General features: G+C 71.9%; 56 protein-coding genes and 1 pseudogene (2 of these 57 cut by a window edge). 26 read left to right on the forward strand and 31 right to left on the reverse strand.

What is annotated here, in order from left to right; genetic code table 11:
* A protein-coding gene (locus tag CHC05_RS22670; RefSeq protein WP_089252065.1) for a sugar ABC transporter substrate-binding protein crosses the window boundary here: on the reverse strand, window positions 1-451 show its 5' portion. It extends 881 nt beyond the left edge of the window; 451 of the gene's 1,332 nt are visible here — the first part of the coding sequence; it begins with the start codon at window positions 449-451; its stop codon lies beyond the left edge, outside the window.
* 111 nt (window positions 452-562) lie between these two features.
* On the opposite strand from CHC05_RS22670, the gene CHC05_RS22675 reads away from it, so the two are divergent.
* The 3 genes from CHC05_RS22675 to CHC05_RS22685 are packed head-to-tail and all read left to right on the forward strand — an operon-like array spanning window position 563 to window position 3,005.
* Window positions 563-1,570, forward strand: a complete 1,008-nt coding sequence (locus CHC05_RS22675) for a LacI family DNA-binding transcriptional regulator (RefSeq protein ID WP_218824636.1) — start codon at window positions 563-565, stop codon at window positions 1,568-1,570.
* Between the two features lie 23 nt (window positions 1,571-1,593).
* Window positions 1,594-1,899, forward strand: a complete 306-nt coding sequence (locus CHC05_RS22680) for a PadR family transcriptional regulator (RefSeq protein ID WP_089252067.1) — start codon at window positions 1,594-1,596, stop codon at window positions 1,897-1,899.
* Window positions 1,896-3,005, forward strand: coding sequence for a hypothetical protein (locus tag CHC05_RS22685; protein WP_089252069.1), 1,110 nt, complete (start codon window positions 1,896-1,898; stop codon window positions 3,003-3,005). Before CHC05_RS22680 ends, CHC05_RS22685 begins: the two co-directional genes overlap by 4 nt.
* Here CHC05_RS22685 and CHC05_RS22690 read toward each other — a convergent pair.
* The 6 genes from CHC05_RS22690 to rhaI form a co-directional block, all read right to left on the reverse strand.
* The gene (locus CHC05_RS22690; RefSeq protein ID WP_089252071.1) at window positions 2,969-3,382 is read right to left on the reverse strand and encodes a hypothetical protein; all 414 of its coding nucleotides are present in this window, start codon (window positions 3,380-3,382) and stop codon (window positions 2,969-2,971) included. The two genes, CHC05_RS22685 and CHC05_RS22690, sit on opposite strands and share 37 nt — an antisense overlap.
* A gap of 173 nt (window positions 3,383-3,555) precedes the next feature.
* Window positions 3,556-4,191 (reverse strand): ThuA domain-containing protein, encoded by a 636-nt coding sequence (locus CHC05_RS22695; RefSeq protein WP_089252073.1) that lies wholly within the window; start codon window positions 4,189-4,191, stop codon window positions 3,556-3,558.
* 83 nt (window positions 4,192-4,274) lie between these two features.
* Window positions 4,275-5,513 (reverse strand): MFS transporter, encoded by a 1,239-nt coding sequence (locus CHC05_RS22700; protein WP_218824637.1) that lies wholly within the window; start codon window positions 5,511-5,513, stop codon window positions 4,275-4,277.
* Window positions 5,510-6,928, reverse strand: coding sequence for a rhamnulokinase (locus CHC05_RS22705; RefSeq protein WP_089252077.1), 1,419 nt, complete (start codon window positions 6,926-6,928; stop codon window positions 5,510-5,512). Before CHC05_RS22705 ends, CHC05_RS22700 begins: the two co-directional genes overlap by 4 nt.
* Window positions 6,925-8,949 (reverse strand): bifunctional aldolase/short-chain dehydrogenase, encoded by a 2,025-nt coding sequence (locus tag CHC05_RS22710; protein WP_245871157.1) that lies wholly within the window; start codon window positions 8,947-8,949, stop codon window positions 6,925-6,927. The genes CHC05_RS22705 and CHC05_RS22710 overlap by 4 nt, the downstream gene beginning before the upstream one ends.
* A 2-nt stretch (window positions 8,950-8,951) precedes the next feature.
* The gene (rhaI, locus tag CHC05_RS22715) at window positions 8,952-10,133 is read right to left on the reverse strand and encodes an L-rhamnose isomerase (protein WP_089252081.1); all 1,182 of its coding nucleotides are present in this window, start codon (window positions 10,131-10,133) and stop codon (window positions 8,952-8,954) included.
* A 123-nt stretch (window positions 10,134-10,256) separates the two neighbouring features.
* Here rhaI and CHC05_RS22720 point away from each other — a divergent pair, with 123 nt between their 5' ends.
* Both CHC05_RS22720 and CHC05_RS42590 read left to right on the forward strand, forming a co-directional pair.
* A complete protein-coding gene (locus CHC05_RS22720; protein ID WP_089252083.1) occupies window positions 10,257-11,282 on the forward strand; it encodes a LacI family DNA-binding transcriptional regulator in 1,026 nt (341 codons plus the stop codon).
* 425 nt (window positions 11,283-11,707) lie between these two features.
* Window positions 11,708-11,962, forward strand: a complete 255-nt coding sequence (locus CHC05_RS42590) for a GNAT family N-acetyltransferase (protein ID WP_281257711.1) — start codon at window positions 11,708-11,710, stop codon at window positions 11,960-11,962.
* Here the strand turns inward: CHC05_RS42590 and CHC05_RS22730 are convergent.
* The 5 genes from CHC05_RS22730 to CHC05_RS22750 form a co-directional block, all read right to left on the reverse strand.
* On the reverse strand, window positions 11,918-12,454 hold the full coding sequence (locus tag CHC05_RS22730) for a GNAT family N-acetyltransferase (RefSeq protein WP_089252085.1): 537 nt from the start codon (window positions 12,452-12,454) through the stop codon (window positions 11,918-11,920). The genes CHC05_RS42590 and CHC05_RS22730 overlap by 45 nt on opposite strands.
* A 131-nt stretch (window positions 12,455-12,585) precedes the next feature.
* Window positions 12,586-13,422: a carbohydrate ABC transporter permease gene (locus CHC05_RS22735; RefSeq protein ID WP_089252087.1), complete on the reverse strand. Its 837-nt coding sequence runs from the start codon at window positions 13,420-13,422 to the stop codon at window positions 12,586-12,588.
* Window positions 13,419-14,342: a carbohydrate ABC transporter permease gene (locus tag CHC05_RS22740; RefSeq protein ID WP_089252089.1), complete on the reverse strand. Its 924-nt coding sequence runs from the start codon at window positions 14,340-14,342 to the stop codon at window positions 13,419-13,421. Before CHC05_RS22740 ends, CHC05_RS22735 begins: the two co-directional genes overlap by 4 nt.
* Before the next feature lie 60 nt (window positions 14,343-14,402).
* Window positions 14,403-15,728, reverse strand: a complete 1,326-nt coding sequence (locus tag CHC05_RS22745; protein WP_089252091.1) for an ABC transporter substrate-binding protein — start codon at window positions 15,726-15,728, stop codon at window positions 14,403-14,405.
* Window positions 15,729-15,818: 90 nt separating this feature from the next.
* Window positions 15,819-18,626, reverse strand: coding sequence for a family 78 glycoside hydrolase catalytic domain (locus CHC05_RS22750; protein WP_089252093.1), 2,808 nt, complete (start codon window positions 18,624-18,626; stop codon window positions 15,819-15,821).
* Between the two features lie 177 nt (window positions 18,627-18,803).
* Between CHC05_RS22750 and CHC05_RS22755 the strand changes: the two genes are divergently transcribed.
* Together CHC05_RS22755 and CHC05_RS22760 are read left to right on the forward strand one after the other, a co-directional pair.
* Complete coding sequence (locus CHC05_RS22755) at window positions 18,804-21,065, forward strand: beta-glucosidase (protein ID WP_089252095.1); 2,262 nt, start codon at window positions 18,804-18,806, stop codon at window positions 21,063-21,065.
* Between the two features lie 4 nt (window positions 21,066-21,069).
* Window positions 21,070-23,442 (forward strand): glycoside hydrolase family 3 protein, encoded by a 2,373-nt coding sequence (locus CHC05_RS22760; protein WP_089252097.1) that lies wholly within the window; start codon window positions 21,070-21,072, stop codon window positions 23,440-23,442.
* Here CHC05_RS22760 and CHC05_RS22765 read toward each other — a convergent pair.
* A complete protein-coding gene (locus CHC05_RS22765; RefSeq protein WP_089252099.1) occupies window positions 23,439-24,074 on the reverse strand; it encodes a class I SAM-dependent DNA methyltransferase in 636 nt (211 codons plus the stop codon). The genes CHC05_RS22760 and CHC05_RS22765 overlap by 4 nt on opposite strands.
* Window positions 24,075-24,113: 39 nt before the next feature.
* Here CHC05_RS22765 and CHC05_RS22770 point away from each other — a divergent pair, with 39 nt between their 5' ends.
* Window positions 24,114-25,697 carry a phytoene desaturase family protein gene (locus CHC05_RS22770; RefSeq protein ID WP_218824657.1) on the forward strand — a complete coding sequence of 528 codons (1,584 nt, stop codon included), beginning with the start codon at window positions 24,114-24,116 and terminating at the stop codon, window positions 25,695-25,697.
* On the opposite strand, the gene CHC05_RS22775 is transcribed toward CHC05_RS22770, so the two are convergent.
* Both CHC05_RS22775 and CHC05_RS22780 read right to left on the reverse strand, forming a co-directional pair.
* Window positions 25,663-26,511: a TIGR04222 domain-containing membrane protein gene (locus tag CHC05_RS22775; RefSeq protein ID WP_089252103.1), complete on the reverse strand. Its 849-nt coding sequence runs from the start codon at window positions 26,509-26,511 to the stop codon at window positions 25,663-25,665. The genes CHC05_RS22770 and CHC05_RS22775 overlap by 35 nt on opposite strands.
* A gap of 25 nt (window positions 26,512-26,536) precedes the next feature.
* Window positions 26,537-26,887: a DoxX family protein gene (locus CHC05_RS22780; protein ID WP_089252105.1), complete on the reverse strand. Its 351-nt coding sequence runs from the start codon at window positions 26,885-26,887 to the stop codon at window positions 26,537-26,539.
* Between the two features lie 103 nt (window positions 26,888-26,990).
* Between CHC05_RS22780 and CHC05_RS22785 the strand changes: the two genes are divergently transcribed.
* Window positions 26,991-27,512, forward strand: a complete 522-nt coding sequence (locus tag CHC05_RS22785; RefSeq protein ID WP_089252107.1) for a SigE family RNA polymerase sigma factor — start codon at window positions 26,991-26,993, stop codon at window positions 27,510-27,512.
* Window positions 27,496-28,905: a Kelch repeat-containing protein gene (locus CHC05_RS22790; protein WP_089252109.1), complete on the forward strand. Its 1,410-nt coding sequence runs from the start codon at window positions 27,496-27,498 to the stop codon at window positions 28,903-28,905. The genes CHC05_RS22785 and CHC05_RS22790 overlap by 17 nt, the downstream gene beginning before the upstream one ends.
* Here CHC05_RS22790 and CHC05_RS22795 read toward each other — a convergent pair.
* The 3 genes from CHC05_RS22795 to CHC05_RS22805 are packed head-to-tail and all read right to left on the reverse strand — an operon-like array spanning window position 28,826 to window position 31,157.
* Complete coding sequence (locus CHC05_RS22795; RefSeq protein ID WP_089252111.1) at window positions 28,826-29,290, reverse strand: SRPBCC family protein; 465 nt, start codon at window positions 29,288-29,290, stop codon at window positions 28,826-28,828. The two genes, CHC05_RS22790 and CHC05_RS22795, sit on opposite strands and share 80 nt — an antisense overlap.
* A gap of 47 nt (window positions 29,291-29,337) precedes the next feature.
* Window positions 29,338-29,985: a LuxR C-terminal-related transcriptional regulator gene (locus tag CHC05_RS22800; RefSeq protein WP_089252113.1), complete on the reverse strand. Its 648-nt coding sequence runs from the start codon at window positions 29,983-29,985 to the stop codon at window positions 29,338-29,340.
* Entirely contained in the window at window positions 29,973-31,157 is a 1,185-nt protein-coding gene (locus CHC05_RS22805; protein WP_089252115.1) for a sensor histidine kinase, read from the reverse strand. The genes CHC05_RS22800 and CHC05_RS22805 overlap by 13 nt, the downstream gene beginning before the upstream one ends.
* A 173-nt stretch (window positions 31,158-31,330) precedes the next feature.
* Between CHC05_RS22805 and CHC05_RS22810 the strand changes: the two genes are divergently transcribed.
* Genes CHC05_RS22810 through CHC05_RS22830 form a run of 5 tightly spaced genes read left to right on the forward strand, consistent with a single transcriptional unit; the run spans window position 31,331 to window position 35,913 of the window.
* Window positions 31,331-32,089, forward strand: coding sequence for an ABC transporter ATP-binding protein (locus CHC05_RS22810; RefSeq protein WP_089252117.1), 759 nt, complete (start codon window positions 31,331-31,333; stop codon window positions 32,087-32,089).
* Window positions 32,076-32,768 carry an ABC transporter ATP-binding protein gene (locus CHC05_RS22815; RefSeq protein WP_089252119.1) on the forward strand — a complete coding sequence of 231 codons (693 nt, stop codon included), beginning with the start codon at window positions 32,076-32,078 and terminating at the stop codon, window positions 32,766-32,768. Before CHC05_RS22810 ends, CHC05_RS22815 begins: the two co-directional genes overlap by 14 nt.
* A 24-nt stretch (window positions 32,769-32,792) precedes the next feature.
* Window positions 32,793-34,031, forward strand: coding sequence for an ABC transporter substrate-binding protein (locus CHC05_RS22820; protein ID WP_089252121.1), 1,239 nt, complete (start codon window positions 32,793-32,795; stop codon window positions 34,029-34,031).
* Window positions 34,028-34,909 carry a branched-chain amino acid ABC transporter permease gene (locus tag CHC05_RS22825; RefSeq protein ID WP_089252123.1) on the forward strand — a complete coding sequence of 294 codons (882 nt, stop codon included), beginning with the start codon at window positions 34,028-34,030 and terminating at the stop codon, window positions 34,907-34,909. Before CHC05_RS22820 ends, CHC05_RS22825 begins: the two co-directional genes overlap by 4 nt.
* Entirely contained in the window at window positions 34,906-35,913 is a 1,008-nt protein-coding gene (locus tag CHC05_RS22830; RefSeq protein WP_089252125.1) for a branched-chain amino acid ABC transporter permease, read from the forward strand. Before CHC05_RS22825 ends, CHC05_RS22830 begins: the two co-directional genes overlap by 4 nt.
* Here CHC05_RS22830 and CHC05_RS22835 read toward each other — a convergent pair.
* Together CHC05_RS22835 and CHC05_RS22840 are read right to left on the reverse strand one after the other, a co-directional pair.
* Entirely contained in the window at window positions 35,875-36,624 is a 750-nt protein-coding gene (locus CHC05_RS22835; RefSeq protein ID WP_089252127.1) for a DUF2470 domain-containing protein, read from the reverse strand. The two genes, CHC05_RS22830 and CHC05_RS22835, sit on opposite strands and share 39 nt — an antisense overlap.
* Window positions 36,625-36,702: 78 nt before the next feature.
* Complete coding sequence (locus tag CHC05_RS22840) at window positions 36,703-36,999, reverse strand: DUF1540 domain-containing protein (RefSeq protein WP_089252129.1); 297 nt, start codon at window positions 36,997-36,999, stop codon at window positions 36,703-36,705.
* Window positions 37,000-37,328: 329 nt separating this feature from the next.
* Between CHC05_RS22840 and CHC05_RS22845 the strand changes: the two genes are divergently transcribed.
* The gene (locus CHC05_RS22845; RefSeq protein WP_218824638.1) at window positions 37,329-37,778 is read left to right on the forward strand and encodes a methylglyoxal synthase; all 450 of its coding nucleotides are present in this window, start codon (window positions 37,329-37,331) and stop codon (window positions 37,776-37,778) included.
* Window positions 37,779-37,820: 42 nt separating this feature from the next.
* On the forward strand, window positions 37,821-38,315 hold the full coding sequence (locus CHC05_RS22850) for a hypothetical protein (RefSeq protein ID WP_144022717.1): 495 nt from the start codon (window positions 37,821-37,823) through the stop codon (window positions 38,313-38,315).
* Between the two features lie 38 nt (window positions 38,316-38,353).
* On the opposite strand, the gene CHC05_RS22855 is transcribed toward CHC05_RS22850, so the two are convergent.
* The 3 genes from CHC05_RS22855 to CHC05_RS22865 form a co-directional block, all read right to left on the reverse strand.
* Window positions 38,354-39,595, reverse strand: coding sequence for a trypsin-like serine protease (locus CHC05_RS22855; RefSeq protein WP_144022718.1), 1,242 nt, complete (start codon window positions 39,593-39,595; stop codon window positions 38,354-38,356).
* A gap of 119 nt (window positions 39,596-39,714) precedes the next feature.
* On the reverse strand, window positions 39,715-40,533 hold the full coding sequence (locus CHC05_RS22860) for an enoyl-CoA hydratase/isomerase family protein (RefSeq protein WP_089252294.1): 819 nt from the start codon (window positions 40,531-40,533) through the stop codon (window positions 39,715-39,717).
* Window positions 40,534-40,538: 5 nt separating this feature from the next.
* Window positions 40,539-41,069 carry a carbonic anhydrase gene (locus CHC05_RS22865; RefSeq protein WP_218824639.1) on the reverse strand — a complete coding sequence of 177 codons (531 nt, stop codon included), beginning with the start codon at window positions 41,067-41,069 and terminating at the stop codon, window positions 40,539-40,541.
* A 130-nt stretch (window positions 41,070-41,199) separates the two neighbouring features.
* Here CHC05_RS22865 and CHC05_RS22870 point away from each other — a divergent pair, with 130 nt between their 5' ends.
* Entirely contained in the window at window positions 41,200-41,883 is a 684-nt protein-coding gene (locus tag CHC05_RS22870) for an adenylate kinase (RefSeq protein WP_089252137.1), read from the forward strand.
* On the opposite strand, the gene CHC05_RS22875 is transcribed toward CHC05_RS22870, so the two are convergent.
* From CHC05_RS22875 to CHC05_RS22885, 3 genes are read right to left on the reverse strand one after another with little or no spacing between them, the layout of a single operon-like run.
* A complete protein-coding gene (locus CHC05_RS22875) occupies window positions 41,863-42,498 on the reverse strand; it encodes a maleylpyruvate isomerase family mycothiol-dependent enzyme (RefSeq protein ID WP_245871159.1) in 636 nt (211 codons plus the stop codon). The genes CHC05_RS22870 and CHC05_RS22875 overlap by 21 nt on opposite strands.
* Window positions 42,499-42,555: 57 nt before the next feature.
* The gene (locus CHC05_RS22880; protein ID WP_089252141.1) at window positions 42,556-43,635 is read right to left on the reverse strand and encodes a hypothetical protein; all 1,080 of its coding nucleotides are present in this window, start codon (window positions 43,633-43,635) and stop codon (window positions 42,556-42,558) included.
* A gap of 36 nt (window positions 43,636-43,671) precedes the next feature.
* Window positions 43,672-44,262, reverse strand: a complete 591-nt coding sequence (locus tag CHC05_RS22885; protein ID WP_089252143.1) for a TetR/AcrR family transcriptional regulator — start codon at window positions 44,260-44,262, stop codon at window positions 43,672-43,674.
* A 51-nt stretch (window positions 44,263-44,313) separates the two neighbouring features.
* On the opposite strand from CHC05_RS22885, the gene CHC05_RS22890 reads away from it, so the two are divergent.
* The 4 genes and pseudogenes from CHC05_RS22890 (at window position 44,314) to CHC05_RS22900 (ending at window position 45,660) form a co-directional block, all read left to right on the forward strand.
* A complete protein-coding gene (locus CHC05_RS22890; RefSeq protein WP_089252145.1) occupies window positions 44,314-44,880 on the forward strand; it encodes a TetR/AcrR family transcriptional regulator in 567 nt (188 codons plus the stop codon).
* Window positions 44,870-45,127: pseudogene (locus CHC05_RS43290) on the forward strand (maleylpyruvate isomerase family mycothiol-dependent enzyme); the annotation flags it as partial. The gene CHC05_RS22890 and the pseudogene CHC05_RS43290, both read left to right, overlap by 11 nt.
* Window positions 45,118-45,285, forward strand: coding sequence for a hypothetical protein (locus tag CHC05_RS42600; protein ID WP_245871160.1), 168 nt, complete (start codon window positions 45,118-45,120; stop codon window positions 45,283-45,285). The pseudogene CHC05_RS43290 and the gene CHC05_RS42600, both read left to right, overlap by 10 nt.
* A gap of 21 nt (window positions 45,286-45,306) precedes the next feature.
* On the forward strand, window positions 45,307-45,660 hold the full coding sequence (locus tag CHC05_RS22900; protein ID WP_245871161.1) for a cupin domain-containing protein: 354 nt from the start codon (window positions 45,307-45,309) through the stop codon (window positions 45,658-45,660).
* Here the strand turns inward: CHC05_RS22900 and CHC05_RS22905 are convergent.
* Complete coding sequence (locus tag CHC05_RS22905) at window positions 45,657-46,403, reverse strand: SDR family oxidoreductase (RefSeq protein WP_089252149.1); 747 nt, start codon at window positions 46,401-46,403, stop codon at window positions 45,657-45,659. The two genes, CHC05_RS22900 and CHC05_RS22905, sit on opposite strands and share 4 nt — an antisense overlap.
* Before the next feature lie 96 nt (window positions 46,404-46,499).
* Here CHC05_RS22905 and CHC05_RS22910 point away from each other — a divergent pair, with 96 nt between their 5' ends.
* The 3 genes from CHC05_RS22910 to katG all read left to right on the forward strand — a co-directional run bounded on the left by CHC05_RS22910 (window position 46,500) and on the right by katG (window position 50,151).
* Window positions 46,500-46,799: a DUF1905 domain-containing protein gene (locus tag CHC05_RS22910; RefSeq protein ID WP_245871162.1), complete on the forward strand. Its 300-nt coding sequence runs from the start codon at window positions 46,500-46,502 to the stop codon at window positions 46,797-46,799.
* Window positions 46,800-46,864: 65 nt separating this feature from the next.
* Entirely contained in the window at window positions 46,865-47,890 is a 1,026-nt protein-coding gene (locus CHC05_RS22915; protein WP_144022719.1) for a hypothetical protein, read from the forward strand.
* A 104-nt stretch (window positions 47,891-47,994) separates the two neighbouring features.
* Window positions 47,995-50,151, forward strand: coding sequence for a catalase/peroxidase HPI (gene katG, locus CHC05_RS22920; RefSeq protein ID WP_245871163.1), 2,157 nt, complete (start codon window positions 47,995-47,997; stop codon window positions 50,149-50,151).
* Between the two features lie 56 nt (window positions 50,152-50,207).
* On the opposite strand, the gene CHC05_RS22925 is transcribed toward katG, so the two are convergent.
* From CHC05_RS22925 to pgi, 4 genes are all read right to left on the reverse strand, one after another.
* Window positions 50,208-51,230 (reverse strand): hypothetical protein, encoded by a 1,023-nt coding sequence (locus CHC05_RS22925; protein WP_089252153.1) that lies wholly within the window; start codon window positions 51,228-51,230, stop codon window positions 50,208-50,210.
* Window positions 51,227-51,562 (reverse strand): PadR family transcriptional regulator, encoded by a 336-nt coding sequence (locus tag CHC05_RS22930; RefSeq protein WP_342745664.1) that lies wholly within the window; start codon window positions 51,560-51,562, stop codon window positions 51,227-51,229. The genes CHC05_RS22925 and CHC05_RS22930 overlap by 4 nt, the downstream gene beginning before the upstream one ends.
* Before the next feature lie 42 nt (window positions 51,563-51,604).
* A complete protein-coding gene (gene zwf, locus CHC05_RS22935; RefSeq protein ID WP_089252155.1) occupies window positions 51,605-52,975 on the reverse strand; it encodes a glucose-6-phosphate dehydrogenase in 1,371 nt (456 codons plus the stop codon).
* An 82-nt stretch (window positions 52,976-53,057) separates the two neighbouring features.
* A complete protein-coding gene (pgi, locus tag CHC05_RS22940; protein ID WP_089252157.1) occupies window positions 53,058-54,677 on the reverse strand; it encodes a glucose-6-phosphate isomerase in 1,620 nt (539 codons plus the stop codon).
* Window positions 54,678-54,744: 67 nt separating this feature from the next.
* Between pgi and CHC05_RS22945 the strand changes: the two genes are divergently transcribed.
* Window positions 54,745-55,118: the 5' portion of a M23 family metallopeptidase gene (locus CHC05_RS22945; protein WP_179266322.1), read on the forward strand. 283 nt of this gene lie beyond the right edge of the window; the window shows 374 of its 657 coding nt (coding positions 1-374); the start codon lies at window positions 54,745-54,747; its stop codon lies beyond the right edge, outside the window.

The raw sequence follows: 55,118 nt of genomic DNA on the forward strand, positions 1-55,118 counted from the left end.
GGATGCCGACCTCGTGCTCCTGGTCGGGCCCGGAGATGCCCAGCGTGGCCGGCAGGAACCGCTCGCGGCCACCGACCTTGTCCCAGTCTTCCTTGGTCAGTTCGACGAACGCGCCCGTGGCGTACGCGGTCGGGGTGAAGGTCGTGCCCAGCGCGTAGACGTCGGGGCCCTGTCCGGAGACCACCGACGTCTGGATCTTCGTCAGCTCGTCGTTGGCGGAGGCGAACGTCTCGAACCGTACGCTGGCGCCGGTCTCGGCCTTGAACTTGTCGGAGACCTCGGTGAACCACGCGCGCTGCTGCTCGGGGTAGATGTTGTTGACGCCCATGAGCATGGTGAGCGTGACGCCGGAGTTGTCGCCGGAGGCTGGGTCGTCGTCGGAGCCGCAGGCCGTCAGGGTTGTGCTCAACAGGAGTGCGCCGGCGAGTGCGGCGAGTTGTCGTCTGTTCATCGGAACTCCTCGGGGCGGCGAGGTCGATGTGTGATCCCCGGACGCTAGCCACGGCCGTTCCGCGGTGACAACCGTTTGCCATGTGTTGCCATCGATGGTTGGCTGTGGCTCGTGGAGAGCGGACGCCGCCGGCCGGTCACCATCGCCGACATCGCCGCGGCCACCGGTGTGGCCGTGTCGACGGTCTCGCGCGCCCTGTCGCGGCCGTCCCGGGTGAGCGCCGCGACCCGCGAGCGGATCCAGGCGGTGGCGCGCGCGATGGACTACGTGCCGCACCCGCCGGCCCGGGCGTTGGCCTCCGGGCGCACCAGGACCGTCGCGCTGGTGGTCTCCGACGTGACCAACCCGTTCTACTTCGGCATGATCCGCGGCACCCAGCAGCAGCTCAAGGCGGCGGGCTACGCGCACCTGTTGATCGACACCGAGGACTCCGCCGACCACGAGGTGGAGATGCTGCACGCGATGCGGCGCTCGCTCGACGGCGCGATCCTCGGCGCGTCCCGGCTGCCCGCCCGGGCACTGGTCGCGTTGGCCGGCGAGATCCCGCTGGTCACCGTCAACCGCAACGTCCGCGGCGTGCCGAGCGTCGTGATCGACACTCCCGCGGGCATCGCCCAGGCGGTCGAGCACCTCGTCTCCCTGGGCCACCGCGACATCGTGTACGTGTCGGGCCCGACCCAGTCGTGGTCCAACCAGGCCCGCTGGCAGGCGATGCGGGTGGCGCTGGAGCGGCACGGGCTGGGCGCGCAGCGGGTCGGCCCGTTCCCGTCCGGCCGGGGCTCGGGCACCGCGGCCGCCGACGCGGTGCTCAACAGCGGCGCGACCGCCTGTGTCGCGTTCAACGACCTGTTCGCGCTCGGCATGCTCACCCGGCTGCGGGAGCGCGGCGTGCGGGTGCCGGCCGACCTGAGCGTGGTGGGCTGCGATGACATCTTCGGCGCCGACTTCAGCAACCCGCCGCTGACCACGTTGGCCGCCCCGATCGAGCAGGCCGGCCGGATGGCGGTGTCGCTGCTGGTCGCCGGCCTCGACCCGCGCGCGCCACAGCCACAGCGCCGCGCGGTGGTGCTGCCGACGTATCTGACCGTCCGGGAGTCGACGGGACCGTTGACGAGTTAACTCTAGCTATATAGAGTTAGCGCATGGTCCGCAGCCGACGTCCTTCCGCACAGACCACGGCCGTCGTCCTGGCGCTGGCGTCATCGCCGGCCGCCTGGCGCTACGGCTACGAGCTGTGCCAGCAGCTCGACCTCAAGCCGGGCTCGCTCTACCCGATCCTCATGCGCCTGACCGACCGGGGCCTGCTCGAGGCGACCTGGGAGACCGACGGCCCCACCGGCCGCCCACCGCGCCACCTCTACCGGTTGACCGGCTCGGGTCGTTCGCTGGCCACGGAGCTGGCAGCGGCCCCGTCGCCGCCGTTGCGCACGGGGTGGCAGGGCGCATGATGCTGCTGGTGGCGTGGACGGTGGCCTACGGGGTCGTGCTCGCGCTGGTCGACTCGCGTCCCGGAGTTGTCTCCGTGGTCGTGGGCTGGGCCGTCGTGCCACTGCTGTGGATCGCGCTGAAGCAGTTCCGCTGGGTTTTCGGAAGGGTGCCGCGGCTGACCGATCCCGCGGCCCAGCTGCTCTCCGCCGCGGTGGCGGCGCTGCCCGCCGGCCGGCAGGGGTGGGGCCGGGCGATGCTCGCGGAGCTCGCCTCCGTGGAGGGGCGGGCGGCCCGCTGGCGGTTCGCGCTCAGCTGCGTCCGGGCCACGTTGTCCCTGCCGCCGGCTGGTGGCTGGCCGGTGCTCGCCGCGGTGGTCGCCCTGACGGTGGCCGCGGTCGCGACCGTCGGCCGCGCGGCGACGCCGACGTTGACGGTGTTCGCGATGACGTTCGCGGGGCTGGTCGGCGCGCTGGTCGTGCTGGCCGTCGCCCGTTCGCACCGCCCCCGGCTCCCGCTCCCCGCGGTCGTGGTGACCCTCGGCGTGGCCTCGGCGATCGCGGCGACCGGCTGGTTCCTCCAACGCGAGCCCACCGCCAACCTGCCCGCACCGGCAGCGGTGTCCCTCGCGGCCGCGCTGGCGGGCTGCCTCCTGGTCGCCTTCGATGGCGGCCGCCCGGTCCGCCTCGCCCCGGTCGCGGGCGTCGTGTTCGCGTTGTGGTTCCTGCTGTCGAACCGGGTCGGAGAGCCACCGGCCGTGCTCGTGCCGGTGCTGGGCGCGACGCTGGTGCTGTTGCCGATGGCCGCGTTCTTCCTACCCGCCTTCCTGGCGGGCCGCGCGGCCCACTCGTGGTGGGCGGGCCTTCGAGCCGCACTGTGGACGCTGGCGGTCGCGACGCCGCTCACCTACGCGGTGTGGCTACCCGAGGCGCTACGACGCCACGCGATCGACGGCCGAACCCTCGACGGCGAGCTGATCGCACCGGCCGCCACGAACCTGTCCGACGCCCTCGTCTTCTGCCTGGCCATCTTCCCGATCCTCGGCCTCGTCGTCGGCCTGGCCGGCGCGGGCCTTGGGGCCCGGGACGGTCGTCAGGGCGGGCCGCGGACGAACAGCGTGGTCCAATAGACGGCGGCTATGCGGCTGTCCGTGAGGCGGCCCATCGAGGTCGGCACACCGTCGCAGCCCAGTTCCTCGCGGGTCCACCGGGCGTCGTTGGTGACCAGCCACGCGGCGGCGCACTCGCGGGTGCCGCCGGACTGGTCGCTCTCGCTTTCCTCGCCCGTGCTGCTGACGGCGAGCAGTCGCCCGTCCAGCAGGACGGTCGCGGCCGTGAGCATCCGGGCGTCTGCCTCGGCCGCCGCGTCGTCCCGCTGCCACACCTCGCCGTCGGCCGAGGTGAGCACCAGGGCCGAGCCGCGGACGTCGCCGTCGGTGCCGCCGAGGGCGACGAACCGTCGGCCGTCGTGTACGACGGCCCGCCACGGGGTCGTCGGCGTCGGCACGGTCGGGGCGCCGCCCCGCCGCCCCGCCGCCCCGCCGCCCCGTCCTGCACCACCAACGCCCCACCCACCGCGACCGCCAGCACTGCCGCTGCCGCACCGATGGCGACCCCCGTCGACCTGCGCACCGCGTCAGCTTGCCAGCGCGGGCGGGCGGGGCCCATGAGCCCGGGTACTCAGTGCGCGCCGCGTAGCCAGTCGGCCGCGCTGCGCAGCACCGCCGCGTGTCCGGGCGAGGCGTAGGAGCGCAGGTCGTGCCCGAACGCGTCGTAGACGACCCGGCCGCCGCCGACCTCGCGCGCCCAGATCGCGGGTCCGCCCGCGTGCGCGTACACCGGCTGGAGGTCGTCGACCAGGTCCAGGTCGGTGTATCGCTCGTCGACCACCTCGAAGTCGCCTAGGTCGTCGGCGATCGGGTGGGCTACCTCGGTGCGCCGGACCAGGCTCGGCTCGATGTCCGGGTGGAACGTGCGGCCGTGCTCCCAGACCGCCCCGATCGTCGCGCGCCACGACGGCTCGCCGGGGAACGCGACCGCCGCGCTGTGCATGGCGAGCAGCCCGCCTCCGCCGGCCAGGAAGGTGGCCACGGCGGCGGCGAAGACGGCGTCCTCCGGAACCGGTTCGAGCCGGTACGCGGTCGCGTTGACGACGAACAGGCAGGCGCCGTCCAACGCCGTCTTGAGCTCGTCGACCTCGGTCACGATGTGCGCCGGACCGACCAGGTCGGCCAGGGCGGCGCTGGTGGCCGGCAGGTCGTGCCAGGGGTCGGCGTGGTCGCCCTGCCCCGAGAAGATGACCGTGTCGCGCTGCATGGGCGACCTTTCGATGATCGGCGAAGTTCGAAACCGAGGCTAGCTCCGCGCCGGCGCCCTCGCTCGCCTGGTGCATCCGGGCGTCAGGCCCGGTCGACCGCCCGCGGCGCGGACGTCTCCGCGCCGTGGCCGTCGGCATCGGTCGACCCGTCCGGCGGGACGTCGGTGGCAGTGGCTCGGCCGCCGAGCGACACGCCGGTCAGCAGTGCCGCGAAGCCGAACAGCACTGCCACGGCCATCAGGGCCCGCAGCACCGTGATCTGGTCGCCGAGCAGGCCGAGCAGCGGGGGACCGGCGAGGAACGCGCAGTAGCCGATCGTCGCGACCACGCTGACCCGCCCGGCCGCCCGGTCCGGGTCCTCCGCGGCGGCACTCATCCCGACCGGGAAGCCGAGCGCGGCGCCCAGGCCCCACAGCAGCGCGCCGGCCAGGGCCAGCGGCAGCACCGGCGCGAACACGAATAGGGCGGTGCCGGCGAGGCCCGTGACCGCGAGGGCGCGCAGCACCGGGACCTTTCCGTACCGGTGCAGCAGCCACGGGCCGCACCAGCGCCCGATGGTCATCGCGGTCAGGAAGGCCGCGAAGGCCAGCGTGCCGATGGCCGGCGCCGCTTGGTGGCCGTCGACCGAGGCGATCACGATCCAGTCGTTGCCGGCTCCCTCGGCGAGCGTGAACGCGAGCACGAACAGTCCGATGAGGATGGTGCGCGGCTCGCGCCACGCGCCGAACCCGGTCCGGGCCGCGGGTGCGCCCGGCTCGGCGCGGTCCGGCAGGAAGCGGCGCGCGTAGCCGGGCACGACGGTGGCGACCAGCACGGCGATGGCGGTGAGGTGCACGGCCACGGGCACCTTCAGGGCGACCATCGCGGCACCGACCAGCGCGCCGACCACGGTGCCGACCGAGAAGCCGGCGTGCAGGCGGGACATGATGGTCCGGTCGAGGTGCCGCTCCACCGTCGTGCCCTGGAGGTTCATCGCGACGTCCCAGGCACCGGTGCCGACACCGAGCACGAACAGACCGGCCACCACAGGGGGTACGCCGACCAGGGCGCCGAACGCGGCGGTCGCGAGACCGACGGCGAACAGCACCGCGCTGACCTGGACGACCCGGCGGGAGCCGAAGCGGGCGACCACGGGGCCCGACAGGATCAGCGCGAGCACCGAACCGGCCGAGCCGGACAGCAGCGTCAGGCCCAGCCCGGCGGGGTCGAGGTGGAGCTGGTCGCGGATCTGGGGTATCCGGGCGAACAGGCTCGCGAAGGCGAGGCCCGACGCGCCGAACGCGATGAACGTGGCGGACGTGGCGCGGCGGACGGCTGTCACCTGAGCCGGCCGTCCGCCGCGTCCCACGCGGTCGCGTCGGCGCGCGGCTCGAAGCGGCGCAGCTCGTGCGTCTCGCGGACCAGCTCGCGCAGCGCGGCCAGGTCGCCCCGGACGGCACCGGCCGCGCGGGCCTGCACCAGCACGTTGCCGACCGCGGTGGCCTCCACCGGGCCGGCCAGCACGGGCAGGCCGCAGGCGTCGGCGGTGAGCTGGCAGAGCAGGGCGTTGCGGGCGCCGCCACCGACGAGGTGCACGACGGCGATGTCCTTTCCGGACAGTGCTGCCGCCGCCCGCACCGCACGGCGGTGCGCGATGGCCAGACTGTCCATGATGCACCGGACCAGTGCCGGCCGCGTCGCCGGCGGGGACTGCTCGGTGCGCCGGCAGTACGCGGCGATCCGGTCCGGCATCGCGCCCGGCGGCAGGAAGACGGGGTCGTCGGCGTCGACGACGGCGCCGAACCCCGGTTCGTCGGCCGCCGCCCGCAGCAACGCGTCGAGGTCGGGGTCGCCCCATTCCCGCAGGCATTCCTGGAGCAGCCAGAGGCCCATCACGTTGCGCAGGTAGCGGATCGTGCCGTCGACGCCGCCCTCGTTGGTGAAGTTGGCCAGCCGGCTCGCCTCGGTGAGCACCGGCGCGTCGAGCTCGACGCCGACCAGGGACCAGGTGCCGCACGAGATGTACGCGAAGTCGGTGCCGTCGGCCGGCACGCCGACCACGGCCGACGCGGTGTCGTGCGAGCCGACCGCGACGACCTCGGTGGGGTAGGGGAGTCCGGCGTCGGCGCGCACCGGGCCGATCCGCTCGCCCGGCCGGCGCAGCGGCGGCAACAGCCCGGCGGGCAGCCCCGCGTCGGCGACCAGCTCCGCCGCCCAGGCCCGGGCGCGGACGTCGTACAGCTGGGTGGTCGAGGCGTTGGTCTCCTCGGCGCCGAGCTCACCGGTCAGCCAGTACGCGATCAGGTCGGGGATCAGCAGCAGGTGCCGCGCGGCGGCGAGCTGCGGTGTGCCCGTTGACGCCGCGAGCTGGTAGAGCGTGTTGAACGGCAGCTGCTGGAGCCCGGTGGTGGCGTAGAGGCGCTGCTCGCCCAGGCGCTCCGCGGTCGCCCGCCAGCCGTCGGTGCGGGCGTCGCGGTAGTGCACGGGGTTGCCGAGCAACGCCCCGGTCGCGTCGAGCAGGCCGTAGTCGACCGCCCACGAGTCGATCCCGACGCTGTCGACGGGGCCGGCGGCGCGCAGGCCGGCCAGCACGCCGGCGTGCAGCGCCAGCACGTCCCAGTGCAGCGTGCCGGCGGCGCGCACCGGCTGGTTCGGGAACCGGTGCGCGGTCGCCAGGTCGAGGCGGCCGGCGCCCACGCGGCCGACCACGACGCGACCGCTGGACGCGCCGAGGTCGACCGCGGCGAACGCGCTCACCGCAGGAACGCCGCGGCGACGCCGGCGTCGACGGGGACGTGCAGGCCGGTGGTGTGGGACAGGTCGCCGGCGGTCAACGCGAAGACGGCGTTGGCGACGTGTTCCGGGAGGACCTCGCGCTTGAGCAGGGTGCGTTGGGCGTAGTAGGCGCCGAGCTCCTCTTCGGGGACGCCGTAGACGGCGGCGCGCTTGGCTCCCCAGCCGCCGGCGAAGATGCCGGAGCCGCGTACGACGCCGTCAGGGTTGATCCCGTTGACCCGGATGCCGTGGGCGCCGAGCTCGGCGGCCAGGAGGCGGACCTGGTGGGCCTGGTCGGCCTTGGCGGCGCCGTAGGCGACGTTGTTGGGGCCGGCGAAGACGGAGTTCTTGGAGGAGATGTAGACGACGTCGCCGCCCATGTTCTGGTCGACGAGGATGCGGGCGGCCTCGCGGGCCACGAGGAAGGAGCCGCGGGCCATGACGTCGTGTTGCAGGTCCCAGTCGGCGTCGGTGGTCTCCAGCAGCGGTTTGGAGATGGACAGGCCGGCGTTGTTGACGACCAGGTCGACGCCCCCGAACGCGCGGGCGGCGGTGTGGAGGGCGGCGACGACGGCGGCCGTGTCGGTCACGTCCGCCGTGACGGGGAACGCGACGTCGGTCGTGCCGAGCTCGGTGGCCACCCGGGCCGCCGCGTCGCCGTCGCGGTCCGCCACCACCACGCAGGCGCCCTCGGCGGCCAACCGGTGCGCGATGGCGCGGCCGATGCCGGAGCCGCCGCCGGTGACGAACGCGACCCGGGTCGCCAGAGGCTTCGGTTTCGGCATGCGCTGGAGCTTGGCTTCTTCCAGGGCCCAGTACTCGATGCGGAACTTCTCCGCCTCGTCGATCGGGGCGTAGCGGGAGACGGCCTCCGCGCCGCGCATCACGTTGATCGCGTTGACGTAGAACTCGCCGGCGACGCGGGCGGTCTGCTTGTTGGCGCCGAACGAGAACATGCCGACGCCGGGCACCAGGACGATGGCCGGGTCGGCGCCACGCATCGCCGGCGAGTCGGGGCCCGCGTGCCGTTCGTAGTAGGCGCGGTAGTCGTCCCGGTAGGCCGCGTGCAGCGTGCGTAGGCGGTCGACCACGTCGGACAGTGCCGCCGTCGGCGGCAGGTCGAGGACCAGCGGGCGGACCTTGGTGCGCAGGAAGTGGTCCGGGCACGAGGTGCCGAGCGCGGCCAGCCGGGGATGCTCGGCGCGAGCGAGGAAGTCCAACACTTCCGGGCTGTCGGTGAAATGGCCGACCATCCGGCGGTCGGTGGACGCCAGCCCCCGGATCACAGGGGCCAGCGCGGCGGCCCGTTCCCGGCGGGCGTCCTCGGGAAGCGGCTCGTGCACGACCGGGCCGAACGGCTCGGGCCGGCCGTGCTCAGCGAGGTAGGCGGCCGCCGCCTCGATGATCTCCAGCGAGTTGGCCTCGCATTCGGCGCTGGTCGCGCCCCAGGCGGTGATGCCGTGCCCGCCGAGGATCACCCCGATCGCGGCCGGGTTCGCCTTCCGGACGGCGGCGATGTCCAGGCCGAGCTGGAAACCGGGCCGGCGCCAGGGCACCCAGACGACCCGGTCGCCGAAGATCTCCTTGGTCAGGGCCGGCCCGTCCGCCGCCGTGGCGAGCGCGATCCCCGAGTCCGGGTGCAGATGGTCGACATGCGCGGCGTCGACCAGACCGTGCATCGCCGTGTCGATCGACGGCGCCGCCCCACCCCGCCCGTGCAGGCAGTAGTCGAACGCCGCGACCATCTCGTCCTCCCGCTCGACGCCCGGATAGACGTCGACCAGGGCCCGGAGCCGGTCCAGCCGCAGCACGGCCAACCCGGCAGGTGTCAGCGTGCCCAGGTCACCGCCGGAACCCTTGACCCACAGCAGCTCCACGTCGCCGCCGGTCACCGGATCGGTGTCGACGCCCTTCGCGGACGTGTTGCCACCCGCGTAGTTCGTGTTGCGCGGGTCGGCGCCGAGCCGGTTCGACCGGGCGATCAACTCTTCGACAGCGGGCACGCTCAGGCTCCCCATCCGGCGGCCTGGCCACCGACACGCTCGGCTTTGACGGTCTCGAAGTAGCCGGACCGCTTGTAGGCGGCGACCGGGTCGGGATCCAGGCCCATCTCCGCGCGCAGGTCGCGCAGCAGCGGGCGGACGTCGGTGTGGTACGCGTCCATCAGCACGTCGTTGGCCTCGAGCACGTCACCATTCTGCTGTGCGACGGCGAGCGCGTCAGCGTCCACGAGCAGCGCCTTGGCGGTGGCTTCCTGGACGTTCGTCACCGAGCGGATGACGGCCTGGATCTTCGGCTCGAGGTTGTGGCACTGGTCGAGCATGAACGCGATGCCGGCTTCCGGCCGGAGCACGTCGGCGCTCACGATCTCGCACATGATCCGGAAGAGCTGGAACGGGTCGGCCGCGCCGACCATCAGGTCGTCGTCGGCGTAGAAGCGGGAGTTGAAGTCGAACCCGCCGAGCTTGCCGGCCCGCAGCAGGACCGCGACGATGAACTCGATGTTCGTACCCGGTGCGTGGTGTCCGGTGTCGATGACCACCTGGGCCTTCTCGCCGAGGGTGAGGCAGTGCGCGTACGCGGTGCCCCAGTCCGGCACGTCGGTCATGTAGAAGGCCGGCTCGAAGAACTTGTATTCGAGCAGCATCCGCTGGTCGTCGCCGAGCCGTTCGTAGACGGCGGCGAGCGCCTCGGCGAGCCGGTCCTGCCGGTTGCGGATGCTGTCCTGGCCGGGGTAGTTGGTGCCGTCGGAGAACCAGAGCTTGAGGTCGCGGGAGCCGGTCGCGTCCATGATGTCGACGCACTCGAGCAGGTGCGCGAGGGCCTTCGCCCGGACGCGGGGGTCGGGGTTGGTGACTGAGCCGAGCTTGTAGTCGTCGTCCTGGAACACGTTGGAGTTGATCGCGCCCAGCCCGACACCGCGCTCCTTGGCGAACGCGGCCAGGGCGGCGTAGTCGTCGGTCTTGTCCCACGGGATGTGCAGGGCGACGGTCGGCGCGACCCCGGTGAACCGGTGCACGGTGGCGGCGTCGGCGATCTTCTCGTACGGGTCGCGCGGCACGCCCTCCTGGGCGAACACCTTGAACCGGGTGCCGGAGTTCCCGAACGCCCACGAGGCCGTCTCGACTCGCTGATCGCGCAAGGCCGCGAGCACGCGGCTCCGGGTGGACGGGGCAAGCTCGGTCATGTCGGGTCCTCCGTGCGCGGCCTCGTTTGTGAAACGTTTCATGCAACGGATCGAAGATATCCGTCACGGCGCGGGGGAGTCAAGGTATGAGACGTTTCAGACGGTCGCGTACGCTGATCGACCATGGCGGCGAGCATCAAGGAGGTCGCGCAGCGGGCGGGCGTGTCGCTCGGCACGGTGAGCAACGTGCTCAACCGCCCCGACATCGTGTCGCCGGAGACCCGCAAGCGCGTCCAGGAAGCGATCGAAGAGCTCGGTTTCGTCCGCAACGACTCGGCCCGGCAACTGCGCGCCGGCCGCAGCCGCACGGTCGCGATCGTGGTCCTCGACGTCTCGAACCCGTTCTTCACCGACGTCGTCCGCGGGGCCGAGTCGATCGTCGAAGGCGCCGGCGGCATGGTGGTCGTCTGCAACAGCGGCGGTGACGCGGCCCGCGAGCACCGCCACCTCGACGTCCTCGAAGAGCAACGGGTCCAGGGCATCCTGGTCACCCCGGTCAGCGACGGCAAGCAACCCCGCCTCGACCGGATCGTCACCCGGGGCATCCCGGTCGTCCTGGTCGACCGCGGGGCCGGCCTGGCCAACCAGTGCTCCGTGGCGGTCGACGACGTCCTGGGCGGCCGGATCGCGGCCGAGCACCTCGCCGAGCGCGGTCACCGCCGGATCGCCTTTGTCGGCGGGCCGCTAGCCTTGCGCCAGGTCACCGACCGCCGCACGGGCGCCGAGACCGCCCTGGCCGAACTAGGGCTCCCGGCCCCGCTGGTCGTCGAGACCCCGATGCTCTCGGTCTCCGCGGGGCGCCAGGCCGCCGACGAGATTGTCGCGCTACCGTCGACCCGCCGCCCGACGGCCATCTTCTGCGCCAACGACCTGGTCGCCCTGGGGGTGCTCCAGGCGTTGACCGCCCACGGCCTGAAGGTCCCGGACGACATCGCCCTAGTGGGCTACGACGACATCGAGTTCGCGGCGGGTGCTGCGGTGCCTCTGTCGTCCGTGCGCCAGCCGCGCGAGCAGCTCGGTCGCACGGCGGCGCAGTTGCTCCTAGAGGAGTCGACGGATCCGGAGCACCACGAGCACCGTCACGTCGTTTTCCAGCCGGAGCTGGCCGTTCGTCAATCCAGCGAGCGTAAACGGCGTCGGGTCCGATAGGCGGCCGTCCCACGATCGGTCCCGGTTCGTGTCTTCGGGTGTCTTCTCGTCGTTGGTTGCGGTCTTGGTCGGGGGAGAATGTTGTGGGTGCCGACAGGCCGCAAAGAGCGCGACCTCTATTGTCGGCACCCACAACATCCTCCCCCGCCCTGACCTACTTCACCGTCGGTCGACTCCGATGGCGGGTCGCGGGACACAGTCCATTGGCCGGCCTCCGCGGTTCGACTGCCGCATTGGTCGAGGTTGCGGGGTAGCTAATTCGCTCGCGGTGGAAGCGGGTGCTTGTGATCACCGTTCGGAGGTTCAGGGGTTCTGACTCGCCTACGTTGTGGGCGTTGAACGCGTTGCCCAATATCGGGGAGACCGCTGGCCCGAGTGTGCCGTTGCCCCTGCCGTCGGCGACTAACCCGCCGGGGGTTGTGCGGGTGCATCCTGCGACTCGTCGCCGTGGTGTGGGCCGCGTGTTGATGGGTGCGCTGGAAGAGCGTGCTCGGACGGCCAGAGTGCGCGTGCTTCACCTTGATACGGCGACCAATCAGCCGGAGGCGATGGCCTTCTACCGCGGCCTTGGCTGCCGGGAGATCGGGCGCGAGCGGCGGGCTGGGTGGGCGTGGACGTTGGCCTACTTCGAGAAGTCAGTGGCGCAGGCCGACCAGGTCGAGGTCCCAGAAGGTGTTTGAGTAGACGAAGGTTCCCGTCATCCAGGGCTCGTAGGACGACAGCTTTACCACCTGGAAGCCTGCTTCCGGGATTCGGAGCGAGGGTCTGCGGAAGCCGTGTTCGGCGGCCGGGGTGAAGCCCGTGCGGGAGTAGTAGGCCGGGTCGCCTTCTAGGAACACCAGCGGGACGCCTTGCTCGTCGAGTTGCCGCAAGCCCTCGCGGATCAGGGCTGTGCCCACGCCGCGGCGTTGCCAGTGTGGCGCCACCGGGAGGGGGCTCAGGGAGCGGACTGGGACGAGTTCGCGGGGCGCGTCCAGTAGTGCTCGGCTGAACATGATGTGGCCTACCAGTTCGTCTGGCTGCTCGGACACCAGCGAGAGCACGTCTGGATCGTCACGGCGCAGTGCTTCGACCAGCTCGGCCACGTTGTCGCCGTGCCGGCCGCCGAAAGCGGTGCGGACGACCGTAGCCACGGCATCGTGGTCACGCGCTTGCTCTGCACGAATTGGCATGGCGCGCAACGTAACCACGAGCCGAGCGGCTGCCAACCGAATAACCCGCGGAGCCCGGCCAAGACCGCAACCAACGACGAGGCGACATCCGATGAGACGGACGGGGACCGGTCGTGGGACGGACGCCGTGGTCAGCCCTTGATCGCTCCGCTCGTCATGCCGGCGACAATCCGGCGGTTGAAGAACATGAACATGATCAACGGCGGAATCGTAATCAGGAGGATGTTCATGAAGAGGAGGTTGTACTGCGACGTGAACTGGCTCGAGAAGTTGTAGAGGGTCAGCTGGACCGTGGCGTTCTGGTCGCCCGGTAGGAAGTACAGCGGGTTCACGAAGTCGTTGAAGACCGTTACCGACTGGACCACGATCACCGTGATCGCCACCGAGCGCAGCAGCGGGAAGATGACTCGGAAGAACAGGCGGAACGGGGACGCGCCGTCGATGATGGCGGCCTCGTCGAGCTCGCGGGGGATCGTCGCGATGAAGGCGCGGAACAGCAGGATCGCGAACGAGATGCCGAACGCTACCTCGACCAGGATCAGGCCCGGCATGGTGCGGAACAGCCCCAGCTTCTGCAGGACCCAGATCGTCGGGACCACGGCCGGCGGGATGATCAGGCCGGACAGCACCAGGAAGTTGATCAGGAGGTTCCAGCGCGACTTCCGGCGCTGCCAGACGTACGCGACCATGGCGGCCAGGACCACCATGATGGCCACGCTGGCCACCGTCAGGATCGTGCTGTTGATGAACGCGATGATGAGCATGTAGTCGCGGGCCTTGACCACGTCCACGAAGTTTTGCACCACCTGGAAGTTCTCGGGCCACGAGAAGTCCAGCAGCGCCGCCTGTTGGCGGTCCTTGACCGCGGTCAGCACGATGAACGCGAACGGCACCAGGAAGACCACAATGGACGCCAGGATGGCGACGGCGCTCAGCCAGTAGTTGCGCCGGGGGCGGCGGGCGGTCACAGCTCGACCTCCTTGCGCGACAGGAACCAGTAGAGCGGCAGGATGATGGCCGTCACGACCAGGAACAGGATCACGTTGCCGGCGGTGGACAGGCCGTAGAAGCCCGCCTGGTACTGCTTGTAGATGACCGACGCGATCACGTCCGAGGTGAAGCCCGGGCCGCCCCGGGTCATCGCCCAGATCAGGTCGAACGACCGGAGGCCGCCGATCAGCGACAGGATGACCACCGTGACCGTGGCCGGGCGGGCCAGCGGGAGCACGATCTTGAAGAAGCTGGCCGTCGGGCTGGCGCCGTCGACCCGGGCGGCCTCGAAGTACTCCTGCGGGATCGAGACGATGCCCGCGATGAAGATGAGCGTCGCCAGGCCCACGCCCTTCCACACGTCGACCAGGGCGACCGACAGCAGCGCGTACGACGGGTCGGTCAGCCAGCCGGGGCCCTGGATCCCGACGACGGCGAGCGACTCGTTGATCAGGCCGCGCTCCGGGTTCATCAGCACCGTGAAGGTCAGGCCCACGCCGATGGTGCTGACGAGCACGGGGAAGAAGACGACCGAGCGCAGGTAGCCGCGGCCGACGATCTGCGAGGTCAGCAACACCGCCAGGAGCAGGCCGAGCACGACCTTGAGGCCCGACGTGACCACCGCGTACACCAGGGTGTGGGTCAGGCCCGAGACCAGCGCCGGCTCGCGGAAGAAGTTGACGAAGTTGTCGAAGCCGATGAAGTGCGAGTCGAAGATCGTCCAGCGGGTCAGGCTGAAGTAGAACGACGCGAACGTCGGCACCAGGAAGAGCACGCCGTAGATGAGCGCGGCGGGCAGATAGAACCAGGAGGGGTACGGGCTGCGTTTGCGCGTGCGTCGCGCGGGCAGCTCAGTCCCTTCTCCGCGGTGCGCGCGTTGAGCCTCGATCGTCGTCATCGCACGGCCTCTCGTCGCGGACGCCGCGCGGCCCGAGGAGACCGCGCGGCGTCACATCCCTTACCAGCCCGGCAGACCGAGCTGTTGGGCCTGCTTCTCGACGTCCCGGTCGTACAGCGCGGCACCGTCCGGCGCCTTGCGGATGCCGGAACCCACCTCGACGCAGATCTGCTCGAGCGACGGGCCCTTCACCGGGGAGAGGAACTCCAGCGCCAGGCTGGACCCACCCGGCTTGTCGATGTAGGGCTGCATGTCCTTGATCGACTGTGGCACGTCGGCCGGGAGGTCACAACCCTTGACCGCGAACGGGCCGGTCGGCGGGGTGGCCTTGGCCTGCGAGGCGCAGCCGTCCGGGCTCGCGATGAAGGCGAGCAGCTTCTTGGCCGCGTCGAGCTTGGCGCCGCTCGTCGAGGTCGGGATGTAGGCGCCGCCGGGCGCCCACACGGTCAGGCCGTTGGTCGCGGCGTCGTCGCCGGGCAGCGCGAACAGGCCGACGTCATTGACCTTGTCGGGGTTGTTGATGGCGATGTTGGCGACCGCCGCCGTCAGCATCGGGTAGTGGACGCCCTCACCGAGCGCGACCATCCGCTGGCCGTCCTCGTACTTGGCCGAGGCGAAGTCCTTGTTGAGGTAGCCGGCGTCGTGCACCTCCTGCAGGTGCTGGAAGCCCTCCAGCGCCGCCGGGGTGGTCGCGTACTTGGCCTGGTTCTTCGTGTACTTGTCGGCCCAGCCCGGGTCGGCCGCCGAGATGTTGTGGAAGTCGCCGAGGATGAACAGCTGCGAGGTCCAGGTCTCCTGGTACGTCTGGATGACCGGCGCCGCCTTGCCGTCCGCCTTGATCTTCGCGTTGTTGGCCATGAACTCGGCCCAGGTCTTCGGCACCTGCAGGCCCAGGCGCTCGTACACCTTGCGGTTGTAGAGGACCGCGCCGCCCATGAACGTGCCGAACGGGGCGCCGAAGAGCTTGCCGCCCGCGCTCACCGTGGTCTTGAAGTTGTCGTCGAGCTGGCCGGCGTAGGACTGGTCGTCGAGGGCGACCAGGTTCTGCTCGGGCTTGAGGGCCTGGAACAGCGATCCGGAGTTGTAGAAGAAGACGTCACTCATGTCGCCGGTGGACAGCCGGGTCTTGACGATGTTGTCACCCTCGGTGCCCTGCGGCCGGGTCTCGACCTTGACGGTGATGTCCGGGTTCTTCGCGCTGAAGTCCTTGACGACCTGCTCGGCCGTCTTGACGGTCGCTTCCGCGTTGTCGACCAGGAGCGAGATGGCGGTCTTGCCGCCTTCCTCGCTGGAGCCGAGGCTCCCGGCACTGCACGCGGTGAGCGCGAGGGCGCTGACCGCGGCGGCCGCGCACGCCAGCAGGCGCCGCGGCTGGACGTCGAACATGGGGTACCTCCAAGAGGTGTGTATGAATCGTTTCAGTTGAAGTAACCAGACATTAACGGGAGCATCCATCGCGGTCAACCCCCGCGTGTGCTAGGCCAGCAGTGCGGCCAGTCGGGCACGGAACGCCTCGGCGCGGGGTGCGAGCCCGGCCGGTGCGAGCGCCTCGGCGATCTCGATCGCGGGCGCGTCCAGATAGGCAAGCGTGCGGCCGGCGGCGTCCCGGTCGTCGCCCGTGACCTCGAACTCCTTGGCCAGCGCGAGAACCGCGGCCCAGGTGGGCTCGTGGTCGAGCACGTCGCGCACCGTCGGGTCACCGGCCAGGATCTGGTCGCGGGGGTACGGGTCGGCGCACGCGAACTCGTGACTGCCGTGCCCGACCTTGACCGGGTCGCTGCCGTCCGGAAGGTGCACGGTCGCGGTGCTGCCCACCGGGACGCGCACGTCGAGCACGAACCGGCCGTCCGCCCTCCGCCATTCCACGGCCGCCTCCCCATAGGGCGTGAGGTGCCGCGCCGCGGCGTGGGTGATGACGGGTCCGGGCTGCGGCCGCACGGTGATCGCCCGGTAGCCCGGCGCGGCCGGTGCCAGTCCGGCGACCGTGCGATGGAGCCAGTCCGCCACCGCACCCAGGGCGTAGTGGTTGAACGAGGTCATCTCGCCCGGGTTGATCCGGCCGTCCGGCAGCATGCTGTCCCACCGCTCCCAGACCGTCGTCGCGTCCATCGTGACCGCGTAGAGCCACGACGGCACGCCGGTCTGCATGAGCAGCCGGTGCGCGACGTCGACCGCGCCGACCGAGGTCAGCGCGTCGGTGATCAGCGGGGTGCCGACAAAACCGGTGCTGATCCGGAAGCCGGAGGTACGCACCAGGTCGACCAGCCGCCGGCCGGCACCCGCCCGCTCCCGCTCGCCGGGCAGCAACGCCCATTCGAGGGCTAGCGCGTAGACGGTCGGGGCATCGCTGATCACCCGGCCGCCGTTGGTGACGTACTCGCGGGCGAACGCCTCCCGGGTCCGCGCCGCCAGGTCGGCGTAGTGCCGTTCGGTGTCCCGGTCGCCCAGCACGGCGGCGGCCCACGCGACGAGCTCGGCGGAGCGGGCCAGGTGCGCGGTCGCGATGACGTCCGGGTCGGCCTTCGCGGCGGCCGGCGCCTCCGGGGGAGCGGTCGGGTCGAGCCAGTCGCCGAACTGGAACCCGCCCGTCCACAGGCAGTCCTTGCCGGCCAGCCCGGCGAGCCGGTCGACCCAGGCGCGCATGCTGGGCAGCTGCTTCGCCAGCACACCCGCGTCGCCGGTGCGCTGGTAGAGCACCCAGGGCACGATCGTCGCGGCGTCACCCCAGGCGGCCGCGGCGGGGCGCTCGGTGCGCAGCACGTCCGGGATCACGAACGGCACCGAGCCGTCCGGGTACTGCTCGGCGGCGAGGTCGGCGAGCCAGTTCGTGAGGAAGCCGGCCGCGTCGAACAGGAACGTCGCCGTCGGCGCGAACACCTGGATGTCGCCGGTCCAGCCGAGCCGCTCGTCGCGCTGCGGGCAGTCGGTCGGCACGTCCAGGAAGTTGCCCCGGGCGCTCCACACCACGTTGTCGTGGAACCGGTTGAGCAACGGGTGCGACGACTCGAACCAGCCGGTCCGGCGCAGGTCGCTGCCGACGACGACCGCCTCGATGTCGTTCTTGTCCAGCCCGTCGACGCCGCTGACCTCCGCGTACCGGAAGCCGTGGAAGGTGAACACCGGCTCCAGGCTGACCTCGTCGGGACCCGCGAGGACGTACGTGTCGGTCGCCTTGGCGGTCTTGAGCGGGCGCACGCCGAGCTCGCCGTCTTCCAGCACCTCGGCATGGCGGATGGTCACCTCTTCGCCGGCGGCCAGGCCCCGGACCCGCAGGCGGACCCAGCCGACCAGGTTCTGGCCGAAGTCGACGAGGGTACGGCCGGACGGCGAGGTGGAGACCGTCACCGCGGACAGGATCTCGGTGACCCGCACCGGCGGGCCCTCGGGCGCGACCAGCCGGCCGAGGTCGGCGTCGAGCACGTCGACCGGGTCGGTGGTGTCGGCCGGGCGCGCGGGGCGGCGCAGGTCGGTGCGCTGGCCGTCGTAGTTGTCGTTGGCCAGCACGTCCGTCTCGCCGGCCGTCCAGCTCTCGTCGGTGGCGAGCGTGTGTGTCCGGCCGTCGGAGGTGGTCACCTCGAGCTGGGCGAGCAGCGCCAGCCGTTCGCCGTAGAGCGCGCGCCCGCCGCGCCAGCCGAGCCGGCCGCGGAACCACCCGTTGCCGAGCGCCACGTCGAGGGTGTTGGCGCCGCTGTGCAGCAGACCCGTGACGTCGTACGCCCGGTAGCGCAGCCGGTTGGGGTAGCTCGTCCAGCCGGGCGCCAGCTCGTCGTCGCCGACCCGCTGCCCGTTGAGCTCGGCGCGGTGCAGGCCGTGGCTGGTCACGTAGAGGCGCGCGCTGGTGATCTCGCCGGGCACGTCGAGGCGCCCCCGCAGCAGCGGCGCGGGCTGGTCGGGGCCGCCGAGGGTGCGCGGGCTGACGAACCGGGCGGTCCAGTCGGCCGGGTCGAACAGCCCGCCCTCGGCGTGGGCGGGCGGGCTCCAGTCGGTCCACCCGCCCGCCGTGTCGCGGACCCGGACCCGCACCGTGACCCGCTGCCGGGACGCGATCGGCTCCGCCGGCCAGGGCACGAGGACCTGCTCGGCGGACTCGACGAGATGGGTTCGCGGCTCGCCACCGTCGACGGTGGTCTCGAGCTCGTAGGCGGCGGCCGCGAACTCGGCCGGCGCGTCGGGGATCTGCCAGGACAGGGCGGGGGTGCGGCTCGGCACGGCGAGGACGGCGCCGTCGTCGGTCCGGTGTGCGAAGCGGACGGGGGTGGGGGTGTGGGCGGCGGAGCGGACCATGGGGGCTCCCGGTGGGTCTGTGAATCGATTCAAGCATTTCATCTTTCAACTCCCGGGCGGGGCCGTCAACCCTCAACTTTTCCCAGCGGCGCGAGGGTTGACCCATCGACCACCGTGCTCCTAGCCTGGCGGGCGGTTGAATCGTTCAAAGCCCCATCCGTCCTCCGGAGGCTGACGATGCACATCCGCTTACCCGTCGCGCGGCGCCGCCTGGCGCTGACGCTGGCCGCCCTGCTCACCCTGCCGGCCGCACAGTTCGTGGGCGTGCCCGCCGGTGCGGCCGCCGAGACCGACTGCGCCCGCGTGCCCTGGATGAACCACCACAAGTCACCGGCGCAGCGGGCCCGCGCCCTGCTGGCGGCGTCGACGCTCGACCAGAAGCTGCGCTGGCTCGACGAGCAGTCCGCCAACAACCCCGCCCAGACCACGTTCACCACGGCGCGTCCCCGCGAGGTGCCCGCCGACCAGTTCACCCCGATCACCTTCACCCTGCCGGCGCAGGTGGCCTGCACGCCGACCATCCAGTACAGCGACGCGCCCTCAGCGATAGCCGGTGCCGGCGCGGGCGTCACAGTGTTCCCGGCCAACGTCTCGCTCTCGGCATCGTGGGACACCGCGCTGGCCCGGGAGAAGGGCGTCGCGATGGGCCACGAGGCGTGGCGCAAGCAGCGCAACGTGCTGCTCGGCCCCGGCATCGCCAGCGGCCGCGACCCGCGCAGCGGGCGCACCTCCGAGTACCTCGGCGAGGACCCCGTGCTCTCCGGTCTGATGGCGGCCGCGTACAGCCGGGGCGTCGGTGCCAACCCCGCCGAGCCGGTCGAGTCGGTGCTCAAGCACTATGTCGCCAACGAGCAGGAGATCGACCGCAACAACAGCTCGTCCAACGTGGACCCGCGCACGCTGCGGGAGATCTACACGCTGCCGTACGAGATCGCCATCGACCGTGGCGACGTCGGCGGCGTGATGTGCGCGTTCAACCAGGTCAACCACGAGTGGTCGTGCGGCAGCAAGCTCCTGCTCGACCAGATCCTCAAGTGGGAGATCGGCTTCGACGGCTGGACGGTCACCGACTTCGGCGGCCGGCACGGGCTGACCGACGACCCGCCGTCCCTGCGCGCCGGCCTCGACCAGGAGCTCAACGCCTGGCGCTACTGGACCCCGATGGCGATCAAGGACCTGATCTCCGCGGGTACGTTGCGCGTGGCGGATGTCGACGAGGCCGCGTACCGGATCGTCCGGGCGCACATCGCGGCCGGGCTGTTCGACGTGCCGCGGATCGCCGCGCCCGACGCCGACATCTCGACCCCGGCCAGCGTGGCCCTGGCGAAGACGCTGGCCGAGCGTGGCTCGGTGCTGCTGAAGAACGCGGGCGGCGTCCTGCCGCTGACCTCGCGCGCTGACAAGATCGCGGTGATCGGACCGACCGCGGCCAACACGGCCGCGACGGGCGACATCGACGCCTCCAGCGTCTGCCTGCACACCGCGCCGAACATCCCGTGCAGCGCGGCGGCCCCGCTGGACGCGATCACCGCCCGGGCGGCTCCTGGCACCGTCTCGTACGCGGACGGCAGCGACCTGACCGCCGCCGCGGCGACCGCGGCCGCCGCCGACGTCGCGGTCGTGTTCGGCTACTACCAGGAGGGCGAGTTCGCCGACCGGCCGAACATCGCCCTCGACGGCAACGGCGACGCCCTCGTCGCGGCCGTCGCGCAGGCCAACCCGAACACGGTCGTCGTGCTCCAGACCGGCGGACCGGTGCTGATGCCGTGGATCGACGACGTCAAGAGCGTGCTGGAGGTCTGGTACGCCGGCGAGCAGGTCGGCCCCGCGACCGCCGCGCTGCTGTTCGGCGACGCCACGCCGAGCGGGAAGCTGACCCACTCGTTCCCGCGCGCCGAGGCCGACCTGCCCACCGCCGGCCACCCGGACCGCTATCCCGGCGTCTTCGCCGACGGCTCCGTCGTGCGCCCGCCGGGCAACACCGACCCGCGCCAGGTGACCTACGGCGAGGGCCTCCAGGTCGGCTACCGGTGGTACGCCGCGCAGGACGTGGAGCCGCTGTTCCCGTTCGGCCACGGCCTGTCGTACACCTCGTTCGCGTACCGCGACCTGCACGTCGACCACGGCCGGGACGGGGTGCGGGTCCGGTTCAAACTGACCAACACCGGCCACCGCACCGGCACCGAGACCGCACAGGCCTATGTGGAGCTGCCGGCGTCGGCGCACGAGCCGGCGAAGCGGCTGCTCGGCTGGCAACGGGTCACCCTGGCACCGGGCCGCTCGACCACCGTCGACCTGAGGCTGAGCGCGGCCGACCTGGCCGACCTGCACCTGCTGCAGCACTGGGACGGCCGCTGGACCACGGCGAAGGGCCGCTACACCGTTACCGTCGGCGGCTCGTTCGACACCGCACTCACGGACCGCTTCGTCCTACGCTGACGTCATGGACTATCGATCCCTGGCCGCATCGCTCGACCTCGCGGACAAGGTTCGGCTGCTGACCGGCGCGAGCGTGTTCACGCTCGCGCCGGCTCCGGCGATCGGCCTTGCCGAGCTGCGCATGTCCGACGGGCCTACCGGCGTACGCGGGCTGCGGTTCTCCGGCGGCCCGGTGGTGACGCTGTTTCCCAACGCCACCCTGCTCGCCTCCGCCTGGAGCACCGAGGCCATGTACGAGGTCGGTCGGCTGCTGGCCGAGGAGGCGATGGCGCAGCGGATCCACGTGGTCCTCGGCCCGACCATCAACCTGCACCGCTCACCCCTCGGCGGCCGGCTGTTCGAGGCGTACTCCGAGGATCCGCTGCTGACCGGCAAGCTGGCGGCGGCGTACGTCCGGGGGATGCAGGATCGCGGGGTCGGCGCCTGCCTCAAGCACCTGGTCGCCAACGAGTCGGAGACCGACCGCACCACCGTCGACAGCGTCGTCGACGAGGCGACGCTGCGCGAGCTCTACCTGCTGCCGTTCGAGATCGCGGTGGCCGAGGCCGACGCCTGGTCGGTGATGGCCGCCTACAACGACGTCAACGGCGTGCCGGCGACCGAGCACCACCACGTGGTCAACGAGATCCTCAAGGGCGAGTGGGCGTACACCGGGCTGGTCGTCTCGGACTGGTTCGCCACCAAGAGCGCCGCGCCCGCCGCGAACGGCGGTCTCGACCTGGTGATGCCCGGCCCGGCCGGGCCCTGGGGTGACGCGCTCGTGGCGGCCGTCGAGGCGGGCGAGGTGCCCGAGGCAGTGGTCGACGAGCACCTCGAGCGGCTGCTCGTGCTGGCCGACCGGGTGGGCGCGCTCGGCACCCCGCGCACCTGGCCGGCCGCCCTGCCCGCGCCCGACAGCCCGGCCCGACGCACCCAGCTGACCCGCCTCGCGGTGGCCGGGATGACCGTGCTCACCAACCACGACGACGTGCTGCCGTTGGCGCGCACCGGTGGCATCGCGCTGGTCGGCCGGCACGCCGTCGAGACCATCTGCATGGGCGGGGGATCGGCTCAGGTCAACCCGCCGTATCAGGTCAGCATCGCCGACGGGCTGGCCGCGGCGCTGGGCGAAGCGGCGACGCTGACGGTGGCCGACGGGGTCGAGGTCCGGTCGCGACCGGTCAACGCCCGGCCCGGCTTCCTCGCCGACGTGCGGTGGACGCTGTTCGCGGCCGACGGGACGGTGCTCGACACCAGGGACGACGCGACGTCGACGGTGGTCGGTTTCGACGACGGCCTCGCCGGGCAGGTCGCCCGGATCTCGTTCACGGGCCGGTTCGTGGCCGGCGGCCCGGTCGAGGTGGGCGCGATCGGTGCCGGCTCGTGGCGGTTGGCGGTCGGTGACCAGGCGCTGGCGTACGAGCTCACGGTGCCGCCCGGCGGCATCGGCGCGGAGATCCTGGCGCCGCCGGCGGCGACCGGCGTCGTCACCGCCGCGCCCGACGACCTGCTGACCGGCGAGCTCACCGTGACCTCCGGTGCCGGGCCGCTCGGCGGAGTGGGCCGTTACGGCGTGGTCGCCCGGCCGGCGCCGGCCGACCCCGACGAGGTGATCGCGACTGCGGTGGCCGCCGCGGCCACGGCCGACGTCGCCGTGGTCGTCGTCGGCCTCACCGAGGAGGAGGAGACCGAGGCGGTCGACAAGCACACGCTGCGGCTGCCCGGGCGGCAGGACGACCTGGTCAGCGCCGTCGCACGGGTAGCCCGGCGGACCGTGGCGGTGGTCAACGCCGCGACGCCCGTGCTGATGCCGTGGCTGGACGAGGTCTCCGCCGTGCTCTGGGTCGGGCTGCCCGGGCAGGAGGGCGGCCATGCGGTCGCGGCCGCGCTGCTCGGCGACCTCGAGCCGACCGGGCGGCTGGTCACCACCTTCCCGGCGACCGACGACGCGAGCCCGGCCTGGTCGGTGACCCCTGTCGACGGAAAGCTGCCGTACACGGAAGGCACGTTCGTCGGCTATCGCGGCCACCACGCCGGCCGGGCGCCGTCGCCGGCGTTCTGGTTGGGGCACGGGCTGGGCTACGGACGCTGGGCGTACGCCGACGCCTCCTGGTCCGGGACGACGGTGCACGTCACCGTGACGAACACCGGCGCGCGACCCAGCCGCGAGGTCGTCCAGGTCTACTTCGAACCGTCCGAGGTAGACCAGCCCGTGCGGCTGGTGGGCTGGTGGACCGTCCACGTGGAGCCGGGTGCCTCGGTGCCGGTCACGGTGCCCTGCGACAGCCGGCTCTGGCGGCGCTGGGACCTTTCCGCTGGCGAATGGTCCACGTTGGACGACGGACGGCTACTGATTGCCCGGGGACTGGGCGACGTCCGCGCCGCTATCAATCTCTAGGCGGTCGCGAACAGGATGCCGCCCGGGCGCGGGTCGTCCGGTTCGAGCAGCAGCTCGGCGTCGACGGTGAAGCCCGCGTCGCGCAGCAAGTCCCGGACGCGGGCCAGGGGGCGGCGGTACACGTACACGTTCATCGGATGTCCGCCGTAGCCCTCGGTCTTGTGAATCGAGCTGTCACCGACGTGGAAGCCGAGGAGCACCTGGCCGCCGGGCCGCACCACCCGGTGGAACTCGCGCAGGATCGCGGGCAGGTCGGCCTCGGGCACGTGCACCAGGGACCAGAAGGCGAGCAGTCCGGCGAGCGCGTCGTCCGCGAGGTCCAGGGCGGTCATCGTGCCCACCTCGAACCGCAGGCCCGGATGGTCCCGCCGGGCGACCTCGACCATCGCCGGCGACAGGTCGATGCCGTACGCGTCGACACCTCGCTTGGCCAGCTGGGCGGTGACGTGCCCTGGCCCACAGCCCACGTCCGCGACCGGGCCCCCGCCGGCCCGGTCCACGAGGTCGGCGAAGAGCGTGAGAGCCCCGAGCAGGTGGGGCGCGGTGTCGAGGGAGCCGCTCACGAACTCGGCGTAACTCACGGCGACCGTGTCGTAGGAGGTGCGGGTGTCTGCCAGCCAGGTGTCTGTCACCCGGACAGGGTAGTGGTGGGTAGGTTCTGAAGGATGGCGGTGCGAACGGTCGACGCGGTGGTCATCGGTGCGGGGCACAACGGCCTGGTGGCAGCCAACCTGCTGGCGGACGCCGGCTGGGACGTGCTGGTCCTGGAGGCCACCGACACGGCCGGGGGAGCCGTGCGGACGGCTGAGCTGACCGTGCCCGGATTCCACCACGACGTCTACAGCGCGTTCTACCCGCTGGGTGCGGCGTCACCGGTGCTGCGTGAGCTGGAGCTGGAGTCGCACGGGCTCGCCTGGCAGCACGCCCCGGCCGTGCTCGCGCACGTGCTGCCCGACGACCGGTGCGCGGTGCTGTCCCGGGACGTGGACGCGACCGCGGCCTCGTTGGCGGCGTTCGACGAGCGCGACGCTGCGGCGTGGACCGCCGAGGTGCGGCGGTGGCAGCGGATCGGCTCGCCGTTCCTGGACGCGATCATGCGACCGTTCCCGCCTGTGCGGGCAGGTGCCCGCCTGGCCGCCCGGCTCGGCCCGGCGGGTGCGCTGGACTTCGCGCGGCTGACGGTGCTGCCGGTCCGCGACTTCGGCCGCGAGAGCTTCCACGGCGAGGGCGCCCAACTCCTGTTCGCGGGCGGCGCCCTGCACACCGATCTCGGACCCCTGCAGGCAGGCAGCGCCTTGTACGGCTGGCTGCTGGCGATGCTCGGCCAGGACGTCGGGTTCCCGGTGCCGGTCGGCGGCGCGGGCCAGCTGGTCGCGGCGCTGCTGCGCCGGCTGTCGGCCCGGGGCGGCACGGTCGAGTACGGGCGGCCGGTCACCCGCGTGCTGCACGCGCGGGGGACGGCGGTGGGTGTCGAGGACGCGCACGGTGAGCACGTGCGGGCGCGGCGGGCGGTGCTGGCGGACGTGCCGGCGCCCCTGCTGTATTCGCGGCTGGTCGGGCTGGACGCGCTGCCCGCCGGGTTCACCCGGCACCTGCGGCGGTTCCAGTGGGACAGCGCCACGATCAAGGTGGATTGGGCGTTGTCGGCGCCGGTGCCCTGGACGGCCGCTGGCGCGCGCGGGGCCGGGACGGTGCACCTGGGCTCGCTGGCGGGGCTGACCGCCTATGGCTCTTCGCTGGCCAGGGGCGAGGTGCCCGCCGAGCCGTTCGTCCTGATCGGACAGATGACGACCTCCGACGCCAGCCGGTCGCCGGCGGGGACCGAGTCGCTGTGGGCGTACACCCACGTGCCGCAACAGGCCGCCGGCGATGCGGACCGGATGCGGGCCCAGGCGGAGCGGATGGAGGAGCTGATCGAACGCCACGCGCCCGGCTTCCGGTCGTCGATCCTCGGACGGCACGTGCAGCTACCGGGCGACCTGGAGCACGGCAACCCGAGCCTGTTCGGCGGCGCCATCAACGGCGGCACCTCGGCACTGCACCAGCAGCTGTTCTTCCGGCCCGTACCCGGGCTGGGCCGCGCCGACACGCCGATCGACCGGCTCTACCTGGCGGGCTCGTCCGCCCATCCCGGCGGGGGAGTGCACGGTGGGCCCGGGTCCAACGCGGCCCACGCGGCACTGGCCCGCAACGGTGTCGCGGGCTCGGCGTACTCGGCGGTCATCGGCGGATTGCAGCGCCGGCTGTATCGCTGACGTCCCACCACGGGGTCCAGTCGTCGTACACCCAGCTCAGCTTCCGGGCGCGGTTCGCCGGGACCCAGTAGACGCCGACGGCCTCGGCGAACCGGGAGTCGGCGCCTGTGCTGCTCGACGCCAGCAGCTCGGCCGAGCCACGGACCGCGACGGCCCACATCAGCGCCCGGCCGTTCATGCGCGCGTCGTCGAGGCCCTTCGCCGCCGACCGCAACGCCCGACGACCCGCCGGCGTCAGCCACGGTGCCCGCAACAGCAGCCAGCCGACGACCGCGCATGCGCCGGTCACCACCAGGAGGCCGGCGGTGGCGGGGCGGGCCGCCTCGGCCCGGTTGCCGAACAGCGAGAGCAGCCGGACGACGCCGAACGCCGCGGCCAACCAGAGCGGGGTGGTGGTCACCTGGAACCAGCGCCGCCGCTCGGGCGACGAGAGCAGCCCGCGCCGGACGAGCTCGTCGTGGAGCGCACCGGCCGCGGCCCGTACGTCCCGGTCGGCCAGGGCTCGCGGCCAGCTCGAAGGCTCCCGCAGCCGGCGATGGATGGCGGCCATCAGCGGCGGCGCACCGGCGGGGAGCGGACCGGTCACGTCGAGGACCGAGCCGGGTCCGAGGTTGATAGCGCCCTTGCGGTGCAGGCCGACCGCGCAGGTGAGGGTGGCGAGGTGGAAGCCGCCGTTGAGGTACGCGAGATGGATGGCGCCCAGCTTGCGGCGGCCCGGGTCGCCGCCGGGCCAGAGCCACACCACCGCCCGGGCCGCCAGCGAGACCACGAGGGCGGCCGCGGCCAGGGCGCCGTAAAGGAGCACGAGCGCCATTGTGCGGTGTGTGCGCACCTCCGGCTCACCCGTGGTGGGCCAGGTTCACGACGACGGCGGCCACCACGGTGACGAAGAAGACGCCCCACCCGACGAGCTTGCGGGAGCCGACACGCAGGTGGGCGACGAGCGCGAGGACGAAGTAGAGCACGAGACCCACGGAAGCGAGGATCCCCAGGAGGGGTACGGCGAACCCGACCAGCAGCCCGACGGAGCCCAGCGCGAGGAACGTGCCCAGCATCGGCATCCAACTGTGCGGCAGGCGCTTCATGTCGAGCTGCGCCTTGGGGTAGTCGTGGCCGATCAGGTAGGTGGCCGCGGCGATCGCGGTGAAGACCGAGGCGAGCACGGTGACGGTGACGTAGGCGGCGAACATGCCCAAAGGACGGTGCGGCCACCCGGTTCGTGTCACGCCGTGACCCGGGTCACACGGAACCTCCCGGCGGTGACCGGTCCTCTTATCCGGTGAGGGGGTCGCCATGGCCGCGCGGTCGGATCGGGAACGCGAGTTCGGCGAGTTCGTCGCGCTGCGCTACGCCGACCTGGTGCGCACCGCGGTGTTGCTCACCGGCGACCGCGGGCACGCCGAGGACCTCGTGCAGCGCGCGCTGCTGGCGGTGTTCCGGTCGTGGGACCGGCTCGACCGGCTCGCCAACGCGGAGGCCTACACCCGCACGACCATGGTGCGCCTCGAGTCGCGCTGGTGGCGGCGCCGGTGGCGGGCCGAGGTGCCGACCGAGCGGTTGCCCGACCGCCCGATCGGCGACCACGCGGCCGGCGTCGACACGGCGGAGGTAGTACGCCAGGCGTTGGCGTCGCTGCCGTGGGCGCAGCGGGCGGTGCTGGTGATGCGCTATTTCGAGGAACGGTCCGAGGCGGAGATCGCCGAGGTGCTCGGCTGCTCACCGGGCACGGTGAAGAGCCGCGCCAGCCGCGGCCTGGCGGCGTTGCGCGCCGTGGTGGACATCGAGGGGGTGTCAGGTCGTGAGCGACGAGGCTGAGTCGGTGCGCGCGCTGCTGACCACGGTGGCCGAGCGCGGTGCTGGGGAGCGTCTCGTCCCGCCGGTCGCCGAGCTGATCGGGCGGGCGCGACGCGCCCGCCGCCGGCGCCGGGCGTTCTCCTTCGCGGCCGTGCTCGCGGTGGCGGCCGCGATCGCGCTGCCGCAGGCGATCCCGGACCGGGCGCCCGCCGAGCAGCCGTGGCCGGGCTACCCGGCGACCGGCCCCGGCACGGCGGCCGCGCTGGCGGCGGGGCACTGGACCCGGCTGCCCGAGGCGCCCATTCCGGGCCGGACCGGTGCGGCGGTCGTGTGGACCGGCTCCGAGATGCTGGTCTGGGGTGGCCGGGTGGGCGACTCGGCGCGCTCCGACGGGGCCGCCTACCGGCCGGCCGACCGCCGGTGGACGGTCCTCCCAGAGGCGCCGCTGACACCGCGCACCCAGATGGCGTACGCGTGGACCGGCACTGTCCTGTTCGTCTGGAGCGAGTCGGACGGCGCGGTCTACGACCCGGTCGCGCGAAGCTGGCGGCTCGTGCCGACGTCGCCGCTGTCCTGGCGCACGGGCCCGACGGCGGTCTGGACCGGTCGCGACGTGCTGGTCATCGGCGGCTGGACGGACGACGGACGACCCCTCGCCGACGGGGCCGCCTACGACCCGGCCACCGCGCGGTGGCGGCCGCTGCCGGCACTCCCGGTGGCGTCCGACCACCCCGTGACCCGGCTGGTGCCGCTGGCGGCGTCCGACCAGGTCTACGTGTGGGCGACCTGGGCGCATCGGGTGAACACCTCCGAAAACAGCTTCGAGACGACGTTCGGGATGGACCTGTTCCGGCTCGACACCCGCACGGACACGTGGTCGACACCCGTGGCGTCCGGCGAAGCACCGACCGGTGTGGATCAACCCGTGTGGACAGGGCACGAGATCGTCGTCCCGGCCGCGATGCCGTACCGGCCGGGCTCCGGCCCCGTCGGCGTCGGCTTGCGGGGCGGCCGCCTCGACCCGGCCGGCGGACTCTGGCGACCGATCACCCACGGCCCGGTCGACGACCTGCGTGGCCAGTCCGTCTGGACCGGCGCGGCGCTCGTCTCGTTCGGAAACGGCGCGGGAGCGGCGTGGGACCCGACCACGGACCTCTGGAAGGGGTCCGTCGGCGCCGACCATCGAGAGCTTCGCGATGGTCTGGACGGGCACGCACCTGCTGATCTGGGGCGAGCAGACCGAGGCCGCCAGCTTCGGAAGCTGACCGTCCTAACCGTCGGGGCACCGCCGGTCAGGCGGCTGGTCTTCCGCATCTTGCGGGATCCCGAGCGGGTCAGCCCGCCTCGGAGACCGTCTTCAGGCGGCCGAGGCCTTTCTCGAAGTCCGGTCCGATCATCTGGTCCATCGACTTGAAGAGACCCATCAGGCGGATGCCGAAGCTCTTCGGGCCGATCATTGTCCACGTCACCCGGGAACCGTCGGCGGCTGGCTCGACCTGGAAGATGATCTCGTTGCGGGACTTGAAGGGCTTCTCGAAGGCCAGGTCGATTGTCACGTCGGACGGCTCCTGCGCCGACACGATCTCCATGCGGCCCACGCCGGCCTGCCGGTTGCCCGACCACGAGTAGGCCGCGCCCGGCCCGGCCGGCGCGCCCGAGTATTCGCGATGCAGCGCCGGGTCGACATCTTCCCACGGCGACCACTGTGTCCAGTTGTGAAAGTCCGCGATCTTCGCGTAGACCCGCTCCGGCGGAGCCGCGATCTCGATCGAGCGCACCACGGTATAGGTTTCGGTCACGGCCCGTCAGCGTACGCCCGAATCAACGTCCATGGTGGAGTTTCACCCTAAGGCGCTTCCAGGTAGTTCAGGACCGCGAGCACTCGGCGGTTGTCGTCCTGATCTGGGAACAGACCGAGCTTCCCGAAGATGTTGTTGATGTGCTTGTTGACCGCCTTCTCCGTCACGCCCAGGCGGCTCGCGATGCCCGCGTTGGCGCGGCCCTCGGCCATCAGCCGTAGCACCTCGCGCTCGCGCGGCGTCAGGCGGGCGATCGTCTCCTCCTGGCCGCGCCGGGAGAGCAGGTCCGCGACCACGTCCGGGTCCAGGACGGTGCCGCCCGCGGCCACGATCCGGACCGCCTCGACGAACCGGGCCACGTCGGCGACGCGGTCCTTCAGGAGATAGCCCAAGGCGCCCTGGCCGTCGGACAGCAACTCGCGCGCGTAGAGCACCTCGACGTGCTGGGAGAGGACCAGGACCGGGAAGCCGGGGGTACGCGCCCGCGCCTGCGCCGCCACCCGCAGCCCCTCGTCCGTGAACGACGGCGGCAGCCGGACGTCGACGATCGCGACGTCGGGCGACAGGTCCGCGATGGCCGTGCGGAGCTCCGGGGCCGTGGCCGCCGTGGCCACCACCGTCTCCCCGTACGCGGTCAGGATCCGGGCCAGGCCGTCGCGGAGCAGGGTCTGGTCCTCGCCGATCACGACCCGCACGGCACCTCCATCGCCAGCACCGTCGGGCCGCCGGGCGGGCTCGTCACGGCCATCCGGCCGTCGAACGCGCCGAGTCGCTTGCACACCCCGGCCAGGCCGCCGGCCGGTGGGATGCCGGCGCCGCCCGTGCCGTCGTCGCCGACCTCGACCACCAGGTTCTGGGCGCGGGCGCGCAGGTTGACCCAGGCGCGGGTCGCGCCGCTGTGCTTGGTGACGTTGGCCAGCGCCTCGGCGATCGCGAAGTAGAGCGCGGCCTCGACCGGTGCCGCGGCGCGTACGCCCGGATCGGCGAGGACCGTGGTCGGCACGGGGAGCACCACCGCGAGGGCGCGCACCGCCTCCACCAGGCCGCGTTCGGCGAGCACCGGCGGATGGATGCCGCGGACCAGGCGGCGCAGGTCGGCGAGCGCCTGGCCGCTCGTGTCGCGGGCCTCCGCCAGCAGGGCCTCGGCCTTGTCCGGGTCGGTGCGGATGAGCTGCTCGGCGAGGCCGATAGTCATGCCGAGCGCCGCGATCCGCGCCTGGGCGCCGTCGTGCAGGTCCTTCTCGATCCGGCGGAGCTCGGCGGCGCCCGAGTCGAGCGCGTCGGCCCTGGTCACCTCCAGCCGGTCGACGCGGGCCTCGAGGGCGTACCGGGGCGGGCTGAGCAGCGCGGCGCTGAACCGGGCGTGCAGGTCGAGGAACGCGGGCGCGCCGGCGATCAGGACCGCCACCGCGAGCACGCCGATGCCCACCGCGACCGACCAGAACTGGTGCTCGGTGCCGACCGTGAGCACCACCGGGGCGATCACCAGGCCGAGGCCCGCCCACGCGCTCAGGGCGACCGGTACGAGGCCCATCGCGGTGCCGACCGGGACGTTGAGGATCAGCCAGAGCAGGTCGCGCCAGGTCGCCGGGTCGAGCACCTGACGGAGGCCGTGCGCCGGACCGCGGTAGGGGCGGTCGATCCGTACCCCGGACCACGCCCGGCCGCGTTCCCGCTGCTCGTCGGCGTAGCGCCGGACGGCCGCGACCGCGCGGGGTGCGAGCAGCAGGCCGATGCCGAGGGGCAGGAGGGCGATCGAGAGGACGGCGGCCAGGAACAGCGGCAGGCCGCCGAGCGAACGCGCCGCGAGCTCGAGACCCCGCAGGCCCGCCTGGCGCGCCGCGGCGATCCGGTCTTCCCACTCCATCGTCCGCCCATTCTCCCGCGCCGCGGCGCCGGTGTCGGTAGGGGAAACCCCACCTTCGTCCCCATCGATCCGGGTCGTTTTGTGTGGGCCGTCGACATATCGACCCACACCCATCCGCTCGTAGGTTTTGCACCTCGCCGCGGTGTGGCACGCGACACAGAGAGGGAGGCGCGATGGTCGGGACGGTGCTCGCCACCCACGCCCTGACCCGGGACTTTCGGGGTTTTCGGGCGGTCGACGGTGTCGACCTGGCCGTCGCGGCCGGCACCGTGCACGCGCTGGTCGGCCCGAACGGCGCGGGCAAGACTACCTTGTTCAACCTCCTGACCGGATTTCTGCGGCCCACCTCGGGCCGCATCGAGGTGGGTGGCCGGGACATCACCGGGCTGCCCCCGGAGCGCATCGCCGGGCTCGGTGTGGCCCGCTCGTTCCAGATCACCAGCCTGTTCCCGATGCTGTCGGCGCGGGAGCACGTGGAGCTCGCGCTCCAGGGCCGGGGCCGGCTCGGCTGGCGGTTCTGGCGGTCGGCGAAGCTGCTCGGCCGGTTCCGGGACCGGGCCGACGAGCTGCTCGCCATGGTGGGGTTCGAAGAGCTGGCCGAGGTCCCGTCCGACGCCCTCCCGTACGGCCGGAAACGCGCCCTGGAACTGGCCCTCGCCCTGGCCCTCGACCCGGTCGTGCTCCTGCTCGACGAGCCGACCGCCGGGATGGGCCTGGAGGACGTCGACCGCACCGTCGACCTGGTCGACCGGGTCCGCGCCGGGCGCACCGTGGTGCTGGTCGAGCACAACATGAGCGTCGTCGGACGGCTCGCCGACCGGGTCACCGTGCTGCAGGGCGGCCGGGTGCTCGCGGAGGGCGCCTACGACGAGGTGCGGGCCGACGAACGCGTGATCACCGCCTACCTGGGAGCACCTGATGCTGCGGGTTGAGGGACTCGCTGCCTGGTACGGCGAGGCCACCGTGCTGCGCGACGTCGCGTTGACGGTCGCACCCGGCGAGGTGGTCACGCTGGTGGGCCGCAACGGCGCCGGCAAGTCCACGTTGCTGCGCTGCCTGATGGGCCTGCACGCGGGCCAGCGCGGCACGGTCACCTTCGACGGTCGCGACCTCGGTCCACTGCCGGCGCACCGGCGGGCCCGGCTCGGGCTCGGCTGGGTGCCCGACGACCGGGGCGCGTACGCCTCGTTGACCGTCACCGAGAACCTGACCCTGCCGCCCGCGGTCGGACCGGACCCGTGGTCGCTGGAACGGGTCTACGAGAGCTTCCCCGTGCTGCACGAGCGCCGGGACTCCGCGGCCACCCAGCTCTCCGGCGGCGAGCAGCAGATGCTGGCGCTGGCCCGGGTCCTCCGGATGGGCGCCCGGCTGCTGCTCTGCGACGAGCCGACCGAGGGGCTCAGCCCGCTGCTGGTGGCGCGGGTCGGCGACATCATCCGGCAGGTCCGCGACCAGGGCACCGCGGTGCTGCTGGTCGAGCAGAACCTGCGCTTCGCGACCGGGGTCGCCGACCGCCATCACCTGCTGGCCGAGGGCCGGGTGGTGGAGACCCTCCGCAACGAGGAGGTGCGCGAGCGCGAAGGCGAGCTGCTCACGTACCTCGGCATCTGAATCGAGCGCTTTGGAGGCGGGTCAATGAATAGACGTGTTGGTGCGGTGGTGGTCGGCGCTCTGCTGCTCGCCGGTTGCGGCGGTGGCGGGCCGCAGAGCTCGGGCGACAGCAAGCTCTCCGGCGACCGGATCGTGCTCGGGGTGCTCAACGACCAGTCGGGTGTCTACTTAGCACTGTCGGGGACCAACTCGGTCAAGGCCGTGCAGATGGCGATCGCCGATTTCAAGGCCAAGCACGGTGGTGACGCCATCACCGACGACATCACGGTGGAGACCGCCGACCACCAGAACAAGCCCGACGTGGCCAACACCAAGGCCGCCGAGATGTACGACCGGCTCGGCGTCGACGCGATCCTCGACGTGCCCACGTCGTCGGCGGCGCTGAAGGTGGCCGACGTGGCCAAGGAGAAGAAGAAGCTCTACTTCAACATCAGCGGCGCGACCACGGACCTGACGGGCAAGTCCTGCAACAGGTACACGTTCCATTACGCGTACGACACGTACATGCTGGCCAACGGCACCGGTAAGACGGTCACCGAGCAGGGCGCCAAGAACTGGTACATCGTCTACCCGAACTACGCGTTCGGGCAGGACATGGAGAAGAGCTTCTCGACCGCGGTGACCGGGGCGGGCGGCACCATCGTGGGCAAGGACGCGACGCCGTTCCCCAACGACAACTTCTCCACGTTCCTGCTCAAGGCGCCGACGCTGAACCCGAAGCCGGACGTGCTCGGCACCATGCAGGCCGGCGGCGACCTGGTCAACCTGGTCAAGCAGTACAACGAGTTCAAGCTGCGGGAGAAGGGCGTCGGGCTCTCGGTCGGCCTGATGTTCCTCACCGACATCCACTCGCTGACCCCGGCGGCGCTGGCCGGCACCACGTACACCGACGCCTGGTACTGGAACTTCGACGCCGAGAACCGGGCGTTCGCCGACCGGTTCCTGAAGGAGACCGGGTCGCGGCCGACGTTCGCGCACGCGGCGAACTACTCGGCGGCGCTGCAGTATCTGGAGGCGGTGCAGGCGGCCGGCACCGACGACGCGGACGCCGTGGTCAAGCAGCTCGAGGGCAAGAGCATCAACGACGTGTTCCTGCGCAACGGGAAGATCCGGGCGGAGGACCACCGGGTCATCCACGACGCGTACCTGGCGCAGGTGAAGCCGGCCGCCGAGGTCACGGAGGACTGGGACTACGTGAAGATCCTGAAGACGATCCCCGCCGATTCCGCTTTCCGCACCCCTTCGGCCGACTGCAAGCTATGAGCTCTTTCCTTCAGCACACGTTCGACGGGTTGGTGAGCGGGGCGTTTCTCGCCCTGCTCGCCCTCGGGCTCGCGGTCATCTTCGGGATGCTGCGGGTGGTGAACTTCGCGCACGGCGCGTTCTACATGCTCGGCGCGGTGGGCACCTACCTGCTGCTGACCGAGTTCGGGGTGCCGTTCTGGTGGGCTCTGCTGATCGTGCCGGTGGTGCTGGGCGCGCTGGGCATGGGCGTCGAGCGGGCTTTCGTCCACCGGCTGGCCCGGCTCGACCCGCTCTACAACTTCCTGCTCACCTTCGGCCTCACGCTGGTGCTGCAGGATCTGGTCAAGCTCCGGTACGGGACGCAGTCGAGCCCGTACGCCACACCGTCCGCATTGGACGCGACCGTCGACTTCGGACTGTTCGACTTTCCGGCGTACCGCGTGTTCGTCCTGGCCTTCGCCGTCGTGGCCTGTGTCGCGGTCTGGTGGCTGCTCGGGCACACCCGGGTCGGCATGGTGGTGCGGGCCGCGACCGAGCATCCGGAGCTCAGCCGGGCGCTCGGCATCGACGTCGGGCGGTGGGTGACCCCGGTGTTCGGCTTCGGGATCGCCCTCGCCGGCGTCGCCGGGGTGCTGGCCGCGCCGATGCGGGCGGTGAACCCGCTGATGGGCGCCGACCTGGTGATCGTGGTGTTCGCGGTCGTGGTGATCGGCGGGCTCGGCTCGATCTTCGGCTCGGTGGCCGCCGGCTTCGGCATCGGCCTGGTCCAGGCCTGGGGAGAGTCCTATCTGGACCGGTGGCCGATCGTGGCACAGACGTCGGTCTTCGTCATCATGGCGGTCGTGCTGCTGTGGCGCCCGGCGGGGTTGTTCGGGCGCGAGGAGGCTCCGGCATGAGCGTGGCCACCAAGTCGCCGTCGCTCGTCCGCGCGGCCGCCCGGGCACCCCGTCGCCTGCGTTGGGCGTTGCTGGTCATCGGCCTGGCGATCGCGTTGTGGCTGCCCAACGGGCTGTATCCGGCCGTCGCGGTCGACATGCTCTGCTGGGCGCTGTTCGCGGTGGCGGTCGACCTGCTGCTCGGCTACACGGGCCTGCTCTCGTTCGGCCATGCGGCGTTCTGGGGCACCTCCGCGTACGCCACCGGTCTGGTCGCCATCCACCTCGGCGTGCCGTTCCCCGTGGCCGTGCTGTCGGGCGCGCTGGTCGCGGCGGTCCTGGCGGTGCCGATCGGATACCTGGCCGTGCGGCGCACCGGCATCTACTTCGCGATGGTGACGCTGGCCTTCGCCCAAATGATCTACTACATCGCCAACAACCGGCGCGGCCTGACCGGCGGTGAGAACGGCCTGCAGAGCGTGCCGCGGGAGCTGTTCGGGCTGGACCTGACGGACGCGTACTACTTCTACTACGCGGCCCTGCCGGTGGTGCTGCTCGGCCTGTGGGCGGCGTGGCGGATCGTCAACTCGCCGTTCGGCCGGGTGCTGGTCGGCATCCGCGACAACCCGGCGCGGGCCCGGGCGCTGGGCTACCCGGTCCACCGCTACAAGCTGCTGGCGTTCGTGCTCTCGGCCTTCATCGCGGGCCTTGGGGGCGGCCTGTTCGCGATGGCACACCGCTTCGTCACCCTGGACACGCTGCACTGGACCACCTCGGGCAAGGCCGTGGTGATGGTGGTCCTGGGCGGCATCGGCACGCTGTGGGGCGGTGTGCTGGGCGCGGGGCTGCTGGTGCGGCTGGAGGACTGGCTGTCCTTCTCGGGCTTCGAAGCGGTCGGCCTGGTCACGGGCGGCCTCTTCGTGGTGGTGGTGCTGGTCTTCCGGCGAGGCCTCTGGGGAACGGCCGCCGAGCTGCTCCGCCGCCGGTCAGGCCTGCGCCGTGTCCGTGGAGGCGAGCAGGGCTAGCTCGCGGGCCAGCTCGTCCTCGGTGGTGACGCGGGAGGTGAACGGCAGGCGCACGTCGTGGTGGCCCTGCCGTCGCTCGGCGCGGACCGTCAGGCCGTCGGCGTCGATCGCCACCGCTGCGAGCCGCGCGTGCGGCGGGCGCCAGCCGACCGGGAGGCTCAGGCGCTCGACGCCGGGGCCGTCGGGACCGACGAGCTGGTGCAGGTAGGTCGCCTCGACGGCGGCGACGGGATCGGGCTGGGCAGCGCGGTAGGCGGGGAGCGACACGTCGCCGGCGGCGGAATGCCGCTCCAGGTGCACGCCGACCGGTTCGACGGCCCACAGCGCGACGGGGGGCAGGTCGAGCAGCGCCGCGATGGTGGTCGCGTCGCAGTCGTCGAGAGCGGCCGGATCCAGCGCTCGCACGGTGCCGGTGACGGTGAGCCGGGCGCGTACCCGGCAGCGCACCCGTACCGGCACCACCGAGGTCACGTGGAGTCGCACGCCGCCGGGGCGGCCGCGGGCGGCGACGAGCTGGCCACCGATCGGTGTCATGGCGTCGACCGCGAGGGCCACGGAGCCGTCGGGGAGCACGGCGTGTGCGGCCACGAGCTCGGAGGCAGTCTCGCCGGTGCGCAGCAGCAGTGAGCTGGACAGCGCGACAACGGACCGTGCGGCGACCGCGTCGCTGGCGGGAACGCCGTCCGACGTCCGGCTGGCCTGCGGCGCCATGCGGCCTCCTTCGTCGGGATCAGGCAGGCGTCAAGCTTAGCCTTACCTAACTCCCGATGGGAAGGAGGCCGTCCCTGGTCAGGCCGGCTGGTAGGTCAGGCAGTCGCTGACCGTGGCACCGGGACCGATCTTGACGGACTTGGCCGTGCACGCCAGGTTGGTGTTGTGCACACACTGCGTGCGCGCGCAGGCCCCGACGCTACCCTGGACGTCGGCGATGCCGCCGCGGACCGAGGACTCGACGAAGGTCGCGCAGGAGGCGGAGTCGCCGGCTGAGGCGACGGTCACGGCTGGGGCGTGACAGCCGCCGTCGTTGAAGCTGCAGGCGGTGGCGGCGCATTCACGGACGGCTGGCATCTGCAAGAGAGTTCTCATTGTGACGTCCTCCGTTTATCTCAATTGTGCGCGCCTATGAACCAGGCCGCGACCAACGGTATCAACAAATGGCTGGGAGCACACTCGCAACGATCCGCGCCACGCTGAATGAGGCCGCATAACCGCAGGTCAAGGCCCTGTTCGGGAAATGCGAAAGATTGGACCAGAAAAGCGGCTGGGGCAGTTGTGGTGACCATTAGCAGGTAAGCCTAGGCTAATTCAGGAAAGGCAACGCTAACCCTTTTCCGAGCGCCGTCCGGGCGGACGTTGTGGGTCAAATCACCTATCCAGGAGTTTATGGCACCGATACCCGTACGAAACGTCGCCGCGTGACGCTGGTGGAGACGAGGGAAGGGGGCGCCATGCAGCCGCGCAGCGGTATCGCGCTCGTCGCGCACGACAGTTGTAAGCAGGACATGGTCGACTGGGCACGGTTCAACCGCAAGACGCTGTCCGCACACCGCCTCTACGCCACGGGTACGACCGGCGGCCGGCTCGTGGACGAGGTCGGGCTCGCGGTCACCCGGCTGCGCAGCGGCCCGCACGGCGGCGACCAACAGATCGGCTCGCGAATCGCCGAAGGCGACGTGGACCTGCTGATCTTCTTCTGGGATCCGCTGACGGCCCAACCCCACGAGCCGGACGTACGCGCCCTGCTGCGGCTCGCGGTCCTGTCCAACATCCCGGTCGCGTGCAACCGCGCGACGGCCGACTTCGTCATCTCGTCGCCGCTCCTGACGGGTCGCGACCCGTGGACGACGGAGCTCGTACCCGCCTGACAGACCTCGAAATCCGCGCTGATCTATGCCAGGTTGGTGGGGATGACGAGACGCGGTTGGTGGGTGGGCATCGGCGCGGCGGTCGCCGTGGTGCTGGTGGTCGGCGTGGTCTGGTGGGTGCGCGCCGGGTCGGGCTCGGGTGAGCGGCTCACCGCGGCCGGCCGCGAGCTCAGCAAGGACGGCGTCAGCGTGGTGGTGCCAGCGGCCTGGCCGAAGAACCGGCTGGAGTGCGGCACGCCCGTGGCCGACACCTATGTGCTCGACCCCGGCGCCGTGCCGACGTGCGCGCTGAGCCCGGAGCCGAAGGTCAGCTACGTGGCGCTGCGCGACTCGGAGCTGGCCGCGGACCCCGCGAACGCCGCGGCCACGACGCCGGGCGAGGTCGGGGGAGTGCCGGTGCGCACCGGGGAGGGTGTCCTGCCGGACGGGCGTACGCGGTGGCTGCTGGTGGTTCCGTCGCGCGACATCGTGGTCGAGGTGGTCTCGGCCGACCCGGCCCTGGTCGCGTCGATCTCCGAGTCGGTGCGGGTCGGCTAGTCCGGCGGAGCGCCGAGGCTCCGCCGGACCGGTGGGTGTCAGCCGACGGTGATGGTGAACCCGGTGTGGCCGACGATCTGCGTCAGATCGGCGAAGTAGAGCCGCCAGAAGCACGTCGTCGCGATGCCTGTGCAGGTGGCCGGCTTGCTCGGGTCCGCGGCCGACTGCACGCCGAGCGCGATGACCCGGTTCGGGTCGCTGTGCAGGCGGAAGACCGGCCCGCCGCTGTCGCCCTGGCCGACCGCGTTGGCCCGGTCGTCGCGCTGCGCCTCGACGCCGTTGCTGACGATGGTGCCCGCGTCGAGGGCGTACGTGACCCACTTCAGCGTGATGCGCAGGCTGCAGCGGACCCCGGAGTAGCTGCCGGACTGGCAGACGTACTGGCCGACCTCGGGCGGCGCCCAGCCGGCGACGCCCTTCGAGAACTCGCCGATGCCCTGACCGGTCGGGTCGACGCCGCCGTCGTAGATGCGGCCGCGGTGGTCCGACACCGGGATGAACAACGCCTCCAGGTCGGCCTTCTTGTAGTTGGCCGTGCCGACCGCGATCTTCGGGAAGTAGGTGCCGAACGGGGTGGTGAACGCGTTGCCTGTCGAGCCGCAGTGCCCGGCGGTGAGCAGCACGTTCTGGTTGTTGCGCCGGCCCGCGAACGCGGTCGTGCAGCGCGCGACGGTGTTCGGGTTGATCTGTCGTTCGATCGTCGAGCCGCCCCAGAACGGGACGGTGTCGGCCCATCGGCCGGTCGGTGTCGGCGCGTCGCCGACCTCCACCGACGTGGGCATCGAGGTCAGCGTGCGGGCCGCCGCCATCCGCGTCGTCGACGTGACCCGGACCCGCAGGCCGCTGCCGTCGGCGAGCGGCGCGGCCAGGACGACGCCGGACGCGGTGCCCGTCGTGACGAGCCGGGTGGCCTCGGCCTTGAGCTCACGCAGCGCGTACGCCGCGGGAACGATTTTGACCGGGACGCGCTGCCGCACCTGCCTGACGACGGTGCCGACCGTGGCGGACGGCGTGCCCTTCCAGTAGAGGCGCAGCTCGGTCGAGCCGACGAGCTCGATCCCGGCGAAGTTGGACCGCTCCTCGTCGACCACCGCACGGATCCTCGTGGCGGCGTCGACCAACGGCCGTTGACGTTCCTGGAGCTCGTCGACGGCGCCACCACCGGGCCCGGGCTTGGGCGCGGCCGAAGCCGGCCCGGTGACGCTGACCAGCGTCACGATCGCCACGGTCGTGGTGACCAGCGCGCTGCGTACGGCGCGCGACACGGACGTGGAACTCACTGCCAAGACGGCCCCCAACCACTCATCGAGCGTGAATTCATGAGTGGAAGAGTATCGATGTCTGAGAGCGCTCCACGTACCGGCGACGGGATTGGTGCTTAATGACCGATCTTCGGGAGTCAGTACTCGACGGAGCGGGTGCCGAGGCGTTCCTCCAGGTCGCCCGGCTGCTGCAGGCCGGCGGCGAAGGCGTGCTCCGCCCAGGCCTGGTAGCGCGGGCCGCCGATCCGGTCCGCGAACGCGGCGGACTGCGGCGGGAACTCGCTGTCGTCGGGCAGGGTGATGGTGTCCACCCAGCCCTTGAGCTCGGCGAGGGTCCGGCGGTCGAAGGTCGCGACGCGGCGGGCGAAGGCGGTTACGAACGCGTCGAGCTCCGCGTCCGGCACGGCGCGGTTGACGTAGCCGTACCGCTCGGCCAGGTCGCCGTCGAAGTCCTCGGCGCCGGCCAGGATCTCCAGGGCGCGGCCGCGTCCGACGAGGCGGGGCAGCCGGGCCGGCGCGCCGCCGCCCGGCGGGACGCTGCCCGCGCCCATCTCGAACTGGCCGATCAGCGTGCGTTCCCGGCTGGCGAAGCGGATGTCGGTCGCCAGCAGGAACTCGCTGCCGGCACCGCGCGCCCGGCCCCGGATCTTGCTGATCGTCAGGACGGGCAACTTGCTCACGCGTACGCAGACGTCGACGAAGGGCTGCTGCCCGGTCGGCGGCGGCGGTTGGTCCGCCAGGGCGGACAGGTCGTCGGTCAGGTCCCAGTGCGCGATGAAGTAGCCCGGGAGCGCGCTCTCGAACACGATCACGGCCAGGTCCGGGTCGTTCTCGGCGGCGTCCAGCAGCGCGCGCAGCTCGATGACGAGCTGTGCGCCGAAGACGTTGACCGGCGGGTTGTCGAACGAGGCGCGCCAGAACGACGGCGACTCCTTCGTGATGCGCAGCTGCGCCATGTGGATCACCCCTCGGGCTGGGTGGGCGGTACGACCACGTCGATCAGTCCGGTGTGGACGTCGTAGACGAGGCCCGACACCGCCAGCGCGGGCGGAAGGGCCCGCCGCATGAGGTCCACGTCGATCCGGACCGAGGCGTACGGGTCCAGGACCGCCTTCGTCGGTAGGTCGGCGGCCGGGATCTCGAAGTACTCGGCCAGCAGATCCGGGAAAGCGGCCAGATCCGTGATCCCGCAGTCGGTGTGGTGGAGCACCACCAGTTGGGCGCCGGCCCGGGGCTGCCCGGCGCCGCGCGCCTGCGCCACCTTCGCCAGCATCGCCCAGGAGCGCAGGGCTCCCGGCGTGACGCGACCGCCGACGTTGCGCATGATTACGGCGTCGCCGTTGGCCAGGCCCAGCACGTGGGCGGGGTCGACCCGCGGGTCCACGCAGCCGATGACGCGCAGGCTGCCCGTCGACCGGAGCGGGGCATCGACGAACGCCTCGCTGGCGGCGAAGGCCGCGTTCCGTCGGACCAGTTCGTCAGTGTCGATCACAGCAGACTCCCTGAACGTGTCGTCTCGATCGTAGCCAGGTCCGCACAAACAGAATGCCTGCTCTGTTTAGTGGCCGTAATCACACCTGGCAGGCGCGGGTGCGCGAGAGATACTGGTCCGGGCACAAGGCATGACGAAGGGGTCGATGATGCGGGTGCTGATGGTCGCGCCACCTGGTGCGGGCAAGGGGACGCAGGGCGCGGTCATCGCCACGCACTTCGGCATACCGCACATCGCCACCGGTGATCTCCTGCGGGACCATGTGGCGCGCCGCACCCCGCTGGGCCAGGCCGTCCAGGCGCGCCTGGACCAGGGCGAGCTGGTGCCCGACGACATCGTCCTCGACATGGTCCGGGAGGCGCTGGCCGAGGCGGCCGCGACGGGCGGCGGCTACGTGCTCGACGGCGTGCCGCGCACCATGGCGCAGGCGCGGGCCACGTACCAGATCGCGCTGGAGCTCGGCATGACCGCGGACGTCGCTCTGCACCTCAAGGCCGACGACCGGGAGCTCGAACGGCGGCTGCTGGCGCGCGCGGCGCTCGAGGGCCGGTCCGACGACACCGTGGAGACCATCCGCCGCCGGCTGCGGGTCTACCACGAGCTGACGCACCCGATCGTGGCCTGGTACGGCGACCGGGGCATCCTCGTCACCGTCGACGCCATGCGCCCAGCGGACCAGGTCGGCCGCGAGATCCTCGCCGCACTGGAGGTCATGCGCTCCTTTGTGGACCGCTCGCCTGAAGAGCCCCGGCGCGCCGTCGACCTCAGCGGCCTCGGCGCCGCCTTCGGCGAGCTAGGCGCAGCGCTCCCGTAGGGTCGGCACTCCCGGGCCGGTCAGCTCTTCGCAGTAGACCGCGCGGCCGGCCATGGCCATCGTGAGCGCGAGCGTCGTGCCGCTCACCATCGGGCCCGTGCCGGCCGCGAAGGGCCCGTCCGTCGCCTCCAGACGCAGGCCCTTGACCAGGGTGCGGCTGTTGACCGTGAAGTCGCGGCCGGCGAAGAACCGCGCGACCTCGGTGACGGTCGCCACCGGCGGCGTGTGCGACAGCCCGAGCGGCCGGCGGATGTCCTCGCCGTGCACGACCACCTCACCGAGCCAGGCGGCCGTGTCCCGGGTCGGGGCCGTGGTGCTGGTGACCACCTGGCGGAACCGCTCGAGGGTCTCCGCGGGGGTCGCGCCGCGATGCTCGGCCAGCCGCCGCTGGTTGTGCACGTCGGCGTCGAAGCGGGCACCCACGATGCTGACCAACCAACGCGCCATCGTGATGCTCGCGCCCGCCGTCAGGTGGGCGACCACCTCTTCGACGACCCAGTCGCCGCACAGAGTCGGGTGGGCCCACTGCTTGTCGTCGAGACCGGCCAGGTCGGCGGCGAGAGCGGCGCGCTCCGTGTGGACGGCGGGCCAGAGCGTCGCGGAGCCGCGAGCCATCGAGTCCTCCACTGTCACGGGCCACGCCGGGGCTTCGGCGCCGCCGGCCCGATCGTGTCACACCTGGGCGGCCGGCTGGGCCCCCGCGACGGGGATGTCCCGTCGATGGTGACGACCGGTGGGCGGCGGCTCGTCGGCGTCGTCCAGGTGGAGGTCGAACGGCGTCCGTCTCTTGTGCCGGCGGCCGGCGAGGTAGTAAGCGGCCAGACCCAGGAGCGCCCACGCCACGAGTACGGAGATGGGTCGCGCGATGGCGGCGCCGTCGAAGAAGGAGACGTTGCGGAGCAGGGTGCCGGTCGCGCCGGGCGGCAGGAGCTGGCCGAGGGCGCCCCAGGGATGGGGCAGCATCTCCGGCGCGCTCGACTGGCCGGACAGCGGGTTGCCCAGCAGGATCAGCGTCAGCGCGGCGATGGCGATGCCGCCACCGCGCAGCAGCCGTTCGAAGCCCAGGACGAAGTAGCACGTGGCGGCGAGCCCCAGCGCGGCGGCGGCGGAGGTGGCCCAGTAGTTGGTGTCGAACGTGCCGATCGCGAAGAGCGTTCCGCTGAGCACGAAACCGCCGGCGACGCCGAACACGGCGGCCGCTATCAGGCGGTGCCAGGCGCCGACGATCAGGGAGATGATCCCCATCGCGGCCAGCCAGCCGCCGAGGGCGATCGGCAGCGCCCCGGCCGCGAGGCCGAGCCCCTTCGGGTCGCCGGTGCTGAGCGGTCGCAGGTCGTGCACGGTCACCGGCAGCTTCATGGTCGTGCCGAGCTGTTGGGCGACCTGGGTGAGGGAGGTGGCGACGGCGGAGCTCGCGGCGGAGGCGATGTCCAGGGTCAGGCCGTCGTCGTCGACGACGAACGCGCCGTACACGTCGCGGTCGAGGATCTCGCGCTCCGAGACCGCCGCGGAGGTGACCATGCTGACGTCGAACGCGCCCGGGGCGGCCTGGTCCAGCGTCGCCTTCAGCTGGGCCCGCTGGGGGCCCGCAGCGGCGATCGGGACGTCCTTGACGGCCGTGTTGGCGCCCGGTAACGCGAACGCCGTCAACAGGATGACCATCACTATCAACAGGCCGCCGACGGTGACCGCGATCTTCCGGGCCGTGCTGTGCCCGGCGGGTCCGGGGCCTGCTGCGGCTGACAACGCCATGCTTCGACTACCTCCGTGCTTAGATACTGATCGTATCTAAACACGGGGGTCGTGGCCCAGGTCGTGGGCAGTGAGCAAGGGCACCGCGATCTCGTCGACGATGGCGTCGAGCGTTTCCTCCGTCAGCGCGCCGACGATCACCACCTCGTGGCGGACGAGGGTGAGGGCGAGCGTGACCACCCGGGGCGGGATCGGCGCGTCGCCGAGCTCTCCGCGGGCCCGCGCCCGGTCCAGCAGGGGTTCGATGACCTCGGCGCCACGGGCGACGAGCAGGTCGCGGATGGACTCGCCCGATGTGCGGTCGAGCTCGGCCAGGAGGCTGAGCAGCGTCTGCCGTCCGGCACGCTCCATCAAGGACTGTGCCGTGCGCAGGAAGGCCTTCAGATCCCCGGAAAGACTGCCGGTGTCGGGGGGCAACGTGAGGCCGGGGTTGGCCTCGAGCGAGGCGTCCAGGACCATGCCCGCCTTGGTGGGCCAGCGCCGGTAGAGCACCGGCTTGCTGGTGCCCGCCCGGGCCGCCACCCCGTCGTACGTGGTGCCGGCGTAGCCGTGCTCGGCGACCTCGGCCCGGACCGCCTCGTGGATGGCCCGCACGAGCTCGTCGCCACGCCTGCGTCTCGGGGTCATTCCGGCACACTACCATTGTAGTCGATCAGACTACGGATGTAGTCTGGGTGAGTGAGCCGCCGCACCGAGGTCCTCGACGCCGCGATCGCCCTGCTCGGCACCGGTGGGGTCCGCGCCGTCACCCACCGCGCGGTCGACGCCGAGGCGGGCCTGCCCAACGGCGCCACCTCCAACCTGTTCCGCACCCGCGACGCCCTGCTCGGCGCGGTCGTCGAGCGGTTCGCCGAGCGGGAGAAGGCCGCCTGGGACGACCTCGCCGCGCGGGACACGCCGGGGTCGCTCGCCGAGCTCGCCGGGGTGATGGCCACCGCGGCCCGCGCGGCCGTCGGTCCACACCGGACGCTCACGCTCGCCCGCTACGTGATCCTGGTCGAGGCCGCGCACCACCCGGCGTTGCGCGCGCCGCTGCTGGCCGCCGGCAGCCGGGTCGACGCCTGGTTCACGACGTGGCTGCGGGTGGCCGGGTCGACCGACCACGAGCGGCACGCACCGATCCTGATGAACGCGTACAGCGGCCTGATCCTGCACGAGCTGGCCAACCCCGATCCGCACTTCGACCCGGCCGGGCGGCTGACCCCGCTCGTCGAGGCGTTGTTGGGAGGCGCCGATGGACCGTGACGAACTGTGGCGTGTCGTCGACGACCAGCGTCGCGCGCTGACCGACCAGCTCGCCGAACTGTCCGACGAGGAATGGCGGCAGCCGTCGCTCTGTGCCGGGTGGACGGTGCGCGACGTCACCGCGCACCTCACCCAGCAACACGTCAGGCTCGGCACCCTGTTGGTCGGCGTCGCGCGCGCCCGCGGCAACGCCGCCCGGGCGAACGGATCTGGTCCCGCCCGTGGTTGTTCAAGGGCATGCGGAGCCTGCGCGCGTACGGGTTCGCGGCCACCGACACCCCGTTCCGCACCGGATCCGGGCCGCTGGTCGAGGGACCGGCGATCGACATCCTGCTGCTGATGACGGGGCGACGGGTGGGGCTGCGCGGGCTCACCGGCCCGGGCGCGGACCTGCTGCGCGGGTAACGTCAAAAGGGGGTGGCTGCCATGGAGCGCAGAACCTTTGACACGCCCGACGAGAAGCGCATGTTCGAGGGCAACGGATTCGCGGAGCTGGTCACGATTGCCGGCCGGCCGGTCAGCCGGGGCACGTTCGAGCCGGGCTGGCGGTGGACGACCAACCTGGGCCCGATCGCGGGCACGCCGAGTTGCCAGACGTCGCACCTCGGCTATGTCCTGTCCGGCCGGATGCGGATCATGACGGATGCCGGTCAGACGCTGGAGTTCGGCCCGGGCGACCTGCTGGCCGTCGAGCCGGGCCACGACGCCGAGGTGATCGGCGACGAGGCCTGCGTGATGGTCGACTTCGGCGAGATCGGTGACTACGCCAAGCGGGGCTAACCCTGGGCGGCGCGCCAGTCCGCCAGGCGCGTGTCGGCGATGCGGGCCCCGGGGCCGGGCACTAGCGAGTTCTGGGCCAGCACGGCGCCGAAGTAGTCGGCGGTCGGGTCGGCCACCACCTCGCGTGGGTCGTGGCTGGCGGCCAGGTTCGACCGGATCAGCTCGTCGAACCGGGCCTGTTCGGGGCCGGCGACCTCGACGACGCCGTTGACCGGGCTGGCCAGCGCCACGTCGGCCACCGTGAGCGCCGTGTCGTCGCCGGCGATCGGCCGGAAGGCGACCGGTGGCAGGTGCACCACGTCGCCGTCGGTCGCGGCGTCGGCCATGGCGTTGAGGAACTCGAAGAACTGGGTCGACCGCACCACCGTGTACGGCACGTCCGACTCGGCGATCATCCGTTCCTGCGCGACCTTCGCCCGCATGTATCCACTGTCGAGCATCCGGTCGGCCCCGACGACCGACAGCGCCACGTGATGGCGTACCCCCGCTGCCGTTTCGGCACTGCGTAGGTTGCCCATCGACGTCTCGAAGAACTCCAGCGCCGCGTCGGCGTCGAAGGACCGCGAGTTCGACACGTCGACCACTACGTCCGCGCCGTCCAGCGCCTCGGCCAGGCCCTCGCCGGTCAGCGTGTTCACGCCCGTGTTGGGTGCCGCGGCGACCACGTCGTGGCCTTGCTCCCGCAGCCGAGTCACCACTTTGGAACCGATCATCCCGGTCCCGCCGATGACGTCGATCTTCATCCGGACCACCCCCGTTCGGAACCTCCATCGTAACGAGGGGTTACCCGGACGGTGGATGTGCTGTGACAGCCGGTGATCGCGGTGGATACTGCTGTTGTGGTTGGTACCCGAGGTGAGCAGGGTGGAGAGCTCGACAAGCAGTTCTCCGCGATGTTGGTGAAGAGCCCGGCCAAGGGCGGACACACCTATGTGGTCTGGCCGGAGTCGGTGGGCTACTTCGGCACACGGGGTCTGGTGAAGGTGCGCGGCACCATCGACGGGCACCCGTTCCAGAGCTCGTTCATGGCGATGGGCGACGGCCGGCACAAGCTTCCGGTCAAGGCCGAGGTCCGCAAGGCCATCGGGAAGGAAGCCGGTGCCACGGTCACGGTCGTCCTGGCGGAGCGCCTCACCTGATCGGCCGACCGGGGCGAACCCCGCGGCGCACCATCTGAAGATCGGAAATGGTTTACCGTTTCGTCATGCGGGTGGGCTGGCGGGACGTGGTGGCTGTCGGGTGTGCGGTCGGTGCGGCGGTTTTCTGGGGAATTGACCTGGCGTACTGGCAGCCGCTGACCGAGCGGTCCGGCGAGCTGGTGCTGTTCTCGTACGCGGAGAACAACACGTACTGGGCACGCGACCTGCGGCTCTGCGCGGTCGTCGCGATCGTGCTGGCGGTCCTGCTCGCCGGGCGCGGCGGTCGGCACGCGCGGTGGACCGGCCTGGTGGTCGGCACGGCCTGGATCGGCGCCGACCTGCTGCTCAACCGGTCCGACGTTCGCGGCGACGTGGCCGCGGTGGTGCTGTCGGTGGCCGCGGCCGCCGCTGCCCTGGCCGCGATCCTCGTCGTGCGCCGCCGGAGGGGTGACGGGCCGGAGCACCGGCCGCTGGTGCTGGGTGCGGCGGTCAGCGCCGCGCTCGCCCCGCTGGTCGCCGGCATCGAGTCGCCGACCGACACCGAGGCGGCGCTGACGCCGGCCGCCGTGACGCTCGGCGCGCTGCTCACGGTGCTGACGCTGGGCCTCGCCCTGGCCGCGGCTCCCGACCTGGAGACCGTGCATTGGGTCACGACCGGCGTGGTCGTGGTCGCGGCCGCCGGCGGGCTGACCCTGGCCCGGGTGCTGGAGCCGGGCAACCAGCTCGGGTCGATGATGCTGCTCGGCACCCTGCAACTGACCGCGGTGGCCCTGCTGACCGGCGCGGTGCCCCGCGGTGCGCTGGCCTGGCTGCGGCAGTTGCCCAAGCTGCTGGTCCCGCTGGTGCTCTATCCCGCCCTGGTGCTGTTCACCGTGCTGGTCACCGTCTACCTGGTGCCGGTGCCGTCGTGGTTCACCGCCCTCGGGGGCAACGTCCCGGTCAATGCCGCCGACTCCGACACGCTGTACGCGCTGACGGGTGTCGCGACCGGCCTCCTGATCGGCTGGCTCCTGCTGATCATGGAGCGCGCGCTGGCCGTACCCTCGGCGGTCGAGGCTCCTCGAACCGTCGAGGCCGTCGCCCATTCGTGACGCGCGCCACCACTCGCGCGGAGAACCACACCGCGCCTTTCTTGACTCAATCCAGAAAAGTGTCCAGACTTTCCCCGGCATCTTTTGATCTCGAGGAGAGCAACGTGGCACGTGATAACCAGGCCCAGGCGAGGTCGAACCGCGACTGGTGGCCGAACCTGCTGGACCTGACCGTCCTGCACCAGAACCCGCCGGCGGGCGACCCGATGGGCGCGGGCTTCGACTACGCCGCGGAGTTCAAGACCGTCGACCTCGCGGCGCTCAAGGCCGACATCAACGAGGTCATGACGACGTCGCAGGACTGGTGGCCGGCGGACTACGGCCACTACGGCCCGCTGTTCATCCGGATGGCCTGGCACAGCGCCGGCACCTACCGGGTCAGCGACGGGCGCGGCGGTGCCGGCTCCGGCGAGCAGCGTTTCGCGCCGCTGAACAGCTGGCCCGACAACGGCAACCTCGACAAGGCGCGGCGACTGCTGTGGCCGGTCAAGAAGAAGTACGGCAAGAAGGTCTCCTGGGCCGACCTGATGGTGCTCGCCGGCAACTGCGCGCTCGAGTCGATGGGGTTCAAGACCTTCGGCTTCGCCGGTGGCCGCGCGGACGTCTGGGAGCCGGAGCAGGTCAACTGGGGTACGGAGGACACCTGGCTGGGTGACGCCCGCTACAGCGGCAACCGCCAGCTCTCCAACCCGCTCGCCGCGGTCCAGATGGGCCTGATCTACGTCAACCCCGAGGGCCCGAACGGCAACCCGGACGCGCTCGCCGCCGCCCGTGACATCCGCGAGACCTTCGGCCGGATGGCGATGAACGACGAGGAGACCGTCGCCCTCATCGCCGGTGGCCACACGTTCGGCAAGGCGCACGGCGCCGGCCCCGCGCACCACGTCGGCGCCGAGCCCGAGGGCGCGGCCATCCACGAGCAGGGCCTCGGGTGGAAGAGCGCGCACGGCACCGGCAAGGGCGGCGACGCCATCACCAGCGGCCTGGAAGGCGCCTGGACGGCCACCCCGACCGCCTGGGACAACACCTTCTTCGAGACGCTGTTCAGCTTCGAGTGGGAGCTCACCGAGAGCCCGGCCGGCGCCAAGCAGTGGAAGCCGACCGACCAGGCCGCCGGCGACCTCGTGCCGGACGCGCACGACCCGGCCAAGCGCCACGCGCCGATGATGCTGACCACCGACCTCGCGCTGCGCGTCGACCCGATCTACGAGGAGATCTCGCGCCGGTTCTACGAGAACCCGCAGGAGTTCGCGGACGCGTTCGCCAAGGCGTGGTTCAAGCTGACCCACCGCGACATGGGCCCGATCCAGCTCTACCTGGGCTCCGAGGTGCCGGCCGAGCCGCAGCTCTGGCAGGACCGCGTGCCGGCGCTCGACCACGAGCTGGTCTCCGACGCCGACGTCGCGGCGCTCAAAGAGGCCGTGCTGGCCTCCGACCTGACGGTCGCCGAGCTCGTCGGCACCGCTTGGGCGTCGGCGTCGACCTTCCGCGCCACCGACAAGCGCGGCGGTGCCAACGGCGGCCGCATCCGGCTCGCCCCGCAGCGCGAGTGGGAGGTCAACGACCCCGCGCGGCTCGCCCGGGTGCTGGGCACCCTCGAAGGCATCGCGCGCGAGTTCAACGCCGCGCAGACCGGCGGCAAGCGGGTCTCGATCGCCGACCTGATCGTGCTGGCCGGTGGTGCGGGCATCGAGCGGGCCGCTCGGGCCGCCGGCCGGGAGGTCGTGGTCCCGTTCACCCCGGGCCGCACCGACGCCACCCAGGAGCAGACCGACATCGAGTCGTTCGCGGTCCTGGAGCCGGCCGCCGACGGTTTCCGCAACTACCTCGGCAAGGGCCTGCTGCGGCCGACCGAGCAGCTGCTGGTCGACCGGGCGCAGCTGCTGTCGCTGACCGCGCCCGAGCTGACGGTGCTGGTGGGCGGTCTGCGGGTGCTCGGCGCCAACGCCGGGCAGTCGACGCACGGCGTGCTCACCGACCGGCCGGGCGCGCTGACGAACGACTTCTTCGTCAACCTGGTCGAGTTCGGCGGCACGACGTGGACGCCGTCCGAGGACGAGGAGACGTTCGAGGGCCGCGACGCGGTCACGGGCGCTCCGAAGTGGACGGCCACCCGGGCCGACCTGGTCTTCGGCTCGAACTCGGTGCTGCGGGCGCTGGCCGAGGTCTACGCGAGCGACGACGCGGAGGAGAAGTTCGTGTCCGACTTCGTCGCCGCCTGGGTCAAGGTCATGAACCTGGACCGGTACGACGTCGCCTGACGTCAGTCGATTCGAAGGCGCCGCGCGACCCCCGTGGTCGCGCGGCGCCTTCGCGCTCAGCCCTCGCGGTCCGCGGCCCGACCGAGGGCGATCAGCCGGACGGACTGGTCGCGCCACTGCGCCAGGGCGATGCCGAGGGCGAGCGTGGCCAGCGGCACGACGACCAGCAGGGTCCACTGGATCGGGACCAGGTAGATCGGGTGCCCGATCCAACTGTTGGAGTAGGCCCAACCGCTCAAGGTCAGCTTGACCGTGGCCACCAGGGTGACGACGGGTGCGGCGAGCACGACGAGCCGCCACCGGACGGTCGCCGGCAGCGTCAACGCGGCGAGCCCGGCGGTCAGGATGCTCAGGGCCATGACGATCAACAAGGTGGTCAGCACCTCGTCCGACGAGTGCTCCATGCCCCAGGCGACGTAGACCTGCACCGACTCGACGTTGTCCCACGTCTTCTTCTGCTGCCAGTGGTTGTAGACCTGGATGCCCTGCACCACGGTGAGGGCACCGGCGAAGGCGGCGAGCCGGGGCAGCCGCAACACCGTCAGGGCGTGCCGGCGCGGGGCCGGCAGGGTCAGCGCGGCGGCCGCGACGGCGCCGAGCGCGACCGGCCAGAACAGGTTGACGGCACCGACCGGATCCGTGTCGTAGGTGCTGGCGACCAGGACGGCCTCGTAGCCGACGGTCGCCCAGGCCAGCACGGCCGCCGGAAGGCGCCGGCCGGCCAGGATCGCCAGCACGACCGCCGCCCAACCCCCGGCGCGGATCCAGAGGTGTGCGTTGTCGACACCGAACGGGTCGAGCAGCCGGGCGACCCGCTGTGACAGCAGCACGAGCGCCGCGAGCAGGCCGAACACCGCCGCCGCGTCCTGCCAGGCCGGCGTGGCCAGGGCGGTGGTGGCCGCCCCGGCGCGGTAGCGCAGGCCCGACACCACGATGTTCGCGGTGTCACCGAGCGTCGGCCGGCGTTGGCCGGGGCGGGCGCCCGCGAGAAGCACCGCGAGCATCTCCTCCTCGTAGACCCGGCGGTGCGACCACGGGTACCACACCAACAGCCGCCGATAACGCCGCTCCAGGCTCACGCCAGGCCCTCCTTCGGTAGCAGGCCGCTGCGGCGCAGCCGGTTGGCGGCCGCGGTGGCGTTGCGCCGCAGCCGGGTGGTCTCCTCGGCCAGCGCCTGCGCGCCCACGCCGGTCAGCCGGTAGTAGCGGCGCAGCCGCGACTGGACGATCTCTTCGCGGTCGACCTCGATGAGCCCGTCGGTGCGCAACCGGTCGAGCACGCCGTAAAGCGTGCCGGCGCGCAACCGCACGCGGCCCTCGGAGATGCGCAGCACGTCCTCGACCACGCCGTAGCCGTGCTGCGGTGTCGCGGCCAGCGCGGTGAGGATCAGGAACGTGGGTTCCGTCATCATGCCCGGGAGCATATATCGGCTCGCGGTATATAACGACCCCCGCTACGTCGTCGGGTCGTGCCAGCCGCCGTGGGCCGCGGTCAGGGTCGCGGCCTGCTCCGGTCCCCACGTGCCCGGCGCGTAGGGGAGGGGCGCCGACGAGTCGTCGAGCACCGGTTCGACGACGGCCCAGGCGGCCTCCACGCCCTGCTCGGTGGTGAACAGCGACGCGTCTCCCATCAGGGCGTCGCCCAGCAGCCGCTCGTACGGCGGCAGGTCCGCCGTCGCCGGCCGGTCCATGGCCGCGAGCTCGACATCCTTGCCCCGCATCGCCTCGCCCGGAGCCTTGACCATGACGCCGAGACAGATCGCGCCGTCCGGGCCCAGCTTGAACCGCACGTAGTTGGGCGGATGGTCCCGGTCGGCCGAGGCCAGCGCCGCCGGCGGCCGGCGCAGCCGGACCACGACCTCGGTCGCCGTGACCGGAAGCTCCTTGCCCGCCCGGATGTAGAACGGCACGCCGGCCCACCGCCACGTGTCGACATGGGCCCGCAGCGCCACGAAGGTCTCCACGGTGGAGTTCGGTGCCACGCCGTCGACCGACAGGTAGCCGGTGAACTGGCCGCGGACGACGTCGTTGTGGCGCAGTGGGGGCATCGCCCGCAGCACCTTGGCCTTCTCGACGCGGATGTCCTGGTGGCCGTACCCGCCGGGTGGCTCCATCGCGACCAGGCTCAGCACCTGGAGGAGGTGGTTCTGCACGACGTCGCGGACCACGCCGGTCTTGTCGTAGAAGGCGCCGCGGTCGCTGACGCCGAACGTCTCCGCCATCGTGATCTGCACGGAGTCCACGTAGAAGCGGTTCCAGAACGGCTCGAGCAGGGCGTTGGCGAAGCGGAAGTAGAGCAGGCCCAGGACGGCGTCCTTGCCGAGGAAGTGGTCGATCCGGTAGATCGCGTCCTCGGGGAAGATCCCGGTGAGCAGCGCGTTCAGCTCGCGCGCCTCGGCCAGGTTGCGGCCGAACGGCTTCTCCACGACGACCCGGCCACCCACCGCGGCGCCGGACTCGTGCAGCGCGGTCGCGACCGTGCCGAACATCGCCGGCGGGATGGCCAAGTAGAACAGCGGCGCCTTGGCGGACCCCAGCTCCGTCTTCAGTTTCTGGAACGTGCCGGGGTCGCGGTAGTCGCCGTCGACGTACCGGAGCCGGTCGACCAGCTTGCCCACGGTCTCCGCGTCGGTGACGCCGGCGTCGGCCAGGCTGGCCTTGGCGCGCTGGGCCAACTGGTCCCGGTCCCAGCCGGCCTTCGCGACGCCGATCACCGGCAGGTCGAGCCGGCCCTGCGCGATCAGGCCCGCGAGGGCAGGGAAGATCTGCTTGTACGCGAGGTCGCCGGTGGCGCCGAAGAAGACCAGAGCGTCCGCTGTGCCCACCCGCGCTCCTCCTCGCCCCCCGACGATCGAGTCACGCTCATTCTCGCCCGGCCGGGGGGCGCAGCGGCGCCGATTGGCCCGATCAGCCCTTCATCGCGAGGTAGCGGCGGATCAGCTCCCGTGTGGACGAGTCGTGCTCGGGGTTGGGGGCGGAGGCGCCCGTCAGCTCAGGAATGATCTTGGCGGCCAGCACCTTGCCGAGCTCGACGCCCCACTGGTCGAAGGAGTCGATGCCCCAGATCGTGCCCTGCGTGAAGACGCTGTGCTCGTAGAGGGCCACCAGGGCGCCGAGCAGCCGGGGCGTGAGCCGCTCCGCCAGCAGCACGTTGCTGGGCCGGTTGCCCTCCATGACCCGGTGCGGCACGACGTCGGCCGCGGTGCCCTCGGCCCGTACCTCCTCCTCGGTCTTGCCGAACGCCAGGGCCTGCGCCTGCGCGAACACGTTGGAGGAGAGCAGGTCGTGGTGGTCGCGCAGCGGGTTGAGGGTCTGGCCGAACCCGATCAGGTCGACCGGGATGAGCCGGGTGCCCTGGTGGAGCAGCTGGTAGAAGCTGTGCTGGCCGTTGGTGCCCGGCTCGCCCCAGTAGACCGGGCCGGTGTCGTAGTCGATCGGGCGGCCGTCGCTGGTGACGTGCTTGCCGTTGGACTCCATCGTGAGCTGCTGGAGGTAGGCCGGGAAGCGCTTCAGGTATTGCTCGTAGGGCATGACGCCGACGCTCTGCACGTCGAAGAAATTGACGTACCAGACGGTCAGCAGGCCCATCAGCGCCGGCAGGTTCTCGCCCAGCGGCGCCGTGCGGAAGTGCTCGTCCATCTCGTGGAACCCGGCCAGCAGCTCGGCGAAGCCCTCGGGGCCGACGGCGAGCATCGTGGACAGGCCGATGGCGGAGTCCATCGAATAGCGGCCGCCGACCCAGTCCCAGAAGCCGAACATGTTGGCGGTGTCGATGCCGAACTCGGCGACCCGGTCGGCGTTCGTGGACACCGCGACGAAGTGCTTGGCGACCGCGGCCTCGTCACCGAGCCGGCCGACCACCCAGTCGCGCGCGGAGTGGGCGTTGGTCAGGGTCTCGAGCGTGCCGAACGTCTTGGAGGAGATGACGAACAGCGTCTCTTCGGGGTCCAGGTCGCGGACCGCCTCCACGAAGTCGGTGGAGTCCACATTGGACACGAACCGGAACGTCAGGTCGCGCTGGGTGTAGTGGCGCAACGCCTCGTACGCCATCACGGGCCCGAGGTCCGAGCCGCCGATGCCCACGTTGACGACGGCGCGGATCGGCTTGCCGGTGTGCCCGCGCCATTCCCCGGAGCGGACGCGGTCGGCGAACGCGGCCATCCGGTCGAGCACCTCGTGCACCTGGGCGACCACGTCGACGCCGTCGACCACGAGCGAGGCGGTCTTCGGCATCCGCAGCGCCACGTGCAGCACCGACCGGTGCTCGGAGGTGTTGATCGGCGCGCCGGAGAACATCAGGTCGCGCCGCTGCTCGAGCTCGCACTCGCGGGCGAGCTGCACGAGCAGCCGCAGCGTCTCGTCGGTGACCCGGTTCTTGGAGTAGTCGAGATAGATCCCGGCCGCCTCGGCCGCCAGTCGTTCCCCACGCGCCGGGTCCTCGGCGAAGAGCTCGCGCAGGTGCTTCCCGCCGATCTCGGCGTGGTGTGCGGCGAGAGCCTTCCAGGCGGCGCGCTCGCGGAGCGACATGCTTCCTCCAACAGGGTCCGATTCAAGCCAGATGTTACCGGCCGTCAGCCGGGTAGGATCACGGATCATGGTCGTGCTCACGTTGCCCTTTCGGGGCACCTGGCTGGCCCGCAACAGCCCGGCCCGGCGCGTCCCGAGCCACGGCACCGACCTGTTCGCGACGACGTACGCGATGGATTTCATCGCTGTCCGTAACCGCCGCACGGCCCACGTCCGCGACTGGCGCGCGCTGGCCGGCACCGAGCCGGTGGAGCGGTTCTTCGCCTTCGACGAGCCCATCCTCGCGCCGGCGGCCGGCCGGGTGGTGGCGGTCTTCGACGGCCGGTCGGACGAGGTGGCCCGCCGCTCGCCGGTGGCGAAGGTGCCCTACCTGCTGACCCAGGCCCGCCGGGTCAAGGCCGGCGCGGGCGCGATCGCCGGCAACCACGTGGTGCTCGAGGT

Source organism: Asanoa hainanensis (assembly GCF_900188485.1).
GTDB lineage: Bacteria > Actinomycetota > Actinomycetes > Mycobacteriales > Micromonosporaceae > Asanoa > Asanoa hainanensis.

Excerpts from the sequence above, each read along its gene's own strand:
- CHC05_RS22680 (WP_089252067.1), top strand. The coding sequence starts at position 1,594 with ATGGTCCGCAGCCGACGTCCTTCCGCACAGACCACGGCCGTCGTCCTG.
- CHC05_RS22685 (WP_089252069.1), top strand. The coding sequence starts at position 1,896 with ATGATGCTGCTGGTGGCGTGGACGGTGGCCTACGGGGTCGTGCTCGCG.
- CHC05_RS22695 (WP_089252073.1), bottom strand. The coding sequence starts at position 4,191 with ATGCAGCGCGACACGGTCATCTTCTCGGGGCAGGGCGACCACGCCGAC.
- rhaI (WP_089252081.1), bottom strand. The coding sequence starts at position 10,133 with ATGACCGAGCTTGCCCCGTCCACCCGGAGCCGCGTGCTCGCGGCCTTG.
- CHC05_RS22720 (WP_089252083.1), top strand. The coding sequence starts at position 10,257 with ATGGCGGCGAGCATCAAGGAGGTCGCGCAGCGGGCGGGCGTGTCGCTC.
- CHC05_RS22730 (WP_089252085.1), bottom strand. The coding sequence starts at position 12,454 with ATGCCAATTCGTGCAGAGCAAGCGCGTGACCACGATGCCGTGGCTACG.
- CHC05_RS22740 (WP_089252089.1), bottom strand. The coding sequence starts at position 14,342 with ATGACGACGATCGAGGCTCAACGCGCGCACCGCGGAGAAGGGACTGAG.
- CHC05_RS22745 (WP_089252091.1), bottom strand. The coding sequence starts at position 15,728 with ATGTTCGACGTCCAGCCGCGGCGCCTGCTGGCGTGCGCGGCCGCCGCG.
- CHC05_RS22750 (WP_089252093.1), bottom strand. The coding sequence starts at position 18,626 with ATGGTCCGCTCCGCCGCCCACACCCCCACCCCCGTCCGCTTCGCACAC.
- CHC05_RS22755 (WP_089252095.1), top strand. The coding sequence starts at position 18,804 with ATGCACATCCGCTTACCCGTCGCGCGGCGCCGCCTGGCGCTGACGCTG.
- CHC05_RS22760 (WP_089252097.1), top strand. The coding sequence starts at position 21,070 with ATGGACTATCGATCCCTGGCCGCATCGCTCGACCTCGCGGACAAGGTT.
- CHC05_RS22775 (WP_089252103.1), bottom strand. The coding sequence starts at position 26,511 with ATGGCGCTCGTGCTCCTTTACGGCGCCCTGGCCGCGGCCGCCCTCGTG.
- CHC05_RS22780 (WP_089252105.1), bottom strand. The coding sequence starts at position 26,887 with ATGTTCGCCGCCTACGTCACCGTCACCGTGCTCGCCTCGGTCTTCACC.
- CHC05_RS22785 (WP_089252107.1), top strand. The coding sequence starts at position 26,991 with ATGGCCGCGCGGTCGGATCGGGAACGCGAGTTCGGCGAGTTCGTCGCG.
- CHC05_RS22805 (WP_089252115.1), bottom strand. The coding sequence starts at position 31,157 with ATGGAGTGGGAAGACCGGATCGCCGCGGCGCGCCAGGCGGGCCTGCGG.
- CHC05_RS22810 (WP_089252117.1), top strand. The coding sequence starts at position 31,331 with ATGGTCGGGACGGTGCTCGCCACCCACGCCCTGACCCGGGACTTTCGG.
- CHC05_RS22815 (WP_089252119.1), top strand. The coding sequence starts at position 32,076 with ATGCTGCGGGTTGAGGGACTCGCTGCCTGGTACGGCGAGGCCACCGTG.
- CHC05_RS22820 (WP_089252121.1), top strand. The coding sequence starts at position 32,793 with ATGAATAGACGTGTTGGTGCGGTGGTGGTCGGCGCTCTGCTGCTCGCC.
- CHC05_RS22825 (WP_089252123.1), top strand. The coding sequence starts at position 34,028 with ATGAGCTCTTTCCTTCAGCACACGTTCGACGGGTTGGTGAGCGGGGCG.
- CHC05_RS22830 (WP_089252125.1), top strand. The coding sequence starts at position 34,906 with ATGAGCGTGGCCACCAAGTCGCCGTCGCTCGTCCGCGCGGCCGCCCGG.
- CHC05_RS22835 (WP_089252127.1), bottom strand. The coding sequence starts at position 36,624 with ATGGCGCCGCAGGCCAGCCGGACGTCGGACGGCGTTCCCGCCAGCGAC.
- CHC05_RS22840 (WP_089252129.1), bottom strand. The coding sequence starts at position 36,999 with ATGAGAACTCTCTTGCAGATGCCAGCCGTCCGTGAATGCGCCGCCACC.
- CHC05_RS22850 (WP_144022717.1), top strand. The coding sequence starts at position 37,821 with ATGACGAGACGCGGTTGGTGGGTGGGCATCGGCGCGGCGGTCGCCGTG.
- CHC05_RS22860 (WP_089252294.1), bottom strand. The coding sequence starts at position 40,533 with ATGGCGCAGCTGCGCATCACGAAGGAGTCGCCGTCGTTCTGGCGCGCC.
- CHC05_RS22870 (WP_089252137.1), top strand. The coding sequence starts at position 41,200 with ATGACGAAGGGGTCGATGATGCGGGTGCTGATGGTCGCGCCACCTGGT.
- CHC05_RS22875 (WP_245871159.1), bottom strand. The coding sequence starts at position 42,498 with ATGGCTCGCGGCTCCGCGACGCTCTGGCCCGCCGTCCACACGGAGCGC.
- CHC05_RS22880 (WP_089252141.1), bottom strand. The coding sequence starts at position 43,635 with ATGGCGTTGTCAGCCGCAGCAGGCCCCGGACCCGCCGGGCACAGCACG.
- CHC05_RS22885 (WP_089252143.1), bottom strand. The coding sequence starts at position 44,262 with ATGACCCCGAGACGCAGGCGTGGCGACGAGCTCGTGCGGGCCATCCAC.
- CHC05_RS42600 (WP_245871160.1), top strand. The coding sequence starts at position 45,118 with ATGCGGAGCCTGCGCGCGTACGGGTTCGCGGCCACCGACACCCCGTTC.
- CHC05_RS22900 (WP_245871161.1), top strand. The coding sequence starts at position 45,307 with ATGGAGCGCAGAACCTTTGACACGCCCGACGAGAAGCGCATGTTCGAG.
- CHC05_RS22905 (WP_089252149.1), bottom strand. The coding sequence starts at position 46,403 with ATGAAGATCGACGTCATCGGCGGGACCGGGATGATCGGTTCCAAAGTG.
- CHC05_RS22915 (WP_144022719.1), top strand. The coding sequence starts at position 46,865 with ATGCGGGTGGGCTGGCGGGACGTGGTGGCTGTCGGGTGTGCGGTCGGT.
- CHC05_RS22930 (WP_342745664.1), bottom strand. The coding sequence starts at position 51,562 with ATGATGACGGAACCCACGTTCCTGATCCTCACCGCGCTGGCCGCGACA.
- pgi (WP_089252157.1), bottom strand. The coding sequence starts at position 54,677 with ATGTCGCTCCGCGAGCGCGCCGCCTGGAAGGCTCTCGCCGCACACCAC.